Origin of the sequence: Mesorhizobium sp. M1006, assembly GCF_040318825.1 — a bacterium.
Lineage (GTDB): Bacteria > Pseudomonadota > Alphaproteobacteria > Rhizobiales > Rhizobiaceae > Mesorhizobium.
This window is the reverse complement of record NZ_JAMYMZ010000003.1, coordinates 229217-285250: the sequence shown is the minus strand read 5'-3', so window position 1 is coordinate 285250 and position 56034 is coordinate 229217. Positions and strand designations below refer to the sequence as shown.

Below are 56034 nucleotides of genomic sequence, written 5' to 3'. Positions count from 1 at the left end.
CCTTGCGGCCGAAGGCGAAACCACGGTCAACCGCGTCTACCATCTCGACCGCGGCTTCGAGCGGCTGGAGGAAAAGCTGTCTGGCTGCGGCGCGGAAATCGAGCGCATTTCGGGGTAATGATAGCAGGCTCAGGTCGGCGCTGCCCCTCACCTGCCTGCCGGCATCTTCTCGCCGTATAGGGACGGGGAGAAGGGACGCCTCGCGAAGGATTTCGCCAATCTCCGGCGTTGCGGAGAGGGTGCCGAGGTTGCGGCCAGCCCCTACACCCGTCCCTATACGGGGAGAAGGTCCTGGCAGGAGGATGAGGGGCAGCGCCGACCGGGGCGATTGCCTGGCCAAGACCTCCGGCGCGGTTGCACGAGCCGGAAAGACCGCCTAACAGAAGGTCGAATAATCAACTCGCAGGTGCGAATTCCGCATGAATGGCCTCAAGCTTGTCGCGCTCGACGATCAGGATCTGAGCATCATCTCGGCGCATGTCCAGGATGCCGTCATGAAGGTCAGCGATCTCGAATACCTGCCTTCGGTAAAGCGCTTCGTGCTGACCATGAACCGCTTCGTCTGGGAGGCGAAATCCGGCTTCTTCCGCCAGCACAATGAGCGGCGGCAGGCCGTGCTGCATTTCGACCGGGTGCTCGGCGCCAAGACCAGCGGCATTGCCCGCGACAAGCCCGACGAAGTGCTGTCGCTGCTGGCGATCAGCTTTCTCGCGCTCGACAAACCGGCCGGCATCGTCGAGCTGATCTTTTCGGGCGGCGGCGCGATCATGCTCGATGTCGAATGCATCGAGGCACGGCTTGCCGATGTCGGCGGCGCCTGGGAAGCGACGTCGCGCCCGGTCCACAGGGTTTGAGCCGATGGCCATCACGCTTCGCCAGTCCGACGCCGATTTCGAGCAGCGCTTTGCCGCGTTCCTGCTGACCAAGCGGGAAGTCTCGGCCGATGTCGACGCCGTGGTGCGCGAGATCATCGCCAAGGTGCGTGCCGAGGGCGACGCGGCGCTGGTCGGGTACACGCAGAAATTCGGCGGCGGTGACCTGGCCAGGCTCGGCATCGCCGTCTCCAGGGACGACATTGCCAAGGCTTACGAGGCCGCCGATCCGCAGACGGTCGAGGCGCTGAAATTCGCGCGCGAGCGCATCCGCTCCCACCACCAGCGGCAGATGCCGCAGGACGACCGCTACACCGATGCCGCCGGCGTCGAGCTCGGCTCGCGCTGGACGGCAATCGAGGCCGTCGGGCTCTACGTGCCGGGCGGCACGGCGAGCTATCCTAGTTCGGTGCTAATGAACGCGGTGCCGGCCAAGGTCGCCGGCGTCGAGCGCATCGCCATGGTGGTGCCGGCCTCCGGCGGCGAGGTGCCGCCGCTGGTGCTGGTGGCAGCCGACCTTGCCGATGTCTCCGAAATCTACCGCGTTGGTGGCGCCCAGGCGATCGCGGCCCTTGCCTATGGTACCGAAACGATAAAGCCCGTCGCCAAGATCGTCGGCCCTGGCAATGCCTATGTCGCGGCGGCCAAGCGCCAGGTGTTCGGCACGGTCGGCATCGACATGATCGCCGGGCCGTCGGAAGTGCTGGTTGTCGCCGACGGCAGCAACGATCCGGACTGGATCGCCGCCGACCTCCTCGCCCAGGCCGAACACGATGTGTCGGCGCAGTCGATCCTGATCACCGACGACCGTGCCTTTGGCGCAGCGGTCGAACAGGCGGTGGAGCGGCAGTTGCAGAACCTGCCGCGCGGAGCAACGGCGGCGGCGAGCTGGCGCGATTTCGGCGCCGTCATCCTGGTGCCGACGATCGAGGCAGCACTGCCGCTGGTCGACCGCATCGCGGCCGAACATGTCGAGCTTGCCATCGACGACCCAGAGGGCTTCCTGGCGCGGATGCGCAATGCGGGTGCGGTGTTTCTCGGCCGTCATACGCCGGAAGCCATCGGCGACTATGTCGCCGGCTCCAATCACGTGCTGCCGACGGCGCGCTCGGCGCGCTTTTCGTCCGGGCTTTCGGTGCTCGATTTCGTCAAGCGCACCTCGATCCTGAAGCTCGGGCCGGAGCAGTTGCGGGCACTGGCGCCGGCGGCGATCACGCTCGCCAAGGCGGAAGGCCTCGATGCACATGGACGCTCCGTCGCCATCCGGCTGAACATGTAGAAATGTCCGACTACGACCAAACCCGCGCCAGGCTGATCGATGTCGAGCTCGACGAGACGATCGGCCGCTCGACGCCCGATGTCGAGCATGAGCGGGCGGTGGCGATCTTCGACCTGATCGAGGAGAACCGCTTCCAGCCGGTCAATGACGACGGCGCCGGGCCGTACCGGCTAAAACTGTCGCTGGCCGAATCCCGGCTGGTGTTCGCCGTGGCGCGCGAGGACGGCGCAGCCGTGGTCACCCACATCCTGTCGCTGACGCCGCTTCGGCGCATCGTCAAGGACTACTACATGATCTGCGAAAGCTATTACGATGCCATCCGCACCGCGACGCCAAGCCATATCGAGGCGATAGACATGGGCCGGCGCGGCCTGCACAATGAAGGCTCGCAGAGGCTGATGGACCGGCTTGCCGGCAAGATCGAGATTGACTTCGACACGGCGCGCCGGCTGTTCACGCTGGTTTGCGTGCTGCACTGGCGAGGCTGAAACTGGCCGCCCCGCTGCCCCGCCAGATCCTGCCCCGCTCGATCCTGTTTGTCTGCGGCATGAACGCCGTGCGCTCGCCGATGGCCGAATTGCTGGCGCGCAAGGTGCTCCCGCCTACCACCTTCGTCGCCTCGGCGGGAGTGCGCGGCGGCGAACGCGATCCGTTCGTCGATGCCGTGCTGGCCGAAGAAGGGCTGTCGCTCGGCGAACGGCACCCGAGAACGATGGATGACCTCGAGGACGATTATTTCGACCTGATCGTCACGCTGGCGCCGGAAGCCCACCACATCGCGCTCGAACTCACCCGCTCGCTGGCCGTCGAGGTCGAGTATTGGCCTATGCCCGACCCGACCGGCGTCAGCGGCACGCGCGATCAGATCCTGGCCGCCTACCGCGACGTGCGCGAGCGGCTGAAGGGGCGGATCGGCCGCCGTTTCCTCGGCAACGGGGCTGAAAACGCCGCGGATTAAGCATGTTCACAAGCGGGCGTTTATCATATAGGTTCCGCGCAACTTTCCGGCCGGGGCGCTGGAAGTACCCATCCAAGCAAAGGTATCGAATGCCGAAGGAAGAAGTCCTCGAGTTTCCGGGTGTCGTGACGGAACTGCTGCCCAACGCGATGTTCAGGGTCAAGCTCGAAAACGAACATGAAATCATCGCCCATACGGCCGGCCGCATGCGCAAGAACCGCATCCGCGTTTTGACCGGCGACAAGGTCCTGGTCGAGATGACGCCCTACGACCTGACCAAGGGCCGCATCACCTACCGCTTCAAGTAAGTTCAAGGACCCGGCCGGGATCGCGATGGGCATTTTGCAGAAGCTCGTGCTTGCCTCGGGTTCGCCACGCCGGATCGAGCTGCTGCAGCAGGCCGGCATCGAGCCGGACCGTGTGCTGCCGGCTGATGTCGACGAGACCCCGCTGCGCGCCGAACACCCGCGTTCGCTGGCCAAGCGCCTGGCGACGCAGAAGGCCGAGAAAGCGCTGGCCTCGCTGAAAACCGAGACGGACTACGCGCCGAGCTTCGTGCTGGCGGCCGACACGGTGGTTGCCGTCGGGCGACGCATCCTGCCCAAGGCCGAGACGCTCGACGACGCCGCCAACTGCCTTGGGCTTTTGTCCGGCCGTTCGCACCGCGTCTATTCCGGCATCTGCCTGATCACACCTGGCGGCAAGCAGCGCTTGCGGCTGGTCGAGACCAGGGTGCGCTTCAAGCGGCTGCCGCGCGAGGAGATCGAGGCCTACATCGCATCCGGAGAATGGCGCGGCAAGGCCGGCGGCTATGGCGTCCAGGGGCTTGCCGGCGCCTTCGTCGTCAAGCTTGTCGGCTCCTACACCAACGTCGTCGGCCTGCCACTCTACGAGACGGTAGCGCTTTTGAGCGGCGAAGGGTTTAAGGTGCACGCCAACTGGCTGTCGGGTGCGCGGATATGAGCCCGGACGACAAGGTCACGCCGTTGCGGCCCAAGCGGCCCTGCCCCGAATGCGGCAAGCCATCGGCGCGCGAAACCTACCCGTTCTGCTCGACGCGCTGCAAGGACATCGACCTCAACCGCTGGCTGAAGGGGGTCTACGTCATCCCGGGCCGCGACGACGAGGATGAGAACGACGACCAGAAATAGCACCGTCCACCTGCGGTTTTCCACAGGCTTGGGACGGTTTCGCAGCCGCGATCGTGACCGATGATCGGCCTTGCGGACTGCCTGTCGTTTCCCGCCTGAAATCAATGTCCAGAACTTGTTCCATCCGGACACTGTCGGACGGAACAGCTTCTGGCGTTTGTCTGAGCATGATCTTTTCCGAAAACCGGATTCCACTTTTCGGGATCATGCTCTAAGCGCTGGACAGGCCGGATTCCCGTGCTATAACCCACGCGCTTTCAAGGGGTGCCGACGGCGCTTTCATGAACCCGGTGTGCAGATTGCCGCCCACCGGAGCAGGCCCAGATAGCTCAGTTGGTAGAGCAGCGGACTGAAAATCCGCGTGTCGGTGGTTCGAATCCGCCTCTGGGCACCATTTTTTTCCTGTCCAACCCGGACACATAGGTCACGGTTAATACCAGAGACATGGGTGACAACCTCGCGCAGATCGGATTGTCGATGGCGTGCAAGAATTATCTGGACCATGGCGCCAGCGGCTCCTGCTCGCCGGCCAAATGTCGATGGAGAGCATCTTCGGCATCTTGGATCCCGCTCTGGCCATAACCGCTCTACAGACCGAGGGCGCAGCCGTCCTTGCGCGGTTCAGAACCGCCCAGCAGGGTCCCGTTTGCCCAATCAATGCGAATGGCCTGCGCACCGCCGATCGGGTCCGTGGCGGGAATGATTTCGAAACCGCGTCGGCTAAGTTCAGCTACGGTTTCGCCAGCGAGCCCGTGTTCGGCCTGGACGTTCATGGTGCCGCTGACGGGGGCGACCCGCGGCAGATCAATCGCCTCCTGCAGATCCATCCCGAAATCGAGCACCTTCGTCAGCAGGTGCGCGTGGCCCATTGCCTGGTAGTAGCCGCCCATAACGCCGAAAGGCATTTCTGCCCGGCCGTCTCTCGCAAGCATCCCGGGTATGATGGTATGCAAAGGTCGCTTGTTCGGCGCCACTGCATTGGGGTGCCTGGGGTCAAGCGAAAAGCTTTGCCCGCGATTGTGCAAGACGACACCGGAGCGTGGCGAGACCAGGCCCGAGCCAAAGCTGTCGAAGACCGAGTTGATGAAACTGACCGCATTGCGGTCCTTATCGACAACGGAAATATAGACCGTGTCGCTGTGCAGCGGCATATCGAACGCCGGCAGGTCCGCGCGGGCGCGCTTTAGGTCAATCATGCCGGCCAGACGATCGGCCCAGGCATTCGACAACATCTCGGCCACCGGGACCTCGGAAGTGTCGGGATCGGCGACGAGCAGGTCACGCGCGGCGTAAGCGAGGCGTGTTGCTTCGATTTCCAGGTGAAGCCGGTCCGCGGATTGCGGGTCGCCGTGCGCTTCGAAGCGCGAGAGGATGTTTAGAATGAGCAGCGCGATCACACCCTGGCCATTCGGCGGACATTCGAACACATCGCAGCCTCGGAACGCCGTGCTGATCGGGGTCACGTATTCGCCTGTTGCCGAGGCGAAATCTTCGAGTGTGTGCAATCCGCCGAGCCCACGAAGATAGGCGACCATGTCGTCGGCCACAGGGCCAGTATAGAAGGCCTCTCGTCCCTTCTTGGCGATCAGCCGCAGCGTTGCAGCCAACTCAGGCTGGCGATGCACTTCGCCAACACGTGGCGCGCGGCCGTTTGGCAGGAAAATCCGTTTCGCGGCTACATCGGAGGCCAGAAGTTCTTCTTCCAACGCCCAGTCACGATGGACCCGCGGTGAAATGGCGTAGCCTTCCTCGGCGAAACGTATAGCGGGGGCCAGGATTTGATCGAAGGGCATATGTCCATGATCAGCGTGCAATCTGGTCCAGGCATCGATGGCTCCCGGGATGGTGACGGAGCCGGGAGAATTGCGGGCCACCTCGGCCATGCCACGTTCGAGGAACCAGTCAATTGTCAGGGCGGCGGGTGTCCTGCCCGATCCGTTGTAGGCGATGACCTCGCCGGATCCGTTTCGCGACAGAAGAGCGAAGCAGTCGCCTCCAATGCCGGTCGAGGCTGGCTCGACGACACATTGCACCGCGCAGGCTGCGATGGCGGCATCCATGGCGTTGCCGCCGGCCGCCATGATCTCGACCGCCGTCAGGGTCGCCGACGGATGAGAGGTGGCGGCCATGGCCTCGCGTGAAACGACGACCGAGCGCGTTGGTTTCTCAAAATTTCGCATGCTATGCCCTTCTGATCGTGCTCAAGAGGCGGCGTCGCTCATCGTCGAGGGGCGGTGCCGCAGATGCCGCGACATCCAGTATTCGAGTGCCGCCAAGGCCCGAATGATCGCGAAATTCAAAGTGAGATAAATGGCGCCCGCGCAGATGAAGACTTCAAAGGCGCGGTAGGTCTGGGAGATCAATCCCTGGGCAATTCCAGTCACCTCCATCAAGGTCACGATGGAAGCCAGAGACGTGCCCTTGATCATCAGGATGATTTCATTGCCGTAACTCGGCAGCGCCTGGCGAAAGGCCAGCGGCAGGATAACGTGCCGATACGTCAAATAGGTGGACAGGCCGACAGACCGGGCCGCCTCGACAAGGCCGCGTGGCACCGATTGAATCGCGCCGCGGAGGATTTCGCTGCCATAGGCGGTGGTGTTGAGGGTCAGCGCGATGATTGCGCACCAGTAGGGTTCGCGGAAAACGGTCCATAATCCAATTGCCGACAGTTGGTGCCGGAACTGACCAAGGCCATAATAGGTCAGAAAAATCTGCACCAGCAGAGGCGTGCCCCTGAACACGGCAACGAAGCCACGGATCGGCAAGACGACGAAGGGCGATTCCGATTGCTGGGCAAGCGCCAATGTGACGGCAAGAATGAAGCCGGCAACGATGGAAGTCAGGGCCAGTTCCATCGTGAGCGGCAGGCCGGCGAGTAGCTTCGGCAGGATCTCGAGGAAAAAACTGAAATCTATCATGCCGACCGGACGCGCCACGGCGCCTTCCGTTCCAGACGGTAAAAGGCGTGGCCCGTGACGGAAGCGATAGCCAGATAGAGCAAGGCTGCAGCAATGTAGAAAATGAACGGTTCACGGGTCGAACCTGCAGCGATCTGCGCCTGGCGCATCAGTTCAACGAGGCCGATTACCGATATCAGCGACGAGTCCTTCAGAACCAACTGCCACACATTGCCGAGACCTGGCAGCGCGTATCTCAGGAGCTGGGGAAAAATAACCTGTCGCAGCCGCTGCAGCCGGTTGAGACCAAGCGCGCAAGCGGCATCGTGCTGTCCCTGGTCGATGGCGACGTAAGCCCCTCGATAGACCTCGGCTTGATAGGCGCCCGAGATGATCGCGATAGCCAAGGTTCCGGTGGCAAAGGCCGGAACGCCGACGAATCCGGACCCGCCCAGGCTATGACCAAGCGAGGTCAGGGCGACGCTACCTCCATAGTAAAGCAGATAAATGGTCAGAAGGTCGGGCACGCCCCTGAAAACCGTGCAATAGCCAAGGGCCAAGAACCTCAATATTTTGGAGTTGCGGAGACGCCCGGCCGCTGCCAGCCCGCCAAATACAGCGCCAAGCGCAAAGCCCAGCATAGACAGGAGCACTGTGACCGAGGCCGCCATGAGAAGAGCAGCCCCCCAACCTCCGTGCTGGAAACCAAGCAGCCGGAATGCGTCAACCATTGATACCCCCGGCATTGATACCCCCGGCATTGATGCCCCCGGCAGGACGAACGGCTCAGCTCCGGAACGTGGTCAGGAATGGCCGTTCGCCGGCAAGCGCTTACTTGACTGGAGTAACGTCGCTCTTGAGCCATTTAAGCGACAGGGTTTTGATCGTGCCGTCGGCGGTCGCGGCGTCGATGGCGCCGTTGAGCATGTCTTTCAGTTTGGTGTCCTCTTTGCGGATGCCGGCCCCGGAGCCAAGACCGAAGAGACCCCCGACAAATCCTGGTCCTGCAAGCGTATAGTCGCTGAACTCCGGCTTGCTCAGCGTGGCGGCCAGCGCTGTCTGTTGCGCGAAGAGCGCGTCGATGCGACCCGCGGCAAGATCGAGATCGTGTTGCTCGGTGGTCTTGTATTCGCGAATCTCGGCGACGTCCGAGAAGTATTTTTTCAGGAATTCCAGGTTCGCCGTTGCAGCCTGAACTCCAATGATCTTTCCCTTCAGCAATGGCTTGAGCTTGTCGATTGCCGCCTGCGAAGTGGCTTCATTGTCCAGCTTGAACCGCTCGTTGGAAATGCCGAGCTTGCCCAGTTCGCTATCCTTGGCGACCGCGAAACCTGAGGGGTCAACCGCATATGGCTGGGTAAAATCAATGACCTTCAGACGTTTTTCAGTGATGAACATGCTCGCCATGATCACGTCGAACTTGCCGACGGTCAGCGCGGGGATCATGCCGTCCCAGTCCTGTGCGACGATCTTGCACTCGATCTTCATTCGCCCGCACAGATCATTGGCGAGATCGACTTCGAAGCCGTCCAGCTTGCCGTCGGCTGTTGTGAAATTCCAGGGCGCGTAGGCTCCTTCGGTGGCAATGGTAATTGCCTTTGGTGTTTCTTGTGCAACGGCGGCCTGGACCAGGCCAAACAGGACCGACGCAATGGCTGCGATGCGGCTAATTTTCATGTCATTCTCCTCTTTTTTGCCGGTACGGCAGTTCCCTTTCGTCGTGCCGGATTATCTTTCGGCTTCAACGAGTTAGATGGTATTCCCTAGCGGCGGCCGGGACTTGCGAAGTTGGCCAGAAGCGGCGCTGTCTCGACGATATGATCCCGCATGACGATCTCAGCCTTGCCGGCGTCACCTGACCGCAGCACGTCGATCAGGATCTCGTGCTCGGCACGCGCGCTGGCGGGTTTGTCGACATAGTCGAACCAGATGCGCAGGTAGGGCTCGATCACGACGTGCAGGCTGGCAATCTGCCGGACGAGTTTGGGTCGGTTGCTCAGTTGGCAAATCTGCAAATGGAAGGCCTGATGGCGCACGACCCAGTCGCTGCTGCCGGTCTGGCTGGCGCGCTCCATGCGGTCCAGCTGGCGTTCCAGTTCTTCAAGCACTTCGGCATCGATGTGCGGCATGGCAAGCCTCACCGCCAGCCCTTCGAGCACCGAGCGTATTTCAAAGGTTTCGTAGATCTCATCGAGGGTAAGCCCGGCGACGATGCAGCCACGGTTCGGGCGAATGACCACAAGACCTTCCGCGGCCAGTTGGCGGAATGCTTCGCGAACCGGCATGCGGCTCATGCCGATTTCCGTCGCGATCTCTTCCGGGATCAGCCGGTCCCCGGCCCGATAACGCCCCATCCTCAGGGCCCGCTGAATGTGGCGATAAGCTTCCTCCTCGGCGGTCGTGATGCCCAACGGCTCGATTGCGTCAGCTGCCATGTCCCAGGTCCGATCAGAGCGTATCTGTGTATCCACTTATCCAGTTGTCGAAACCTGTGTCAAGCACCGATGCTTGGGCGCTTTAGAATTTCTCTTGTGAGAATAAGCACTTGGCAGGGGAAATCGGGCTAAGCACACCGTGATCGGCTAAGCCGCTGATCGGCCTACTTTTCAACGTCCGGCAAAAAGGCCCGCCGCTCCATTTGCGAAGCGGCGAGGCCCCATATTCGGGGACGATTGCCGGGATTTCCCGGCATTGCCTGCAGTGCAATTCAGGTGCCAGATTTGTTGATCCAAAACGGGTCACCGCACCGGAGGCGCCAATGCGGACCTTCCGCGATCACGCTACTGCCGCGCTTTGCCGTTCCTGCTATGTTACTTTGCGGCGGACGTAATTTTTCCGCCTGGCCGGCGCCCCATCAGGCAACTTACCCCAACGCGCCCCCCAGTGGCGCCGGCCAATTTCCCCTTATTGGGGCACGGGCGCGCCGATTCCGTTATGCGCTTTCGAGCTATGGCAATCCGCCGGCGAGCCGCCTTGTCCAGCCTGCAACCATCAGTCCGCACGCGATTCCCGCGCAGTCGGCGACCCAGTCGAATAGATCCGGGTCGCGCCCTATCAGTCGCACGGCCTGAAGCCCCTCGATCGCCGCGCCCGTGAGAACGAGGAGTACGATCAGCTTCGCCTTGCGTTCCGGCCAGCCGAGACTTCCGAGAGCCGCCAGGACGACGAAGGCGGCGGCGTGATTGAGCTTGTCGTGATCAAACGTGAAAGCCAGGCCAAGGCCCCGCAGGACTTGCTCCGGCAAAAGGGCGAACAGCAGAACGCCGGCAAACGCGGCCGTAAAGGCAAACCTTGCCACGATCTGATAAGAATCCAGGCGCGACAAGGATAGAATGGCCTTTCATCCGAAATCTGCAGGGAATACCGCCGGCCGCCATAGTCGCGAGCGAGCGCGGTGTCCAATTTCCGCCGTCGGGGCGTCCGATGCATCGTCAGAATGAATGAATGCCGCGGGTCAGCCGCTGGGCAGGCCGAACTGCTGGGAGTGCTCTGCAATGGTGCGGCTTCCGCGATCACGCAATTACCTGCTGCGCCGGCGCGGCTACAATCTGGCTGCGGCGGACCTGATTTCCGCTTGACCGGCGCTGCGTCAGGGCACCTTACCCCATGCCACACGAAGCGGCGCCGGCCAGAATTCCATCGATTGCGTGATGACCGACCCGCGTCAAAAAAGCCCGCCGCCCTGTCGGACGACGGGCTCCGTTGCCTGGGCGCCAGGGCGCCGCGGTAACGACAGATGTTACTAATGCTCCCGCAGGCCTCCAATATGCTGCTGCCGAACGGCGTTGCGCATCGGCTAAACAAACGAAGCCCGCGCCTCTGGCGGAGGGCGCGGGCCGATCGGGTTGCACCCGATCTGCAGCAGAAACCTGGGAGGTTCCCGCTGCTTAAGATAACAATTAGAGATTTCTAATGTTCCGCGCCAGGGGAAGATGCCGCTGCACCAGAAATCTGATGCTCGGCGCGATGATGATCGAGCCGTTAGTTCGTGCGCAAGTCGATCCGGAAAATCCGCTCGTCGAAGTGCCGCGTTTCAACGGCAAAGGTCAAAGCCACTTCAAGGACCAGACCGCCACGGTCGTCCCGGACCTTGACTGCAATCCTGCGATGAGGAAGGCCATCCCTGGCCATCTCGGCCAATGTGCGAAGGGCTTCTTTCCTGACCAGCGGGAGATCGTCATATAACGTTCCCTGATCGTCGGAATAGACAATTCCGTCTTCATCGGAATCGAAGAAGTAGCGGGGCATTGCGCTTGGCCGAAGCGGCGGCATCCGGGCACGTTGTCGATAGCTGGCCGGATCTCGGCCGATCGCGATCAGTGCCTTTCCACCGTTGGCTTCGCCGCCAGCTCACTTGCGCTCGCGCAATGCCTTCACCGCCTGCGAGAGGATTATCCGGTCGCCGCCGGTCCTTTTGATCAGCTTGCTCACCTGGCTGGGCGAAACACCATTTTCCCGCGCGAAATATTCGACCTCATAATATTCATCCGCCGAAACGCGATTTCGGTCGCTGAAGTCTCGCTTGCTCTTGTCATCGGCCATTTCCGCTCTCCTCGCCCCTTCTCTTCGCTTCAGGGGGTCAACTTTGGTGCACGCAGCAATTTGAGGGTTCGCCCGCCACAAAGTGACGCGCGAACCCTTATCGGCGCAGGAAGGGACAGTGCTGCGCAGATGCCGGATTCGATCGGAATGGAAACAGCCAGGACCGGTGCGAGCAACCGTCGACCTTTTCCATGGAATCCTCCCGGAACGTGCAGCCAGCAACGGCCACGCGCCGCCACGGTTCCGGGTCACGCGGCAAACCCACCCTTTGCGCGCAAGGATCAGACTTAGGTCCTGCGGCAACACGTCGGTTGGTCCCTGCCGGGCGGGACCGAAGCCCCGTCGACGGAACGTTTTCAGCTGCCTTCCGTTCGAGTGAGCCTTGGCGTGAAGAGCGGACCGAGTTCGCAAAGGAGACGACCATGAGAATGCATCTTTCCACCGCGGTGGCGGGATTTTTGCTGCTGGCAGGCATCGGCGCCGCTGCGGCGCAAGACGTTGTCATCGAACCGCAGCAGGAAACGATCATCAAGGAGTATGTGAAAAAGCAGCCGCTGGCCTCGGTGAAAATCCCTGGGGTGGAGCTCAATATCGGCTCGACGCTCCCCGATACCGTCGAGCTTCATGAAGTCCCCAACGTCAAATATCGCTATGTCGTCGTCGACAACCGCACCGTCGTTGTCGACCCAGGCACGCGCAAGATCGTCAAGATCATCGAGTGACGTGAAAGCTCGGGCAGTGGCCGCCCGCCGCTCGTAAATTCGGGGGGGGCGACGTATGCGTTAGGCGGTTCCTCGGCGTCGTCGCTCAGCAGGAACCCGCCGCACCGTCGAGGGCCGGGGGGCCTCACAGGCAGTTTCAATGCGAACAATCAGCAGACTTTTTGATTCCCATGACCAGGCGGCGCGAGCCGTCGAAGCACTTCAGGCGGCAGGAATTGCGCGCCACCAGATCAGTATCATCGGACCCTACGACGACGAAATCGGCGCCGTCTTGCGCGTTCCAGGCACCGGTGCCGCCCTTGGCGCGGCGGGTTTGTTGGCCGGCCTCGGCGCCTTCGATATCCCCGGCATCGATCCCCTCGGCGCGGGATGGCTGGCATCGGCCCTCGTCGGTGCAGCCTTGGGCTGCGTTGCCGGCAGACTTTTCGGCGCATTGTCCGATATCGGCAAGCAGCCAGGCAAGCCAGATGCCGCACAAGGTGTGATCCTGGTGCTGGCGCATGTCGATGAAAGGCAGGCAGACAGCGCACAGGCGGTGCTTGGGGCTTCCGTTCAGGCAACGCAGTCTTTGGCCAGGGCGGCATGAAGGTTCAGCTCGGGCAAGGCGCTTGACCAGGCCGCGCAGCGGGGCGGCGATCCAAGCGCGAATTCAAAAATCTCTGGCAAGCCGCCGCCAGAAAGTGTTGAACACCGTGCCGATCACATTCGGCGAGCGGTTGCGCTCGGCGAGGCTTGATGATTTGCTGTCGGTTTGCGGAGAACGAATAATGCATGAGCCTGTCGGTCAAGACGAATATGGGTCGACCAGCCCGTTCGATCCGGACGATCTGTCGAGGTTGAACGCAATCGGCCCGAGCGCTGGCAGCAACGATTTCGAGAAATACGCAGTCGCCGTGATCATCGTGTTCGGCGCCCTGATCATCGGTGGCCTGATGGCTGCCGGCTTGAGCTTCGGGCGCCGCAGCACCTTCTTTTTCGCGCTTGGTGGCGCCACCGCGGCATGGATATCCGGCAATGCGCTTCTGCTCGACCGGCCACGCATCTACGCCCTGTTCGTCGGCATCGCGGCGCTGATGCTGATAGCGTCGACGATCGCGCTGGTCACCTGATTCAGAGCGAAATCTTATTGTTGACCATGATCTTATCCGAAAAACCGATTCCCACTTTTGGGGTCTAATACCCGATAGCCTTGCCGGATGCGGCGCGGCTGTCGATGGCGCCATTGTAGCGGGTGCCGCCGCCCTTCTCGATTTCCGCCAGGCTCTTGCCGCCGACCAGGATGCCGGCCGCCTGGCCCCAGGTCGTGTCGGCAAGATCGAGGTGGTAGCCCATGCCGGTGAGCAGCTCTTCGGTATCGGGCGACAGGCCGAAAGGTTCGATATAGACCGTGTCAGGCAGCCATTGGTGATGGATGCGCGGTGCGTCGATGGCCTCCTGGATGTTCATACCGTGGTCGACGACGTTGACGATCGCCTCCAGCGTGATGGTGATGATGCGTGAACCGCCGGGGCTGCCGATGACCATGAACGGCTTGCCGTCCTTGGCGAGGATGGTCGGGCTCATCGAGGACAGCGGCGTCTTTTTCGGCGCGATCGCATTCGCCCCGCCCTGGACCAGGCCATAGAGATTGGGCACGCCGGGTTTCTGGGTGAAATCGTCCATCTCGTTGTTGAGCAGGATGCCGGTGCCGGCGGCGACAACGCCGGCGCCGAAAGAGCCGTTCAGCGTGTAGGTTACCGCGACGGCATTGCCATCATTGTCGATGATCGAAAAATGCGTCGTCTCGTTGCTCTCGCCAAAACCCTTCGGCATCAATTCCTGCGAGACGCCGGCCCGGAACGGATCGATCTTTTCGCGAATTTCCCTGGCGTAATTCTTGTCGAGCAGTTTTGCGACCGGATTGTCGATGAAACCGGGATCTCCGAGCGCCGAATTGCGGTCGACATAGGCGTGGCGCATCGCCTCGACCATGACGTGAACCGTCTCGGCCGAACCGGCGCCGAGATAGGACAACGGATAGAACTCAAGCACGTTGAGGATCTCGCAGATGATGACGCCGCCGGAGCTCGGCGGCGGCGAGGAAATGATCTCGTAGCCGCGATAATTGCAGGTCACCGGCTTGAGCTCGCGCACCGCATAGTTTTCGAAATCAGCCCTGGCCAGAATGCCGCCCTTCTCGCCACTCGCCTTGACGATGGCGTCGGCGGTCGCGCCTTTGTAGAAGGCATCCGCCCCGCGTTCGGAAATGGCGGCCAGCGAAGCCGCGAGGTCGGGCTGAACAAGACGCTCGCCGACAGCATAGGGCTTGCCGTCCGGCTTGAGGAAAATGGCCGCCGCCGCTGGGTCCCTCGCCAACCGCTCGGCGCCGCCCTGGAGCGAGGCCGCATCGCCCTGCTCCAGCACGAAGCCTTCCTTGGCAAAGCGGATGGCCGGCGCCAGCAAGTCCTGCCGCGACAGCGTGCCGTATTTCTCCCGCGCCATCTCGAAACCAGCGACCGAGCCCGGCACGCCGACCGCCAGATAGCCGTCGAGACTGGCGCCTTTTACCGGCTTGCCGTCCTTGTCGAGATACATGGTTTTGGTCGCGGCCAGCGGCGCGCGCTCGCGAAAATCGAGGAAGGTCGAGCGGCCGTCCTTGAAGCGGATGGTCATGAAGCCGCCACCGCCGATATTGCCGGCGGTCGGATAGACCACGGCCAGCGCATAGCCGACGGCGACCGCGGCATCGACCGCGTTGCCGCCCCTCTTCAGCACCTCGACGCCGACCTCAGACGCAAGATGCTGGGCGGTCACCACCATGCCGTGCTCGCCCTTCGCCGGCTGCGGCGAGGCGGCATAGGCGAGGAAGGGTACGAAGGTCAGGGTGAGGGAAAGGCTTACGGCGATTAGCGTTCGGCGGGTGTTGTGCATGGCCGTGCTCCGAGGCGTGGGGTAGGCCTAGAAAACGCGCTTGGAGCGGTTGAGTCTACTGCGAAGATCGAAAGAATCGGGAGGGTTCGCACGCCTGTGCCGGTTCGCCTCGCAACCGCCGTTGCAATCTTCGGCGACTGCAACGGCATGGATCCTAGGGTCTCCGCTACGTCGCTTCGCTCCTGCTCCGCCCTAGGATCCATGCCGTAACTTCTGAGCGCCGCAGCGTTGGTAGCAAGGCCACGCTTCATCGCGGCTCTCAGAATTTTTCAGTTACACAGCAACTTTGTTCTTGCTTTGTGCCGGCAGCTATGCTACTAATTTGGATATGGTGCTAATTGGCTCCAACGACCCGCCCTTCGTGGCGGGTTTTCATTTTCAGCCAATATCAAACAATCCCGCCGCCGACGCTCGCCACCGCCGGCCGTTCGGCTGCGACCTTCGCCCGGTAGCCGGCGGCGCGGTAGGCGGCGACCGGATCGATGGCGCCGCCGGTCTTCAGCCGCGCCATGGCAAGGATAGGCCGCAGCCACTGAGCATGGTACAGGCGCAAGCATGGCTGATCCGAAGCAATCCCAGATCCACAACTTCAAGGACGTAGCCCGCGGGCCTGAACGCGACGACGAGAAGCCCTTGGGCGAGCGGCTCAAGAAGCTGGTGAAGTACAAGCCGACAGAGAATTTGACGTGACCGACGAGCAGTTGGTTTTGGTAGCGATCCCATCGCTTGTGGCGGTTCTGCTCAATCGCGAACAGCAAAAGGGCTCGCCTTTGACTGAGGACGAAGTCGTGGCGATCAGGGACAGCGCCGCATGCATGGCGATGCCATACGACGTCGCCGCGCAGGTGGCGGAGAAGCGCGGCTATGATGACATCAGGCTTGAGAATGCTTGGGAAGACTGGAATGCGATCCGCCCAAGCCTGGGCTTATAAACGCAACAATCGCGATTGATTCGCACCGACGACCCGCCTTAGGCGGGTTTTCGTTTTTCAGCCAATATCAAACAATCCCGCCGCCGACGCTCGCCACCGCCGGCCGTTCGGCTGCGACCTTCGCCCGGTAGCCGGCGGCGCGGTAGGCGGCGACCGGATCGATGGCGCCGCCGGTCTTCAGCCGCGCCATCGCAAGGATAGGCTCGACGTCGGTGCGATAGGCTGTCTTCAGCGTCTGCGTCGCCATCAGCGCGTCATTAGCGTCCTGGAAGCCTTCGAGCGCCTTGCGGTCGACCAGCAGCGCCTGCGCATAGGCGCGCTGCACCTCGACCGCCGACAACATCAGGCTTTCTATCGGATCGGTGACGTTATGGCTCTGGTCGAGCATGTGGGCCGGATCGAAACCTTCGGCACCGGCAAGCTCGGCATCGACCAGTTCATTGAAGACGAGGAACAGCCGGTAGGGATCGATCGAGCCGGCGTCGAGATCGTCGTCGCCATATTTCGAATCGTTGAAATGGAAGCCGCCAAGTTTCTTGAACTGGATCAGTCGCGACACGATCATCTCGATGTTGACGTTGGGGGCGTGATGGCCAAGGTCGACCAGACAGAACGCCTTGTCGCCAAGCTCGTTGGCGATGATGTAGTTGGTGCCCCAATCCTGCACGACGGTCGAATAGAAGGCCGGCTCGTACATCTTGTGCTCGGTGAACAGTTTCCAGCCGTCCGGCAGTCCGGCATAGATCTCCTTCATCGCGTCGAGATAGCGCTCGAATGCCTTGGCGAAATTGACCTGGCCGGGAAAGTTCGAGCCGTCACCGATCCATACCGTCAGCGCTTTGGACCCCAGCGTCCTGCCGATCTCGATGCATTCGAGATTATGCTCGACCGCCTGCCGGCGTGTTGCTGCATCGGCATGCGACAGCGAGCCGAATTTATAGGAAAGTTTTTGGTCCCTGGCGTCGGAGAAGGTGTTGGAGTTGATGGCGTCGAAGCCGAGGCCGAAGCGGGATGCCGCCTGCTTCAGCCGGTTCGGATCGGCCTTGTCCCAGGGAATATGCAGCGAGACGGTCGGCGTCGCCTGCGTCAATTGCCGGATGACGGCGCAGTCCTCGATCTTGTCGAAAATGTCACGCGGCTCTCCGGCGCCGGGAAAGCGGGCAAAGCGGGTGCCGCCGGTGCCGACGCCCCAGGACGGGATGGCGACGGCGAATTTCTCGACCTTGTCGCGGATGGCGTCGATGGCGATGCCGCGGCGGTCGAGGCGCTCGCCGAGGGACTCGTAGTCGCGCTTGAGATTGGCGCTGCGCGCGGCATTGTGCCTGTCGACGAGGTCGGCGGAGATGATGGTTTCGGACATGGTGGTTTCCTCCCAATTTGTGTTGGTCGGCGCTGCCCCTCATCCGCCTGCCGGCACCTTCTCCCCGTATAGTGACGGGGAGAAGGGTAAAGCTCCGGCGTCGGCGCCAACCCTCAACGACTGCTTATCGCGTAAAACTCTGTGCGTTGCCGGCGTCGACGTTGATGATGTTACCGGTCGATTTGGCCGACATATCGGAGGCGAAGAAATAGATCGCCTCGGCGATGTCTTCGGGGAACACCGACCGCTTCAGCATCGAACGCGAGCGGTAGTGCTCCTCGAGATCGTCGGTCGACATCTTGTAGGCGGCGGCGCGCTGTTCCTTCCATTCGCCGCTCCAGATCTTCGAGCCGCGCAGCACGGCGTCGGGGTTGACGACATTGACCCTGATCTGCGCTTCCGCGCCTTCCAGCGCCAGGCAGCGTGCCAGATGGATTTCGGCGGCCTTGGCAGTGCAATAGGCGGCGGCGTTTGGCGATGCGGCAAGCCCATTCTTGGAGGCGACGAAGACGACGTTGCCGCCGATCTTCTGCGCCCGAAACAGCCGGAACGCCTCCCGCGAAACCAGGAAATAGCCGGTCGACAGGATGTCCATGTTCTTGTTCCACAGCGTCAGCGTGGTGTCCTCGATCGGCGCCGAGGAGGCCAGGCCGGCATTGGAGACCAGAATATCGATGCCGCCGAATTCGACCGCCGTTTCGGCAAAGCCGGAGATCACCTGATCCTCGGACGTGACGTTGATGACTACGGGCCGCACGAAATCCTTGCCATAGGCCTTGGCAAGCTCGTCATTGGCGCCGGCAAGGGCTGCTTCGTCGATATCGGCCAGCACGACGCACGCGCCCTCGCGCAGCAGCCGGTTGGCGGTGGCCCGGCCAATGCCGCCGGCGCCGCCGGTGACCAGCGCAATCTGGCCGGCAAGAGCCTTTGGTTTCGGCAGGCGCTGCAGCTTTGCCTCTTCGAGCAGCCAGTATTCGATGTCGAAGGCTTCCTGGTCGGGCAGGCCGACATAGGTCGAGACCGTCGAGGCACCGCGCATGACGTTGATGGCGTTGACGTAGAACTCGCCCGATATGCGCGCCGTCGCCTTGTCGCCGGCGAAGGTGAACATGCCAACGCCGGGCATCAGATAGACGACGGCGTTCGGATCGCGCACCGGTGGCGAATCCGCGTGCTTGCAGCGGTCATAATAGGCCTGATAGCCGACGCGATACTCCGCCACATCATCGGCAAGACGGGCAATGACGGCATCGACGTCGGGATTTTGGGGGTCGAACTCGATGACCAGCGGCCGGATCTTGGTGCGCAGGAAGTGGTCCGGGCAGGACGTGCCGAGTGCCGCCAGCGGCCGCAAATCCCTGGAATTGACGAATTCGAGCACGGCAGGGGAATCGTCGAAATGGCCCAGCTTGTGGCTGTTCTCCGAGATCAGGCCACGGATCCTCGGCATCAGTTTTGCGGCCGCGGCGCGACGCGCAGGCGCATCGAGGGATTTGACGACTTCGCCGCCGAAAATCGGCTTGCCCTGGCTCTTGCGCTCGAACCAGTCGATCGCCTGGTTGATCACCGAGATCGTCGTCTCGTAGCATTCCTTCGGTGTGTCGCCCCAGCTGAACAGGCCATGACTGGCCAGTACGACACCCTTGGCTTCGGGGTTTTCGCGGCAGAATTTCTCCAGCCACAGGCCGAGCTCGAAGCCCGGACGTTTCCATGGCAGCCAGCCGATCGTGTCGCCGAAGATCTCCTTGGTCAGCGCCTGCGAATCCTTGGCGGCGGCAATGGCGATGATGGCATCGGGATGCATATGGTCGACAAAAGGCTTCGGCACGAAGGCATGCAGCGGCGTGTCGATGGAAGCCGCACGCGGGTTGAGGTTGAAGGTGCAATGGGGCAGATAGCCGACCATCTCGTCTTCATGTTCGAGGCCGCGATAGAGACCTTTCAGCGCCCGCAATTTGTCCATGTAGAGCGTGGCGAAGCCGTCGAGCTTGATCGAGGCGCTGTCGCCGCCCGAGCCCTTGACCCACAGCACTTCCACGCTCTCGCCGGTGAGCGGATCGTTTTGCCAGATCTTGGAGGAGGTGTTGCCGCCGCCATAATTGGTGACGCGCTTGTCGGAGCCAAGAACATTCGAGCGATAGACCAGACGTTCGGGCTCGCTCATTGCTTGCGCTTTTGCGTCATCCCAAAGATTGGCGAGGCGCGTGCCGGAGCGCTTGTCGAGCATAGGTATCCTCCCTTTGGGACACGCAAACGGCGCGGGTCCCTTTTGTACGAATTTCTACGCAAGCAGCGGCCTTGTCAATCACAAACGATCAATATCAGTCATATTGCATTGCACAATGAAATTATCTGATCGGAAATGATTGACACTGCGCGCTTTGGGTGACTAGATGCTCCGGCAGGGAGGAACCATGCACGAGAAAGAGCGCCACAGGATCATTCTGTCCGCCGTCCAGGAAAAGCCTGTGGTGACGGTGCAGGAGATGGTCGACCTGACGGAGTCGTCGGAGGCGACGATCCGGCGCGACATCGCGGCATTGCATGTGCAAAAACGGCTGCGCCGGGTGCGTGGCGGCGCCGAGGCGCTTTTGCCGCCGCAGTTCATCGGCCTTGCCGGCCGGCCCTTTTCCGTCAACGAGACCATCAACGCTTCGCAGAAGCGGGCAATCGCGCGGGAAGCCGTCGAACTGTGCAAGGACGGCGAGCCGATCATCATCAATGGCGGCACCACCACCTTCCAGATGGTGCATTTCCTGACCGGCCGCCGCATGCCGATCTTCACCAATTCCTTCCCGATCGCGGAGCACTTGCTCAGGCACTCCAAGAACACGGTGATGCTGTCGGGCGGCACCATCTACCGCGAGCAGAACATCATCCTGTCGCCGTTCGACAATGACGTGACGCGCAATTTCTACGCGCGCCGCATGTTCATGGGCGCGCAAGGGCTGGGGCCGCTCGGTCTTATGGAAGGCGACCCGCTGCTGATCCAGGCCGAGCAGAAACTGATCGACCAGGCAGACGAATTGGTGGTGCTGGTCGATTCCTCGAAGTTCCGCAAACGCTCGAGCCTGATCCTGTGCGGCCTGTCGCGCATCGCCACGGTGATCACCGACGACGCCATCGAGGATCGCGAAGCCAACATGCTGGAGACTGCCGGCGTGACGCTGATCATCGCCCGCACAACGGCAACCAACAAGGAAGAATCTTCGCTGCAGGCCTGAGAACCACTCACGCCCGCAGCGGCGATGGAATGCAACGCTCAAGGGAGGATATTCGATGAGCTTTCTGAAGAAACTGATGGTTACGGCGGCGTTCTCCGCCGCCATGTTCGTGAATGCCGCCTACGCCGAAAACGTCAAGATCGCGCTGGTGGTGAAGTCGCTCGGCAACGGCTTCTTCGACGCCGCCAACAAGGGCGCCGAAGAGGCGGCCAAGGAGCTCGGCGATGTCGACATCATCTACACCGGCCCGACCAAGGCGACCGCCGAAGCGCAGATCGAAGTGGTCAATTCGCTGATCGCCCAGAAGGTCAATGCCATCGCCATTTCGGCGAACGACGCCGACGCGCTGGTGCCAGTGCTGAAGAAGGCGATGCAGCGCGGCATTACCGTCATCTCGTGGGATTCAGGCGTCGCGCCGGAAGGACGCCAGCTTCACCTCAACCCCTCCGATACCAACCTGATCGGCGAGACCATCATCAAGCTGGCCGCCGACTACCTGCCGGAAGGCGGCGATGTCGCCATCCTGTCGGCTTCTTCGACCGCGACCAACCAGAATGCCTGGATCGACGCGGCCAAGAAGGTGCTGCCGGAGAAGTTCCCCAAGATCAAGCTCGTCGCCACCGTCTATGGCGACGACGACTCGGCCAAGAGCACGGACGAAGCCAAGGGCCTGCTGAAGTCCTATCCGAACCTCAAGGCGATCATCGCACCGACCACGGTCGGCGTCGTTGCCGCCGCGCAGGTGGTGACCGATGAAGGCCTGATCGGCAAGGTCAACGTCACCGGCCTGGCGCTGCCGTCGGAGTTCAAAAAGTTCATCGACAATGGCGCCAGCCAGGCGGTTGCGCTGTGGAACCCGATCGATCTCGGCTACTCCGCCGTCTACCTCGCCCACGACCTGGCGGTGAAGAAGGAAGAGGCCAAGCCCGGTGCTACGCTGTCGATCGGCCGCGTCGGCAAGGTCACGCTCGACGACACCAACTCGGCTGCGATGGCTCCGCCCTTCCAGTTCGACAAGTCGAACATCGAAAAGTTCTCCAAGATCTATTGATCCTGGGACCTTCGAAACGGTGCGGCGGGGCTCAGGTTCCGCCGCGCTTTCAAACGAACCTTGCTACAGGGCTTGATACGATTATGGACACGACAGCCCAGCACGAAGTGGCACATGAAGCGCCTTTGTCATCCGGACCGCGCCTGACGCTGTCCGGCATCTCGAAAAGCTTTCCCGGCGTGCGGGCGCTGCACAATGTCGGCCTGTCGCTCTATCCCGGCCAGGTAACCGCGCTGATCGGCGAAAACGGCGCCGGCAAGTCGACGCTGGTCAAGATCATGACCGGCATCTACCAGCCGGATGCTGGCACGATCAGCATCGACGGCCAGCCGGTCATACTGCCCAGCGCCCACGCCGCGTTCGGGCATGGCATCACCGCCATCCACCAGGAAACCGTGCTGTTCGACGACCTGACGGTGGCCGAAAACATCTTCCTCGGCCATGCGCCGCGCACGCCTTTCAAAACCATCGACTGGCGCACCATGCGCAAGAATGCCCGCGAGGTGCTCGACACGATGGGCGCCGGCCATATCGACGCCGACGCCAGGCTGAAGGACCTCGGCATTGCCAACAAGCACCTAGTCGCGGTTGCCCGCGCCATGTCCATCGACGCGCGGATCGTCATCATGGACGAGCCGACGGCAGCGCTTTCGATGAAGGAGATCGAAGAGCTTTTCCTGCTGATCGAATTCCTCAAGAGCGACGGCAAGGCGATCCTGTTCATCAGCCACAAATTCGATGAGATCTACCGCATCGCCGACCGCTATACCGTGTTCCGCGACGGCGAGATGGTCGGCGAAGGCCTGATCAAGGACGCCGGCCAGAGCCAGATCGTGCGCATGATGGTCGGCCGCTCGGTCGATCACATCTTTCCGCAGCGCAAGGCCGAGATCGGCGCGCCGGTGCTGGCCGTCTCCGGCCTGTCGCACCCGACCGAGTTCGACGACATAGGCTTCGAGCTGCACAGGGGCGAAATCCTCGGCTTCTACGGCCTTGTCGGCGCCGGGCGCAGCGAGGTGATGCAGGCGATATCAGGCATCACCCGCACCAGCGGCGGCACGATCACGCTGGAGGGTAAGGCAATCGCGCCGAAATCGGCGGCGGATTCGATCGACGCCGGCATCGTCTATGTGCCGGAGGAGCGCGGCAAGCAAGGCGTGGTGATCGGCCTGCCGATCTTCCAGAATGTCTCGCTGCCCTCGCTCAAACGGACATCCAAGTCCGGCATATTGCGGCTGGCCGAAGAGTTCGCGCTGGCCCGCTCCTACACCGAGCGGCTCGATCTGCGCGCCTCCTCGCTCAGCCAGGACGTCGGCACGCTGTCGGGCGGCAACCAGCAGAAGATCGTCATCGCCAAATGGCTGGCGACCGCGCCCAAGGTGATCATCCTGGACGAGCCGACCAAGGGCATCGACATCGGCTCGAAGGCGGCCGTGCACGGCTTCATGGCCGAGCTCGTCGCGCAAGGCCTGTCGGTGATCATGGTGTCGTCCGAATTGCCGGAAATCCTCGGCATGTCGGACCGCGTCGTCGTTATGCGCGAGGGCCGCATTGCCGCGGTCTACGACAATAAAGGGCTCGACGCCGAAACCTTGGTCAGGACGGCAGCGGGGATCGCGGCATGAAGGCTCTTCTCAAACACCGCGAGGTCTGGCTGCTGGCGGCAATCGTCGTGCTGATCGGGCTGATCTCCACGCGGTTTCCAGGTTTTGCCGATCCGGCCAACCTGCGCCAGGTGTTCAACGACACGTCGATCCTGATGATCCTGGCGCTCGGCCAGATGGTCGTCATCCTGACCCGCTCGATCGACCTGTCGATGGCTTCAAATCTCTGCTTCACCGGCATGGTGGTGGCAATGCTGAACGCCGCGCATCCGGCGATCCCGATCCCGCTGCTGATCGTCATCGCACTGCTGGTCGGCCTGGTGCTCGGCGCCATCAACGGCCTGCTGGTATGGCGGCTGAACATTCCCTCGATCGTGGTAACGCTCGGCACCCTCACCATCTACCGCGGCGCCACGTTCGTTATTTCAGGCGGCGCCTGGGTCAACGCCGACCAGATGAGCGCTGAGTTCATCGGCCTGCAGCGTGCGGCTTTCCTCGGCATTCCGGTACTGTCGTGGATCGCCCTGCTGGTCATTGCATTGTTTTTCCTCGTGATGACGCGCACCGCGCTCGGCCGCTCGATCTATGCCATCGGCGTCAACCCGACCGCATCGGTCTATGCCGGCATCGATGTCGGCCGGACGAAATTCATCGTCTTCTGCATCTCGGGGATGATCGGCGGCCTCTGCGGCTATCTGTGGATTTCGCGCTACGTCATCGCCTCGGTCGAGGTCGCCAACGGCTATGAGCTCAACATCATCGCCGCCTGCGTCATCGGCGGCATCTCGATCGCCGGCGGCATCGGCTCGGTCGGCGGCGCCGTGCTCGGTGCGCTGTTCCTCGGCATCATCTCCAACGCGCTGCCGGTCATCAATATCTCGCCCTTCTGGCAGATGGCGATTTCAGGCAGCGCCATCATCCTGGCCGTGGTGCTCAACGCGCGCGGCGAACGCCGGCAAGGCCGCATCATCCTCAAGAAAGCGGAAGCGGCATGACCGACACCCCTGCCCCACGCCACATTCCCGATCGGCTCGACAAGCCGCTGACGTCGGCGATCTTCTCATGGGAGGCGCTGCTGGTCGTCGTGGCGGTTGCCATCTTTGCCGTCAACAGCTTTGCCTCGCCCTACTTCCTCGACGCGTGGTCGTTGTCGGACCTGACCTTCAACTTCACGGAAAAGGCGCTGATCGCGCTGGCCATGGCGCTGCTGATCATCTCCGGCGAAATCGACCTGTCGGTGGCCGCCATCATCGCGCTGGCGTCAACAATGATGGGCATGGCGGTGCAGGCCGGCGCCGGCATGCCTGAACTGGTGGCAATCGGCCTCGTCGTCGGGCTCGGCTGCGGCGCCTTCAACGGACTGCTCGTCACCAGGCTCGGCTTGCCGTCGATCGTCGTCACCATCGGCACGATGAGCCTATTTCGCGGCATTGCCTTCATCATCCTCGGCGACCAGGCCTACAAGGGCTATCCCGCGAGCTTCGCCTTCTTCGGCCAGGGCTATGTCTGGTGGGTGGTGTCGTTCGAACTGACGCTTTTCCTGGTCGCGGCAGTCGTCTACTGGTTCCTTCTGCACCGGACGAGCTTCGGCCGCCGGGTCTTTGCCATCGGTAACAACCCGGTCGCGGCGCAGTTTTCCGGCGTACGCGTCGGCCGTATCAAATTCATCCTGTTTTGCCTGACCGGCCTGATGGCGGGCATCGCCTCAGTGCTGATCACATCGCGGCTCGGCTCGACCCGGCCGTCGATCGCGCAGGGCTACGAGCTGGAAGTCATCACCATGGTGGTGCTTGGTGGCGTCAGCATCCTGGGCGGGGCCGGCAGCATAGTGGGCGTGGTGCTCGCGGCCTTCACCATGGGGCTGGTGACCTTCGGCCTCGGCCTGCTCAATGTGCCAGGGATTGTTATGTCGATCTTCATCGGCCTGCTGCTGATCATCGTCATCGCGCTGCCGATCCTGTGGCGGCGAGTACGGCGGGAGCGCTTTGCCTGATGCCGGAGAAATACGCGTTCAAGATGAAGCTCAATCCGGGCATGAAGGCCGAATACAAGAAGCGCCACGACGACATCTGGCCGTCGCTGGTCGAGCTGCTCAAGCAGGCCGGTATCTCCGATTACTCGATCCATCTCGACGAAGGGACCAACACCTTGTTCGGCGTGCTGTGGCGCCGTGACGACCACGGCATGGACGAATTGCCGAAGCATCCGGTGATGCAGCGTTGGTGGGCCGAGATGGCGGACATCATGGAGACCAAGCCGAACAACGAGCCGGTGGCGGTGCCGCTGGAAACAATGTTCCATATGGAATGACCCGCCACGTCGCCGTCATCGATATCGGCAAGACCAACGCCAAGGTGGCGCTGGTCGATCTTGCCGCAGCAAGCGAAGTCACGCTGCGCAGGATGGTGAACGAGCCGGTTCGGCAAGGCCCATACCCGCACCATGACGTCGAGCGGTTATGGGCGTTTATCCTTGGCAGCCTAGCCGAGATCGATCGCGAGCAGTGCATCGATGCGATATCGATCACCACCCATGGCGCAACGTCCGTGCTGGTCGACGCATCAGGCGAGCTGGCGCTGCCGGTGCTCGACTACGAATTCGACGGTCCGGATGCCCTTGCCGGGGACTATGACACGATCCGTCCGGCGTTCTCCGAGACCGGCACGCCGCGCCTGCTGGCCGGCCTCAATCTCGGCGCGCAGCTGTTCTGGCAGCAGAAGCGCTTTCCGGCGGATTTCGCCAGAACCTCCGCGATCCTGATGTATCCGCAATACTGGGCCTTGCGCCTGACCGGCGTCGCCGCCAGCGAGGTGACTTCGCTCGGCTGCCACACCGATCTGTGGAACCCGTGGAAAGCGGATTTTTCGTCGCTGGTCGACCGGCTGCAATGGCGCCGGCTAATGGCGCCGGTGCGGCAGGCCAAGGACCGCTTGGGCCCGATCCTGCCCGCGCTTGCGACACGGACCGGGCTCGACCCGCAAACGCCGGTGTTTTGCGGCCTGCACGATTCCAACGCCTCGCTGCTGCCACATCTCCTGTCCGACCGACCGCCTTTCTCCGTGGTCTCGACCGGCACCTGGGTGGTGTCGATGGCGGTTGGCGGCAACAAGATCGCGCTCGACCCGGCCCGCGATACGCTGGTCAATGTCAACGCGCTCGGCGATCCCGTGCCGTCGGCGCGCTTCATGGGTGGCCGCGAGTTTTCCGTGCTGACCGAGGGCCAATCGGAGAACTGGACGGAAGACGATGTTGCCACGGTGCTGGCGCGCAAGACGTCCCTATTGCCCTCGACCCAAAAGGGTTCGGGCCCGTTTCCGCATCATACCGCATCATGGCTTAACGCGGACGGTATGAGCGTCGGCCAGCGCTTTGTCACCATCTCGTTCTACCTGGCGCTGATGACCGCGACCTGCCTCGACCTGATCGGCGCGGACGGTCCAACCATCGTCGAAGGACCCTTCGCCCGCAACCGGCTGTTCACCCGCATGCTGGCTGCGGCGACGGCGCGTGGCGTCATCGCCTCCGAGGCCGCCACCGGCACCAGTATCGGCGCCGCCTTGCTGGCGTCGGACCAGGGGACACCGCAAGGCAGAGGCGAAAGGACCGAACCGTCGGCCGATCCACTCTGGACAAGTTACGTGCGCTCCTGGCGTTCAGCGGTCGACGAACGAGCCTGACCGCCGAGCTCATGGCGCCCTGATGTCCGGAGATGCCTAGCCCGCATAGAGCAATCCTTGCGGATCGATCTCCGGCTTGCGGCCGGCGACCACATCGGCAAGGAACTTTCCCGAGCCGCAGGCCATGGTCCAGCCGAGATGGCCGTGGCCGGTGTCAAGGTAGAGATTGTCGTATCGCGCCCGGCCGATGACCGGCACGGAGTTCGGCATCATCGGGCGAAGTCCAGCCCAGAGCTCGGCCTTGCTCTCGTCGAAAGCGCCGGGGAACAGGTCCTTGGCGGTGTTCAGGATCGAGTTGAAATCGCGTGGCTTGAACGTGCGGTCGAACCCGGTGAACTCCGCCGTCGAGGACATCCGCAGCCGATTTCCCAGCCTGGAATAGCCGATCAGCCGGTCCTCGTCGGCGCCACCCATGATCGGCCCCTTGCTTTCATCTTCCAGCGGAACAGTCACGGTATAGCCCTTCACGGGATAGACGGGCAGATCGATGCCGTAGCGGCGGCCGAGCAGACCGCTCTCCGGCCCCATGGAAATGACCACCGCGTCACCCGCCACCGGGCCGGCCGAGGTCATCACGGCGCGCACCCGGTCGCCGTCGATGTCGAGGCCTTCGACCGTGGTGCCGTAGAGGAATTGGACGCCGAGTTTCTCGGCGGCATAGGCAGCGAGGTTCTGCGTGAATTGGCTGGAGTCGCCGGTCTGGTCGATCGGCGAATAGACGCCGCCGGCTATCTTGTCCTTGGCGCCGGCAAGGCCGGGCTCGAGCTCGACCAGCCGGTCGCGGCCGACGATCTCGATCGGCAGGCCGTGTTCGCCGAGATAGCGGTAATTGTCGGTGCCGGTATCGAAACTCTGCTGCGAGCGGAAGAAATACAGAATGCCTTTCTTGCGCTCGTCATAGTGGATGCCGGTCTCGGCCGAGACGGCGTTGATGCAGTCGCGCGAATAGAGCGCCAGACGCAGCTTGACGTCGGTGTTGGCGCGCATGCGCTTATGCGTGCACTGGCGCAGGAAGCGCAGGCTCCAGGCGAAAAAAAACGGATCGAAGCGCAGCCGCACCTTGATGCCGAGATCGTGGTTGTAGAGGCCGCGCAGGAGCGTCTTCAGCGCGGCTGGCGAGGCCCAGGCGGTGGCGTCCCCGGGCGACACCAGGCCGGCATTCGACCGGCTGGTGCCGCGTGCCGCCGCCGGATGGCGCTCGATCACCGTCACCTCATGGCCGTCGCTGGCCAGATAATAGGCCGCCGCCGTACCGACGACGCCGGCCCCAAGCACCAGGATTTTCATTCCGCCCCCAGCCCGCTGAGCCAACCTTTGCGGAGAGCCCACTTCACCCCAGAGCCGAATTCTTGCTGGTCAGGATGCGCTCCCAGGCAAGCGCATCGGCAACGATCTGGTCGAGGTTGTCGCGCTGCGGGGTCCAGCCGAGCTCGCCGCGCGCCAGCTCCGAATTGGCGACGACCGCGGCGGCGTCGCCGGCGCGGCGATCGCCCATCCGTACGTCGAAATCATGGCCGAAGACGCGACGGACGCTGTCGATGACCTCGAGCACCGAATAGCCGTGGCTGTAACCACAATTGGCGACCAGGCTCGATCCGCCGGCACGCAGCCGCTGAAGCGCCAGCCGATGCGCCGCCGCCAGGTCGCTGACGTGGATATAGTCGCGCATGCAGGTACCGTCCGGCGTCGGATAGTCGGTGCCGAACACCTGCATGAAGGGGCGCTTGCCGAGCGCCGTCTCGCAAGCGACCTTGATCAGATGCGTGGCACCGGGCGTCGACTGGCCGGTGCGGCCCTTCGGATCGGCGCCGGCGACGTTGAAATAGCGCAGCGCCGTATAGCGCAACCCATGGGCAATTGCCGCGTCGCGCAGCATCCATTCACTCATCAGCTTGGACAGGCCATAGGGCGATTCCGGCGCAAGCCGGGCATCCTCGCGCACCGGCTCCAGGCCGGCGCCGCCATAGACGGCGGCGGTCGAGGAAAAGATGAAATTGGGCACGCCTTCGCGCACCGCGGTCTCGATCAAGGTGCGCGTCTTGCAGGTGTTGTTCTCGTAATAGGCAAGCGGGTCAGCGACCGATTCGGGGACCACGATCGAGCCGGCGAAATGGATGATCGCGTCGATCTTATTGTCGCGAATGATCGAAGCGACCAGTTCCCTGTCGGCGACGTCGCCGACGACGAGCTTTGCTTCCGGGGCCACCGCCCATTCAAAGCCGGTAGAAAGCCGGTCGAGGACGACGACGCTGTCGCCCGTGTCCAGCAATTCCCAGACCATATGGCTACCTATATAGCCGGCACCGCCTGTCACCAAAACCGTCATCCGCATCCTCGCTATTCATGATTTATCGGAACTGTCTCAATCGTCGCCGTACTGGAAAATCCGCCGCCAGGCCATTAAAACCTGCGGTAACCAGTCTCATCGGCGCGTGGCATTGTCCTGAAACAAGATTGATCCACATCAAGGGAATAGGCCACGTTCCGTGGTCGTTAGGAACAGGCTCGGGGCGTGGCATTTTGACCAAAAAGGCCAGGTGGACGACGAATGGGCCAATGACTATGATCCCGCGCAAAACTGGGAAGGCGACATGAATTATCAGCGGTTTTTCGAGGAAGCGATCGACCAGCTCCATGCGGAGCGTCGCTATCGCGTCTTCGCCGACCTTGAGCGTATCGTCGGGAAATTCCCACGCGCCATCTGGCGCGCCAATGGCCGCGCCGAGGAAATCACCGTCTGGTGCTCCAACGACTATCTCGGCATGGGCCAGCATCCCGACGTCATTGCCGCGTTCCAGAAGGCGGCAGGCAAGATGGGGTCGGGGGCCGGCGGCACCCGCAACATCTCCGGCACCAGCAACCCGCTGGTCGAGCTCGAACTGGAGCTTGCCGACCTGCACGACAAGGAAGCGGCACTGGTTTTCACCTCCGGCTTCGTTTCCAACGAGGCGTCGATCTCGACCATTGCAAAGCTGCTTCCCAATTGCCTGATCATCTCGGACGAGCTCAACCACGCTTCGATGATCGAGGGCGTGCGGCGCTCAGGCGCCGAGAAGAAGATCTTCCGCCATAACGACGTCGCGCATCTCGAAAGCCTGCTGCAGACGGCCGGCCGCGAGCGCGCCAAGCTGATTGTCTTCGAGAGCGTCTATTCGATGGACGGCGACATCGCGCCGATCAAGCAGATCGTCGATCTCGCCGAGCGCTACAACGCCATGACCTACATCGACGAGGTCCACGCCGTCGGCATGTACGGGCCGCGCGGCGGCGGCATCACCGAGCGCGAAGGGCTGGCCGACCGCATCGACATCATCGAGGGCACGCTGGCCAAGGCGTTCGGCACGCTTGGTGGCTACATCGCCGGCACCAGCGCCGTGATCGACGCGGTGCGCTCCTATGCGCCGGGCTTCATCTTCACCACGGCGTTGCCGCCGGCGATCGCTGCCGCGGCAACCACCTCGATCCGCCATCTCAAGCGCTCGCAGGCCGAGCGCGATGCGCAGCTGCGTCAGGCGACGCGGACCAAGCAAGTGCTGGCCGCGGCCGGCCTGCCGGTGATGGAGTCGCCTACCCACATCGTGCCCCTTCTGGTCGGCGATCCCGAGCTCTGCAAGATGGCCAGCGACCGCCTGCTCGGTGTGCACGGCATCTACATCCAGCCGATCAACTACCCGACAGTGCCGCGCGGCACCGAGCGGCTGCGCATCACGCCGACACCGTTCCATTCGGACGCGTTGATTGCGTCCCTGCAGGACGCGCTGGTCGAGACATGGGATGCGTTGGGGATTCCTTACGGTTCGGCGGGCCGACCGTCGGTCGCCAAGAGCGACCGCGTCATTCCGTTGCTGGTGCCGAAGTCGGGCGGCTGAAGCCCGTTTGAAACTCTACTCCGGCGGCCATCTGACGCGGCTTTCTGCGCTTCCGGTGCTCACGGACCCAAATGTCCGCTGCGCTCCGGTTCTCGAAACCCACGCCAGCTGACTCGCCGGAGCGAGTTTGAACTCGGGGCTTCGAGGCAGCTCACATATTCTTCATCCATTTCGCCAGCCGGTGCGCGGCTTCCTCGAGCTGGTCGAGACGGCGGTGGAAGCATAGCCTGAGAAAGGATTCGCCGCCGGGGCCGAAGGCGGTGCCGGGAGCCAGGCCGACATTGGCGCGGTCGACCATGTCGAAGGCGGCAGCGCGGGAATCGGTGATGCCGTCGACCGCGAAGAACAGATAGAATGCGCCCTGCGGCACGGTGAACCGCGCCCTGCCGGTTTCGGCGAGAATGCCGCACACCAGGTCGCGCGCCGCCCTCGCCCGCTCCACCTGCTCGACGATGAAGGCGTCGCCCTCATCGAGGGCAACGACGGCGCCGCGCTGCATGAACTGCGCAACGCCGGACGTCGAATACTGGACCAGGTTCTCGAACACCTGCTGCAAGGCGGGATGGATCTTGATCCAGCCGATGCGCCAGCCGGTCATCGCCCAGTTCTTGGAAAAGGAATTGACGAACAGGATGCGATCCTCATCGGCCATGATGTCGATGAAGGACGGCGCGCGACTATCGCCGTAATGAAACAGCGAATAGATCTCGTCGGCGATGATCCACAGGCCCCTTTCGCGGGCAAGGTCGAGGATCGCCTGCAGCGTCTCCTTGTCGGCGGTCCAGCCGGTCGGGTTGGACGGCGTGTTGACGAACAGCGCCTTGGTCCGCGGCGTGATCGCGGCTGCGATCTTGTCGACATCGCAGGACCAGCCATTGCCCGACTGGTCGAGCGTGACCGCGACCGGCACGGCGCCGGCGACGCCGGCGGCGGCGGCGAAGTTCGGCCATGCCGGCGACAGGTAGACGAGTTCGTCGCCCTTGCCGGCCACCGCGTCGATGGCCATCTGGATGGCATGCATGCCGGAGCCGGTGACGATGAATTCCTCGTTGGCGAAAGTCTTGCCGAAATGCCTGGTGTAGTAGCGGGCGAGTGCCTGCCTGAGTTCGGGAATGCCCCGCTGCCAGGTGTAGAAGGTTTCACCGCCGGCGAGTGCCTTGGCGGCGGCATCAGTGATGAAGGCAGGCGTCGGCAGGTCGCCCTCGCCGGCCCAGAGCGGGATCATGCCGTCGCGGCCGCGGCCACGGTTCATGACGGCGACAATGCCGCTTTCAGGCGCCGCCCGCGCTTCGGCGCGCAGAGTATCGATCAGGGTCATGGATGGGTCCGTTTTCGTTTGCTCGACTGCTAGCGTGTTTCAGGGCGGACGAAAACAGAAAACCCCGGCCGCAGGCGACCGGGGTTTTGGTCCAGAAAGTTACCGCAGGCGCTACTTTCTGGCGAGGAGATCGCGAATTTCGGTGAGCAGCGCGACATCGGCCGGCGGCGGGGCAACCGGGGCGGCCGGTTTCTCGCGCTCCAGCCGCTGGCGCAGATTGTTCACCGCCTTGACCATCAGGAAGATGATGAAGGCGAGAATGAGAAAATTCAGCGCCACGGTGATGAAACTGCCATACGCAAAGACCGCGCCCTGCTTCTTTGCGTCGGCCAGCGATGTGGCGTTGACGGCTGAAGACAAGGGCAGAAAGTAGTTGTTGAAGTCCAGTCCGCCGAAAATCGCCCCGATAATCGGCATGATGATGTCGTTGACCAGCGAATCGACGATCTTGCTGAAGGCAGCGCCGATGATGACGGCGACGGCCAGGTCCATCACATTGCCCCTGGAAATGAATTCCTGAAATTCTTTCAGCATTCGACCCTCCTTGTCCTGACCGGCCGTGCTGCCGTCCACGCCTCGGCATCGACCGGCGGGCAGAATAGCAAAAACCTGCGGTTGCGACAGGCGCAAAGACGTGTTTCCCCGGCCTGGATTGCGCGAAGCCGCGGCCATAATGCGCCGAAAGCCGCGATGGACTCGGTGGCGAAGCTGTGATTGCGTCTGCAAGGCCGGATGAAAAATCGGCGCAGGGAGGAAGTTCGAGCCGTGCAGGGCTGGTTCATCGTCATCATCGCGATCGCCTATGTGACGTTGCTGTTTGCTATCGCCAGCCTGGGCGACCGGCGCTCGACTTCATCCGGGCCTGGCCGCGCCCGGCCCTTTATCTATGCGCTCAGCCTCGCCATCTACTGCACCTCCTGGACCTTCTTCGGCTCGGTCGGGCTGTCCTCCGAGCGCGGCCTGGAGTTCCTCGGCATCTATATCGGACCGGTGCTGGTGTTCGTGTTCGGCTTTCCGCTGCTGCAGCGCATCGTCAGGCTGGCCAAGACCGAGAAGATCACCTCGGTCGCCGACTTTCTCGGTGCCCGCTACGGCAAGAGCTTCGCTGTCGCGGCGATCGCCACACTGATCGCGACCATCGGCGCGGTGCCCTATATGGCGCTGCAATTGAAGGCGATCTCGGGCTCGGTCAGCCTGATGGTCGAGCACTATACCGGCTCGCCGCCGTCGTTCGATCCGTTCGTCAGCGACATCTCGCTGGTCGTTGCCATGCTGCTGGCGCTGTTTGCGGTGCTGTTCGGCACGCGCCACGCCGATGCCACCGAGCACCAGGACGGGCTGGTGCTGGCGGTGGCAGTCGAAACCGTGGTCAAGCTCGCCGCCTTCCTGGCAATCGGCCTGATGGTCATGTTCCTGATCTTCGGCGGGCCAGGCGACATGTTCGACCGGCTCGCCGAAAACACGCAGGTGCGCCAGGCGATGGGCTACAACACCTCGCTCGCCACCTGGCTGGTGCTGACATGCCTGAGCGGCTTTGCCATCCTCATGCTGCCGCGCCAGTTCTACGTCACCATCGTCGAAAATCGCAGCGAGGCCGAGCTGCGCACCGCGACATGGGTGTTTCCGCTCTATCTGGTGGCAATCAACCTGTTCGTGCTGCCGATCGCGCTGGCCGGCCTGGAACTGGTCGGCCCCAGGACCAGCAGCGACCTTTACGTGCTGTCGCTGCCGCTGTTCAGCGGCCACGACGTGCTGGCCATGGCCGCCTTCATCGGCGGGCTGTCGGCGGCGACCGCAATGGTGATCGTCGAAAGCGTCGCGCTGTCGATCATGATCTCCAACGACCTGGTCATTCCGTTGTTCGTGCGCCGGCTGCTGCGGACCACGACATCCGAGAACGAGGACTGGTCGACGCTCATCCTCAATGTACGGCGGGCGGCGATCTTCATCATGCTGTTCATCGCCTTTCTCTACTACCGCGAGAGCACCAATAGCGCGCGGCTGTCCTCGATCGGCCTGATGTCGTTCGCCGCGATCGCGCAGTTCGCGCCGGCAATGATCGGCGGCCTGATCTGGCGCGGCGCCAACGGAAGGGGTGCCGCACTTGGCATGGTCGCCGGCATCGTCGTCTGGAGCTATACGCTGCTGCTTCCCTCGCTCGTCGCGCCCGATACCGGCATCCTCGTCCACGGCCTGTTCGGCTTCGATGCATTGCGGCCGCAGGCTCTTTTCGGCACCGTCGCCGAGCCGCTGAACCATGGCGTGCTGTGGAGCCTGTCGATCAACACGATTTTTTTTGTGTTCGGCTCGCTGTCGCGCGCCTCCGTGCCGCTGGAACGCATCCAGGCATCGATCTTCGTGCCGCGCGAGGCGGGGCCGCTGCCGAGCCTGCGCCGCTTCCGCACCACCATAACCGTCAACGACCTCAAGGACACGATCGCGCGCTATCTCGGTGTCGAACGCACCGAGCGGTCATTTCAGTCGTTCGAAAAGAGCGGCGGCACTTCACTGCACGGCAACGAACAGGCCAGCATGGATGTCATCCGCTTCTCCGAGCAGCTTCTGGCCAGTGCCGTCGGCTCCTCTTCGGCGCGGCTGATCCTGTCGCTGCTGCTGCGCCGCAACGACCGCGAATCCAAGGACGCCTTCCGCCTGCTCGACGACGCCACGGAGGCGCTGCAGCACAATCGCGATCTGCTGCAGATCGCACTCGACCAGATGGAACAGGGCATCACTGTCTTCGACCGCGATTTCCGGTTGATTTGCTGGAACCGCCAGTACCGGGCGCTGTTCGACCTGCCCGACGAGATGGGCCAGGTCGGCGTCTCACTCGATCGTATCCTGCGCCACCTTGCCGAGCGCGGCGATATACCGGCAGACCAGCGCGTCACCATGCTCAACCGCCTGACCAGCTTCGTCAGCCCATGGCAGATGGAGCTGAAGACAAGCGGGCGCATCCTGGAATTGCGCTCCAATCCGATGCCGGACGGCGGCATCGTCGCCACCTACGCCGACATCTCTGGACGCGTCGAGCAGGATCTGGCGCTGAAGCGCGCCAACGAATCCCTGGAACAGCGAGTGAAGAGCCGCACCGCCGAGCTCACCCGCGTCAATGAGGAGCTGGCGCAGGCGCAGATGCTGGCCGAGGAGGCCAATCTCGGCAAGACCCGCTTCCTCGCTGCCGCCGGCCACGACATCCTGCAGCCGCTGAACGCCGCCCGCCTCTATTGCTCGTCACTGATCGAGAAGACTGGCAAGGGACCTGCCGGCAAGGCGGCGATGAACATCGAATCGTCGCTGGAATCGGTCGAGACCATCCTCGGCGCGGTGCTCGACATTTCGCGCCTCGATGCCGGCGCGATGAAGCCGGACGATACGAGCTTCGGCCTCGACGGGCTGCTGCGCCAGATCGGCAACGACTTCCGGCCGCTTGCCGCCGAAAAGAAGCTCGAACTCTCGATCATGCCGTCGTCGCTCAGCGTCATGACGGACCGCAATCTGCTGCGCCGGCTGATCCAGAACCTGGTCTCAAACGCCATTAAATACACGCGCCATGGCCGCATCCTGGTCGGCGTGCGGCGGCGCGGCGAATTGGCCGAGATCCAGGTTATCGACACCGGCATCGGCATTGCCGGCGACAAGCTCAACACCGTGTTCCGCGAATTCACCCGGCTCGACGAGGGCGCACGCGAGGCGGAAGGCCTCGGCCTTGGGCTCTCCATTGTCGACCGCATCGCCCGCGTCCTGCGCCTCGAAATCCGGATCTTCTCCAACCCAGGCAAGGGCACACGCTTTTCCGTGTTGCTGCCGGTGGTGGCCGTGCAGGCACCGCGGCGCGAGGCCGAGGCGAAGCCGCCTGCCCGTGCCGCGGCCTCGCTTGCCGGGCTCCATGTGCTCTGCATCGACAACGACGCCCGCATCCTCGACGGCATGCGGCTGCTGCTCGAGGGTTGGGGCTGCAGCGTCGACACGCTTTCCGGCGCGGAGGATCTCGAGAGGTCCGGCATGCATCGGCCGGACATCGTGCTTGCCGACTATCATCTCGACAACAGGACCGGCCTCGAATTGATCGCCCAGTTGCGTGCGATCCATGGCGAGGACTTGCCGGCCGTGCTGGTCACCGCCGACCGCTCCAGCGAGGTTCGCGCCGCTGCCGGCAGGCTCGACGTGCCGGTGATCAGCAAACCACTGAAACCGGCAATGCTGCGCTCGATGATGGCCAGGGTCAGGCCGCTGGCGTCGGCGGCCGAATAGGAATCAGCCGGCCGTCTGCAGCGGGTCGCTGCCGATTTTGGACAAAAGGATCACCGCCTGCGTGCGGCTGTCGACGCCGAGCTTCTGCAGGATGGCCGAGACATGCGCTTTGATCGTCGCTTCGGAGACCCCGAGCTCATAGGCGATCTGCTTGTTGAGCAGTCCCTCAGCCAGCATGCCGAGCACGCGCGTCTGCTGTGGAGTCAGCGCTTGCAGGCGCTTGATCAGGTCGGAAATCTCGGGATCGCGCTCGACACCGAGATCGACCCCGGCGGGTGCCGCGATATCACCTGCGAGCACCGACTGCACCGCATTGCGGATCTCCTCCATGCTGGCCGATTTGGAGATGAAGCCGGAGGCGCCGAGATCGAGCGCGCGCCGGATCGTCACCGGATCGTCATGCGCCGAGACCACCATCATCGGCACCGCCGGATGGATGCCGCGCAGCGAAATCAGGCCGGAAAGACCGCTTGCCCCCGGCATCGAGAGATCGAGCAGCACCAGATCGACATCCTCATTGGCCAGGACCAGCGCCTTGGCGCTTTCGAAATCGCCGGCCTCGTGAATGGCGGCAACGTCTCCGATGCCCGCGAGTGCCTCCCTCAATGCACCGCGAAAAAGCGGATGATCGTCGGCAATGACGAATGTGTAGCCCAACGGTGATATCCCTCCCCGACTCCCATTGGCGATGTTCCGCCTTGCAGGATCTGAACGATTGTAACGCTACGCCTGCCGTCCGGCGTGGGCGGCTTGCTATTCCCGCCCCAGGTCTTTTTGCGAATTGCCTAGGTCTTTTGCGAATTGGGCTTGGCGCCGTCTTCGTCCTTGTCCATGTCCTTGACGATATCCATGAAGCTGCGCAGGAAGCGCTCCATGTAGCCCATCGTCTTGTTGAAATCCTCCTCGCTGGGCAAAGTCGATTCGAAACGGGCGGCAAGCGAATTTTCGAGCTTGGCGACGCGTTCGTCGAGCGCCTTCACCGAACTTTGCAGCCGGTCGACCTCGCCCTGGAAGGCGGCGCGCTCGTCGGCCGCCATCTTGCAGACGAGCTGGCCGGAACGCTCCTCGCAGAGCGACATGGCGCCGGTTTGCGTATCCATGCGGACATAGCCATTGGCCGATTTCTCCAACCGGTAGCGATCGGCTTCATCGGAAAAGGCCGACGCCGCGACAAGCGACACCAGTGCTGCGGGGATCAAGACGTGTTTCAGACGCATGTTTTCCTCCATGAGCCAGTCAGCGCAAAATCTATCACAGTTTGCGCCTGAAATGGGGACGAACCTGAAATGGGGAAGAACACGGGCCTGCCCTTCCCCGCGTGGTCGGTTCGGACTATAGCGCAACTATGTCCGAGATCATCTACAAGATAGTTCCCGAGGTGCTGTGGCGCGAGGCTGAAAGAGAAGGCCGCTTCACCGGCGCGCCTATCGACGTCGCCGACGGCTTCATCCATTTTTCCACCGCCGGGCAGGTTCGGGAAACGGCGGCCAAACATTTCGCCGGCCAAAGCCGGTTGCTGCTGGTCGCCGTCGATAGCGCGCGCCTCGGCGATGCGCTGAAATATGAGGTCTCGCGCGGCGGCGCCCTGTTCCCGCATCTCTATGGCGGGCTCGGCCTCGATGCGGTCGTTTCGGTGCAGGCATTGCCGCTCGGCGCTGACGGCCGGCATGAATTCCCGGCGCTGGAGGCCGAATGAGCGCGTTCGACCGGATCGGCCAGAAACTGCTGTTCACGCTCGATCCGGAAACCGCGCATGGGCTGTCGATTGCCGCGCTGAGATGCGGGCTGCCGGTCGCCGGTCGTCCGCCGCAGGACAACAGGTTAAAGGTCAGCCGTTGCGGGCTCGATTTCCCGAACCCGCTCGGCATGGCCGCGGGTTACGACAAGAATGCCGAAGTGCCGGACGCGCTGCTCGGCCTCGGCTTCGGCTTCGCCGAGGTCGGCACGATCACGCCGCTGCCGCAGACGGGCAATCCAAAGCCACGCATCTTCCGGCTGCCTTCGGAGGGGGCGGTGATCAATCGGCTGGGCTTCAACAATGAGGGCCACGCCGCCGCGGAGAAGCGCCTTGCCGCCCGCAAGGGCCGCCCCGGCATCGTCGGGATCAACATCGGCGCCAACAAGGACAGCGCCGACCGCGTCAGTGATTATGAGCGCGGCATGATCCGGTTCGCGCGATATGCCAGCTATCTGACGATCAATATCTCCTCGCCGAACACGCCGGGCCTGCGCAACATGCAGGCGCGCGACCAGCTTGGCGAGCTCCTGTCGCGGGTCATGGCTGCGCGTGCGGCGGCACCGGCAAAACCGCCCGTCTTCCTCAAGATCGCCCCGGACCTGGTCGAGCCCGAGCTTGAGGACATCGCCGCCGAGATCAGCGACAAGCAAATGGACGGCGTCATCGTCTCCAACACCACGATCGCGCGATCCGGCCTGCGCAGCGCCGGCCTTGCTGGCGAGGCCGGCGGGCTTTCGGGGAAACCCTTGTTCGAGCGCTCGACCATCGTGCTGGCAAGGATGCGAAAACTGCTTGGCCCGGATCCCACTATCATCGGCGTCGGCGGCGTTGATTCCGCCGAGACGGCGTTGGAAAAGATCCGCGCCGGCGCCGATCTCGTGCAGCTCTACACCGGCATGATCTATGCCGGGCCCGCGCTGCCGGGGCGCATTCTTTCCGGCATGGCCCGTTTCATGGACAGTCAAGGGCTGAAGTCGCTGCGCGAGCTTCGCGACAGCCGCCTCGATCACTGGGCGGCGAAACCGCTTTAGCGATCAGTTAAAGGCTGTGCGCGCCCGCAGCCGCAATATGGCGAGCAGGCTGAAGCCGCGTACCAGCAGGAAGACATGCAACGCCGCCCACAAGCCGTGATTGCCGAAGGCCGGCGCCAGAATCAGCAGCGCGGCGCTGAACGACAGGAACGACACCAGCATCATGTTGCGCATGTCGCGCGACCATGTTGCGCCGATGAAAATCCCGTCCATCTCGAAAGCCAGCGCGCCGCTGAGCGAGGTGAACGCCGCCCAGGGCAGGTAGATGTCGGCAATGGCGCGGACGTCTGTCGCGGTCGTGATCAGGGCGACGAGATCGGCGCCCTCCAGCAGGAAGAAGAGCGTCGCCGCGCCCGCCAGCCCGAGCCCCCAAAGCAGCGTCAGCCGCACCGCCTGATCAAACGCCGTGGCGGCACGGGCGCCGATGGCGCGCCCGGCGAGCTGTTCGGCAGCGGTGGCGAAACCATCGAGGAAATAGCCGGCAACCAGGAAGAGGTTCATCAGCACGGCGTTGGCGGCCAGCGTCAGAGTGCCGAATTGTGCGCCCTGGCGCGTGAACAGCGCGAAGGCGGCGAGCAGCGAGAAGGAGCGGATCATGATATCGCGGTTGAGCGACATCATGCGCAGGAATGCCGGCAGATCGAGCACGCGGTGGCGCGGCAGCCTGGGTGCCGCCCAGAAGCGCCGGCCGACGATGGCGAGACCCAGCAGCATGGCGACGAATTCACCGGTGAGCGTTGCCCAGGCAACGCCGGCAACGCCCCAGCCGAGCTCCAGGCCAAGCAGGAAGCAGAGGGCGATGTTGATGCCGTTCAGTATCAATTGCAGGATCAGCCCGAGCCCGCCCTCGCCGCGCCCAAGCACGTAACCGAGGATGGCGTAATTGATCAGCGAGAACGGTGCCGCGAGCATCCTGATGCGGATATAGACGTCCATCGCCGCGCTGACGCGCGGCTCGGCGCCGATGAACCATTGCCCGGCGGTGGAGACCAGCGGCGCAAGCGCGGCAAGGACGACGCCGGCGACGACCGCGATCAGCACGGCGCGCCAGAACACCGCCTGCTCCTCCAGCGCATCGCCGCGCCCGAAGGCCTGGGCGACGAGGCCGGTGGTGCCGGAGCGCAGGAAGTTGAAGGTGGTGAAAACGACGTCGAAGATCAGGGCGCCGGCCGCCAGGCCGCCGAGAAGGGCGGCGTCGCCGAACTGCCCAACCAGCGCCGTGTCGACAATTCCGAGCAACGGCGTCGTCAGATAGGCAAGCGTCATCGGCACGGCGATGGCGAGCACCGAGCGGTTGGTGACGACGAAGGCCCTGGCTTCGGTGGTGTGGGCTTCGATGGGTAAAGCCTGCTCCAAACGCGTGTTGCTTCCTGTTGCGGCTTGATCGGCCAGCCGATGTGCCCCAGTTTGCGGACCTCGCGCAACCATCCACCCCGTTATGTTCAACCGAAATCCGCCTCTGGCGCACCGGCCGCCCCATGCCCCTGCAGATCGTTCATCATCCCGACTACGACGCCGGCTTCGCCGTCAACCACCGCTTCCCGATGAGCAAATATCCGCGGCTGATGGATGCGTTGCGGGCACGCGGCCTGGCGCAGCCCGAAGCGCTCAACATGCCGGAGGCGACGCGGCCATCATGGCTGAAGCTTGCCCACGCGGTCGACTATGTCGACCAGGTGCTTGCCTGCAAAGTGCCGGTGGCGATCGAGCGCGAGATCGGCTTTCCCGTCGGACCGCGGGTTTCGCTGAGGGCGCAGCTCGCAACGGCCGGCACGGTGCTGGCAGCGCGGCTGGCGTTGCTGAACGGCATCGCCTGCAACACCGCCGGCGGCAGCCATCATGCACGGCGCGCGCAAGGCGCCGGCTTCTGCACCTTCAACGACGTAGCCGTTGCCGCGCTGGTGCTGCTCGCCGAAGCTGCTGTCCAAAACATCCTGGTCGTCGACCTCGACGTGCATCAGGGCGACGGCACGGCGGATATCCTGAACGACGAGCCGCGCGTGTTTACCTTCTCCATGCATGGCGACCGCAACTACCCCGCGCGCAAGATCGCCTCCGATCTCGATGTCGCCCTGCCCGACGGCGCCGGCGATGCAGCCTATCTGGAGCGGCTGGACGCCATCCTGCCGGAGCTGTCGGCGCGAAGGCGCTGGGACCTCGTCTTCTACAATGCCGGCGTCGATGTCCATGTCGAGGACCGGCTCGGCAGGTTGTCGCTCACGGATGACGGGCTGCGCGCCCGCGACGATATGGTGATCCGCCATTTCCGCACGCTTGGCATACCGGTATGCGGCGTTATCGGCGGCGGCTATTCGACGGATGTCGCAGCACTTGCTGCACGGCACGCCATCCTGTTCGAGGTGGCGGCGGGCTACGCCTGAAAATTCACTTCCGGTAGTTAGCGATCCTGAGCAGGATGAAGGCCGGCACGACGATCGCGGCACCGAGCAGGATGTAGCCGAGAAAGCGGTCGATGGCGTGGAAGCCCAAATTCCACAGGTCGATGAAGAATTTGCGAATGCCATAAAGCACATCCATCGGCGACCAGCCGAAGGCATTCATGACCAGCCCGACGAGGAACGACACCACAAGCAGCTTCAGGATCACCCGGAGCGGCGTATCGCCGAGAAAGCGGTTCAGTGCGGACAAGCCTGTCTCCACAGTCGGGTGCCGCGATTCGGGCACATGCCTAGAAATACGCAGTTGATAGCCCTGCATCAAGCCGAGCCCTCAAACCGGATTGCGCATCGGCGCCGGGCCATGATATCGGAGGAACCAGCGCGGGTATGATGTAATGGTAGCTTGTCAGCTTCCCAAGCTGAACGCGCGGGTTCGATTCCCGCTACCCGCTCCAGCTTTTGCCCCCGGTGCATTGCACTTGTTCTGGCCAAGCTGAAAACCAACGGATTTATAGGCAGTTTTACAGCCCGGCTGGCCGTCTTTCATCTGTTTGGCCGATGTGCCAGTTCGTGGAATATCTCACATTGAGGGTCGGCGGGGCCTCGAATGACCCCAACCGGAAAGTCTACCCTTGGCCCGCTGGCTTCTGCTGGCGGGCTTTTTTTGAGCATCAGGCAGTAGTGGCCGACGTGCATCGGCGCCGCTGCTGGCGGGCCTGTCTGGTCGTCTGGCCGGCCACGGGATGCGCCCGCTACCCGCTCCAACCCTCAGCCCACCTCTCGCAAAATAAAATCGTGCAGCATCTTGGCTGCCGGTGACAGCGCGCGGTTCTTCACCGTGATCAGGCTGTAGGGCCTGACCTCGATGTCGAATTCAGTCTGGACGACATCGATAGCGCCGGCCAGGCCTTCGGGGTTCTGGATGAACTTCGCGACCTGGATCGACACCGGTGCGATGGCGTCGGATTGCGCGACCATGACCAGAGTCAATAGCAGCGAGCTGGTGTTGAGGATGCGGTCCGGCAGCGCGATGTTGCGGTTCAAAAAGTTGCTTTCCATCGCCTGGCGCAGCGGCGAGCCGCCCGACTGGAAAACCCAGTCATAGGCGGCGGTGTCTTCCAGCCGCACCGCCTTGCCCTTGGTCAGCGGGTGGCCGCGGCGCACGATCAGGCAGGCTTTCTCGACGCCGATGACGCGCGCTTCGAACAGCCGCGGATTGAGGTCGTCGGGGATGCGGGCGATGATGAAATCGTGGCGCGAGGCGATCAGCTCGCGTGCCAGGACGTTCGAGGTCTCGACCTGCATGGTGATTTCGATGCGCGGATAAAGGCGCCGGATCTCGCGGATCGCCGGCACCGCCAGCTCGATCGCCGGTGCTGTCACCGCGCCCAGGAATACCGAGCCGCCCTTGCCCGCCTTGAGCTCGAAAATCTCGCGGTCGACCTCGCGCATCTCGAGCAGGATCGATCGCGCGCGCCGTGCCAACGCCTTGCCATAGGGTGTCAGCGTGATGCCGCGCGGCAGCCTTTCGCAGAGCTTGACGTCGAGCACGGCCTCCATCTCGGCGATCATGCGCGAGGCCGCCGGCTGCGAGATGTTCATGACCTGGGCCGCGGCGCTCACCCGGCCGTGCTCGTCGAGGGCTGCGATCATGCGCATGTGACGCAGGCTCAAGCCGCTGCGCAGCAAGGTTCCGCCATCACCCGGGATCTCATCGTAACTGGCTGATATTCCGCCAGGATTTCGCAGCGCTGCCATGATTCTTCCCTACTCTTACGCCCGGCGCCCTGGCAGGATCCGGCAGCGTCGTCACTAGCCTAAGCCATATCAGTCTCGATATAGCAACCATCAAAGATCGCATTTGACAGTTATGGCAAAGCGACACACCCTTCGCGCGTCCTGAGGCTTGACGGTCGGTGACGAGGGAAAACTCGTATCGATTGAAACCAGAGTCTCGGGGCCGATTGGGAGGATACCGGAGATCGATTGACGGCAGCGGCGCGTTTGGCGCTCCTGCACGATTGCGCGGCCCACGAAACCCAAGGGTACGCGTCCATCAACCAGGGAGAGTTAATGTGAAGATTATCAAGACACTGGCCGCCGTCGCGGCCCTAGGCATCGCGGCCATGACGCTGCCGGCGCAGGCGGGCGAAGGCCTGATCGGCGTGCTGATGCCCACCAAGACCTCGCAGCGCTGGATCAACGACGGCGACGCCGTCAAGTCCCAGCTCGAGGCTCTGGGCTACACTGTCGACCTGCAGTACGCGCAGGACGACATTCCGAACCAGCTCAGCCAGCTGGAAAACGAAATCACCAAGGGCCCGAAGGCGCTGATCATCGCTTCGATCGACGGCACCACGATGGGCGATGCGTTGCAGAAGGCGAATGACGCCGGCGTTGTCGTCGTCGCTTACGACCGCCTGATCAAGAAGACGCCAAATGTCGACTACTACACCACCTTCGACAATTTCGGCGTCGGCGTCATCCAGGCCAAATCGCTGCTCAAGGGTCTCGGTTATCCCGAGAAGAAGGGCCCGTTCAACATCGAGCTGTTCGGCGGTTCGCCGGACGACAACAATGCGTTCTTCTTCTATAACGGCGCCATGTCGGTTCTTCAGCCGCTGATCGACGACAAGACCCTCGTCGTGAAGTCCGGCCAGATGGGCATGGACAAGGTCGGCACGCTGCGCTGGCTGGCGGCAACCGCCCAGGCCCGCATGGACAATCTGCTCTCCGCCAACTACTCGGACGGCAGCCGCGTCGATGGCGTGCTCTCGCCCTATGACGGCCTGTCGCGCGGCATCATCGCTTCGCTGCGCGCCGTAGGCTACGGCACCGCCGATCAGCCATGGCCGATCGTCACCGGACAGGACGCCGAGACCGCTTCGGTCAAGGCGATCATCGCCGGCGAACAGTATTCGACCGTGTTCAAGGACACCCGCGAACTCGCCAAGGCGACGGTCGAACTCGTCGACAAGGTGCTCTCGGGCGGCAAGCCGGAAGGCCTCGACACCACGACCTACAACAACGACGTCAAGGTCGTTCCCTCGATCCTGTTGACACCGCACGACGTCGACAAGTCGAACTATCAGTCCCTGGTGGTCGATTCCGGCTACATCAAGGCCGAAGAGCTGAAGTAATCGCGGTTACAAAGCCTGGGGTCCTGCGCAGGCAGGGCCCCTTTTCGTTGGCGAGCCAGCCCGGTATTGTTTGCGGACCTCGCAGGAGTGGTATTCTCAATGGCATCGACGATTTTGGAGATGTGCGACATCACCAAGACGTTTCCCGGCGTCAAGGCGCTGTCGAACGTCAAGCTCATGGTCGAGGAAGGCGAGATCCATGCCGTGGTCGGCGAGAACGGCGCTGGCAAGTCGACGCTGATGAAGGTGCTGTCGGGTGTGTATCCGTCCGGCACCTATGACGGCCAGATCATCTATCGCGGCGATGAGTGCCATTTCAAAGGCATCCATGACAGCGAGCGCAAGGGCATCGTCATCATCCACCAGGAGCTTGCGCTGGTGCCGATGCTGTCGATCGCCGAAAACATCTTTCTCGGCAACGAGCACGCCAGATACGGCGTCATCGACTGGAATGCCAATGAGGCGCGCACCAGCGCCCTGCTCAAGAAGGTCGGCCTCAAGGAAGACCCCAACACGCTGATCACCAATATCGGCGTCGGCAAGCAGCAGTTGGTCGAGATCGCCAAGGCGCTCAGCAAGGAAGTGAAGTTGCTCATTCTCGATGAGCCGACCGCGAGCCTGTCCGAAAAGGACAGCCAGGCGCTGCTCGATCTGCTGCTCGAATTCAAGCGGCAAGGCATCACTTCGATCCTGATCTCGCACAAGCTCAACGAGGTGAACCGGGTCGCCGACAAGGTCACCATCATCCGTGACGGGCGGACTATCGAGACGCTGGCCAAGAAGGACATCTCGGAGGACCGCATCATTACCTCGATGGTCGGCCGTTCGCTCGACGACCGCTATCCGCCGCGCGAGCCGAAGATCGGCGAGACCGTTCTCGAAGTGAAAAACTGGTCGGTCTACCACCCCATCCATGCCGAGCGGCAGGTCATCAAGGGTATCAACCTCAACGCCCGCAAGGGCGAAGTGGTCGGCATTGCCGGGCTCATGGGTGCCGGCCGGACCGAGTTTGCCATGAGCCTGTTCGGCCGGTCCTATGGCCGTCGCATCACCGGCGAGGTGTTCCTCAACGGCAAGCCGATCGACGTCTCTTCGGTGAGCAAGGCGGTGGAACACGGCATCGCCTACGTTACCGAGGACCGCAAGACCTACGGGCTCAACCTGATCGACCACATCAAGCACAACATCACGCTGGCCAACCTGCCCGGCGTGTCGCGCCACGGCGTGATCGACGATTTGCGCGAGCTTTCGGTCGCCAACGATTATCGCGGCAGGACCAATATCCGCGCCTCGAGCGTCTACCAGATGACCGGCAACCTTTCTGGCGGCAATCAGCAGAAGGTGGTGCTGTCGAAATGGCTGTTCGCCAATCCGGAAGTGCTGATCCTCGACGAGCCGACACGCGGTATCGACGTCGGCGCCAAGTATGAAATCTATACGATCATCGCGCGTCTCGCCTCCGAGGGTAAGGCAATCATCGTCATCTCGTCGGAAATGCCCGAACTGCTCGGCATCACCGACCGCATCTACGTCATGAACGAAGGACGCATCGTCGGCGAAATGGCGGCAAGCGACGCCAGCCAGGAAAAGATAATGCGCGCCATCGTCCGCGGAGAAGGAAAAGCATCATGAGCACCGAAAGCGCTCCCGGGCCGCAGACCGGCGTTGCCCAGGATCTACAACAGGGACCTCGCATTGCCGTCTCGGCGCTGGTCACCAACCTGCGCGAATACGGGTTGGTGCTGGCGTTGATCGCAATCATGGTGTTCTTCCAGTTCACCACGTCCGGAACGCTGTTCAAGCCGGTGAACCTCAGCAATCTCGTGCAGCAGAACAGCTTCATCATCGTGATGGCGCTGGGCATGCTTCTGGTGATCGTTTCGGGCCACATCGATCTCAGCGTCGGCTCCGTCGCCGGCTTCATCGGCGCGCTGGCGGCGATGATGATGGTCATCTGGCCGCTTGGCCCATTGAGCAATCCGCTGGTGGTGTCGATCATCTGCCTGATCGTCGGTGGTGCGATCGGCGCGGCACAAGGCTACTGGATTGCCTATCACCGAATACCGAGCTTTATCGTCACGCTGGCGGGCATGCTGATCTTCCGCGGCATCTGCCAGGCGCTGCTGGGTGGCGGGTCTTCCGTAGGGCCGCTTCCCGTCGGCTTCAAGGCGCTCAGTTCCGGCTTCATTCCGGACCTGATCGGCCCATTGACGCTGATACCGCCAACCGTGAACGCCGCCGGCAAAACCATTGTCGGCAGCGGCCTGACGCTGCACCTGACGACGATCGTGATCGGCCTCGTCGCCGTGCTCGCCTATGCCTATTTCGGGCTCAGGGCACGGCGCACCCGCGAGAAGCATGGCTACGAAGCCGAGCCCTTCTCGCTGTTCGTCGTCAAGACCCTGGTGATCAGCGCGCTGGCGCTGTTTCTCGTCTACCAATTCGCCACCTATAGGGGCCTCCCCATCGTTCTCATGGTGATGGGCGTGCTGATCGCGTTGTTCGTCTTCGTTACCAAACGCATGACGATCGGCCGTCGCATCTATGCGATGGGCGGCAATGCCAAGGCAGCCCAGCTATCGGGCATCAAGACCGAACGGCTGACGTTGATGGTGTTCATCAATATGGGCGTGCTGTCGGCACTCGGCGGCCTGATTATCGCAGCGCGCCTGGGGCAGGCTGTGCCGGCGGCCGGCCTCGGCAGCGAGCTCGACGTCATCGCCGCGGTGTTCATCGGTGGCGCTTCGGCGATGGGCGGCGTCGGCCAGGTGATCGGCGCGGTGGTCGGCGGCTTCATCATGGGCGTCATGAACAACGGCATGTCGATCATGGGCGTCAATGTCGACTGGCAGCAGGTGGTCAAAGGCCTGGTGCTGCTCGGCGCCGTCGTCTTCGACGTCTACAACAAGAACAAGGCTTGAGAGGCAACCAGGAGGCATACGGGTCACATCGCGGCGCTGCCGGGCGCAAAGAAGTCCCCCGAGGGACCTGATCCGCGAGCGCAATCCGGACGAAGAATTTCAACCGAGGCGCGGACAGGGGTCCGGGCCGCGCAGGGTGGGGTTTGCCGAGAAAGGGCAGGCCAGCCCACAATTCAGAGAGGGTTACCATGCTGATCTCACAAATCCTCGACGACGCCGAGACGATCCGCGTCGTTGCCCGCAACGGCGGCAAGACCCGCGTCATCAACGGCGCCCGCAGCGTCTATTCGCTGGCGATGGAAGCCGCGCGTACCGGCAGCGGGCTTGTCGCCCTGATCGAGCGCAAGGGCTTCGGCGAAACCGTCGATCTCGACGCAGCCTACAAGAAGGGCCGGCTGCTGTCGCCGATCAACCATCCCGATCCGGCGCATCTCCATCTCACCGGCACCGGGCTGACGCATCTCGGCTCCGCCGCGACCCGCGATTCCATGCACAAGAAGCTCAGCACGGACGGCGAGGAACAGCTGACCGATTCCATGAAGATGTTCCGCATGGGGCTTGAGGGCGGCAAGCCGGCGAAGGGCCAGATCGGCGTGCAGCCGGAATGGTTCTACAAGGGCAACGGCACCATGGCGGTGGCGCCCGGTGCGGCGCTTATGTCGCCCGCCTTCGCCCAGGATGCCGGCGAGGAGCCGGAAATCGCCGGTATCTATGTGATCGGCGACGACGGCGCCCCGTTCCGCGTCGGCTTCACGCTGTCTAACGAGTTTTCCGACCATGTCACCGAGCGTGTGAACTATCTCTTCCTTGCCCATTCCAAGCTGCGCAATGCTTCGTTCGGGCCGGAGATCCTGATCGGCGATCTGCCGTCCGATATCCGCGGCACTTCGCGCATCCTGCGCGACGGCAAGCTGCTTTGGGAAAAGCCGTTCCTGTCGGGCGAGGCGAACATGTCGCACACCATTGGCAATCTCGAGCATCACCACTTCAAATACTCAGCCTTCCGCCAGCCGGGCGACGTGCATGTGCACATGTTCGGCACGGCGACGCTGTCCTTTGCCGACGGCGTCAGGACCGAGGCCGGTGACGTATTCGAAATCGAGGCGCAGGATTTCGGCCTGCCACTGCGCAACCCGCTTGAAATCGAGCAGCCGGTGAAGGTCGCCGTGAAGGCACTTTGAGCCGGGCGTAGCCCGGAAGTGAGAGGAAGGTCAGCGCGCGGCGCGGAAATGCTTGGACAGTTTCAGGCCCTGTGCCTGATAGTTCGAGCCGAGATCAGTGCCGTAGAGCGCCCGCGGCCGTTTCAGCATGTGCTCATAGACCAACCGTCCGACGATCTGGCCGTGGTCGAGGATGAACGGCACTTCGTGGCTGCGTACCTCGAGCACCGCCCGGCTGCCGGTGCCGCCCGACGCCGAATGGCCGAAACCCGGGTCGAAGAAACCGGCATAATGGACGCGGAACTCGCCGACCAGCGGATCGAAGGGCGTCATTTCGGCGGCGTAGAGCGGCGGCACATGCACCGCCTCGCGCGACACCAGAATATAGAATTCGTCCGGATCGAGCACCAGCTCGCCGGCACCGCTCTTGTAGAGCGGCTCCCAGAAATCGACGACATCCTGCGCGGCGCGCTTGTCGACGTCGACGAGGCCGGTGTGGTGCTTGCCGCGATAGCCGACCAGCCCGTCCTTGTCGCCGTCGAGGTCGATCGATAGCGCGATGCCCCCGCCTGAGATGTTGGGTGGTTCGGTGGCGACCAACATTTCGGCGCGGTGCAACTCGTGCAACTCGTTTTCCGACAAGAGCGCATTGCCGGTGCGGAACCTGATCTGCGACAGCCGCGAGCCGATCCGCACGACGATCGGGAAAGTGCGCGGGCTGACCTCCAGGTAGAGCGGGCCTTCATAGCCGGCGGCGATCTTGTCGAACTCGTGGCCGCGGTCGGTCATTACCCGAGTGAAGATATCGAGCCGTCCGGTCGAGCTTTTCGGGTTGGCGGAGGCGGAAATATGGGCGGGCAGCGCCAGGCTTTCGAGCAGCGGCACGATGTAGACGCAGCCGGTTTCCAGCACAGCACCTTCGGCGAGGTTGATCTCGTGCAGCTTCAGCCGGTCGAGCTTGTCGGCAACCCTGTGGTCCGGGCCGGGCAAGAAGGAAGCACGCACCCGCCAGGCCTTGTCGCCGAGCCTGAGGTCAAGGCTGGCCGGCTGGATCTGATCGGCATCGAGCGTGCGCGGCGATTTCAGCGCGCCCGTCTGGAACAGCGCGGAAATATCCTGATCGGGAAGAATGCCTGTCTGCCGCAAGGGTCTGGCTCCGTTCGAACGCCGGGCGAGGTCTTGTTCTGTCGCAGGTCCGACCGTGGACGCGTTTGGCACCTGCTTGGTACAACCCTCTTAATCATGCCGGCAATTGACGCAAGCGTGGCGCGGGTCTAAAGCTCGTTATCCCGTGGTGATTTGGCCGGTCGGCTTGCAGCCACGTTAAACAAGTCGCTAAAGGACCGTCGGGCCGCAAGGCCATATGGACCGGTTGCGACTTTCGCGACCGGTTTTTTGTTGTTTGGACCAATTTTGGTGTTTGGATGGAATGATGACCAAGAAGCGCGACTGGAAGCCTCAGACCGCACTCGTGCATGCCGGAACGCTGCGTTCCGGCTTCGGCGAGACCTCCGAGGCGATGTATCTCACCCAAGGCTATGTCTACGAGACGGCGCAAGCGGCGGAGGCCCGCTTCAAGGGCGAGGAGCCGGGCTTCATCTATTCGCGCTATGCCAATCCGACGGTCGACATGTTTGAGAAACGCATGTGCGCGCTGGAAGGAGCCGAAGACGCGCGCGCCACGGCATCCGGCATGGCGGCGGTGACGGCAGCACTGCTGTGCAGCGCCAAGGCGGGCGACCATATCGTGGCGGCGCGCGCGCTGTTCGGCTCCTGCCGCTGGGTGGTCGAGACGCTGGCGCCGAAATACGGCATTGAGGCAACGCTGGTCGACGGCACCGACATCGCCAATTGGGAAAAGGCGGTCAAGCCAAACACCAAACTGTTTTTCCTGGAAAGCCCTACCAATCCAACGCTGGAGGTAGTCGACATTGCCGCCGTCGCGGCACTTGCCAATTCGATCGGCGCCAGGCTGATCGTCGACAATGTCTTCGCTACGCCCTTGCAGCAGAAACCCCTGCAGCTCGGCGCCCACATCGTCGTCTATTCGGCCACGAAGCATATTGACGGCCAGGGGCGCTGTCTTGGCGGCATCGTTCTGTCGGACAAGAAATGGATCGACGAGAACCTGCATGACTATTTCCGCCACACCGGCCCAAGCCTCTCGCCCTTCAATGCCTGGACGCTGCTGAAAGGCCTGGAGACGCTGCCGCTACGCGTACGCCAGCAGACGGAAAGTGCCGGCCGCATCGCGGATTTCCTGGCCGAGCGCCCGCAAATCGCCCGTGTCATCTATCCCGGCCGTGCCGACCACCCACAAGCGGCCGTGGTCAAGAAGCAGATGTCGGGTGGCTCGACGCTGATCTGCCTCGATGTGAAGGGCGGCAAGCAGGCGGCCTTTGCCTTCCAGAACGCACTCGACGTCGTGCTCATTTCCAACAATCTCGGCGACGCCAAGAGCCTGATCACCCATCCGGCGACGACGACGCACAAGAACTTGACCGATGAGGCCCGCGCCGAGCTCGGCATCGGACCGGGAACGCTCAGGCTGTCAGTTGGCCTTGAGGACGCCGACGACCTGCTCGAAGACATCGAGCAGGCACTGAGAGTTGCCGGATAAGGGCTGGCCGAACAGAGGCGAGCGGGAACGCGCCCGATCAGGCACCGGACGGGGTCTCTTCCAGCTCCGCGACGGTCTTTGTCTGGATAGTCATCACATTGCCGCGCCAGTCGACGGCGCCGCTCAGCCATCCGCGCGCCCAAATGGCGGGAAGCATCAGGTCTCGCGCCATCATCGCCGGGATCGTGCGCGGCGACAGGTGCCATCCCTTAGCCGAGGCCAAAGCGCATTCCGGCAGGTAGGCCGCGACCAGCACGGCGATGGCGGTTGCCGGCAGGCTGACGCCGGCGTCAGCCGCCGCGATCAGCGCAAGCACCAGCGGCGGCGCCGCGCCGATCAGGATCTCGGGGGCGAAGAACAGCGCGAAGGTGACGCGGCGCAGCCGCGCCCAGCGCGCCTGCCGCGACCAGATCTCGCCAAGCGTGCGCCGGCCGAGCGGCTGTTCGAAGGGCGAGGCGACAAGATTGACCCGCAGTCCGAGCCCGTTGACCAGCTTGGTCGCGGCGGCGTCCTCGGCGATCTCGGCGGCAAGCGCGCGGATGCCGCCATTGGCGTCGAGCATCGGCTTGTTCCACAACATGCTCTTACCCTGCGCGAAGCCGAGGCCGAGCGCCTCTCCGGCGTACTGCCAGCGTGCCTGCAGCGTGTTGAGAAAGGCGCATTCGACCTCCCCCCAGAAGCCGTCCGGCCGTGAGCCGATCGGCGTCGAGCAGACGAGGCCAGTACCATGCCGCCATGCCGCCATCAGCTGCTGGACGTAGTCGCTCGGCATAAGCACATTGGAATCGGCAAGAATGACCCAGCGATAATGCGCCGCTTCCCAACCCTTCACGCAATTGTTGAGTTTTGGATTGCCGCTGATGCGGTCGTCACCGACTAGAAGGCGGGCGCGAATAGCTGGAAAGCGCGCCATTGCGGCGGTGATCGGCTTGACCACCGGGTCGTCGGCATGGGCAACGCAGAAGATGAGTTCGTAGCGCGGCCAGTCGAGTGAGAAGGCGCGCTCCAGCGTCTCTTCGGCAAACGGCTCGACGCCGCGTGCCGGGATGACGATCGATACCGGCGGCGCGTTGGCGGGCGGTGCGATCCTGGCTGGTCGCTTCAGCTTCAGCGAAGCTAACAGGATGCTGGCGAGATTTGAAAGAAGGAGGGCTATGGAAAGGAGAGCGGCTGCGAATGTCGGTTCCATCGAGATCTGGTCACTCCAGAAGTGCCGGCCGCATGACGGCCGTTTTCAACAATTCGACAGAACGCTGAGTCGCCCGGCACAAGCCTGCACACCATCATTGTCATGTGTCACTTAAATGACATTGTTTTTCGGCACCTGCGCTCGAGTCGGGCAAGGAGATGACGCGCATCGTTGATCAAACTGCGCTGAGCGTCGAAAGTTCCATCTACATTGCTTTGGAGCAGTTTATGTACAGCGCCGTCACCCGCAACATCGAAGTGCAGGTCAGGCCGTTCTATCTGGAGGATCACTCCGACCCGCCGCAAAACCGCTATGTCTGGGGATATCAGGTGACCATCGACAATCAGTCGGATGAGTTCGTGCAGCTTCTGTCGCGCTACTGGCACATTACCGACGGCACCGGCAAGGTCGAGGAAGTGCGCGGCCCCGGGGTCGTCGGCGAGCAACCCGGACTCAACCCCGGCGACAGCTATCAGTATACGTCTGGATGCCCGCTCTCGACGCCGTCCGGCATCATGGTCGGGCACTACACCATGCGCAACAGGCGGGGCGAGACGTTCGACGTCGCCATCCCCGCCTTCTCGCTCGACTTGCCGGGAATGCGGCGCACCGTCAATTGACGGCGGTCATCCGGCCGCTGCAAACTCCGCCGGGTCGAAGTCATATTGCTTCGAGCAGAATTCGCAGGCGACGTGAATGCTGCCATCCTCGGTGCTGTCCCTGATCTCCTCGGCGGAAAAGCCTTCGAGGATGCCGTGGATCTTCTCCCTCGAGCATGAGCACTGGTCGGCGACCGGCACCCCGCCGAACACGCGGACGCCATGCTCGTGGAAAAGCCGGTAAAGCAGCCGTTCGGCGCCGATCGTCGGATCGATCAGCTCGGTCGGTTCAACAGTACCAAGCAGCGCCAGCAGCTCCTGCCAGGAATTGTCGGTCGGGTCGTGGATTTCCTCACGCGGATCGCCGTCGCCACCTGGAAGGTCGGGTACGCGCATGCGCTCCGCCGACTGCGGCAGGAATTGTGCCAGCAGGCCACCGGCCCGCCATTGTTCGCGGGCACCGCCGACGCCGGGCGTCAGAAGCTTGGCAACCGAAAGCCGGAGGTCGGTCGGAATCTGCTCCGACTGGCGGAAATAAGTGCGTGCGGCATCTTCCAGTGTGACGCCGTCGAGCTGGACGATGCCCTGGTAGCGTTGCGTGTGGGCGCCCTGGTCGATGGTCAGCGCCAGGACGCCGCTGCCGAGCAGCGTCTGCGGTGACGTCTCGCCGGCAGAAGTCAAAGCCTGCAGCCGGTCGGCATCGAAGCGGGCGTAAGCGCGCAGCGCGTGCGGCGTGGAGAAATCCGCGACCAGCATGTCGACCGGCCCGTCGGTGCGGGTCTGCAGAATGAACTTGCCCTCGAACTTCAGCGAAGTTCCGAGCAATACCGTCAACACACAGGCTTCAGCCAGGAGCCGGGCGACCGGCTCGGGATAGTCGTGGCGGCTGAGAATAGCATCGAGCATCGGCCCGAGCTGGACGGTGCGACCGCGCACGTCGAGCGGGCCGACCTCGAACGGCACGACATGGTCGTCGCCGGCGTAGCCGAATTCGCCGAGCTTGGGTTTATGTTCAGCCAATTGATGAGTTTCCAACATGACAAAGCTCCGGGGCGCGGCGATGCCGCCCTCCGGGGCGCATGCGACGAGACGCGCTCGATTTGCGTGATGCGCCTGAGATAGGCACCACCAACTCCCGGATCAAGGCGGCCCAGATCAAGGCGGCGCAGATCAGGCCGGCCCGGATCACCGCGGCTCGTATCAAGCGCCCAGGCACCAGGCCAGGACCGCCTTCTGGGCATGGAGCCGGTTCTCGGCCTCATCGAACACCACCGAATGCGGTCCGTCGATGACCTCGTCGGTAACCTCCTCACCGCGATGCGCCGGCAGACAGTGCATGAACAGCGCATCCGGCTTGGCTTTCGCCATCAGTGCCGCATTGACCTGATAGGGCAGGAAGACATTGTGGCCGCGGGCACGGTGCTCCTGGCCCATCGACACCCAGCAGTCGGTGACGATGCAGTCGGCCTCGTGAACGGCCTCCTCGGGCGAACGGGTGAATTTCAGCTTGCCGCCATTGGCTTTCGACCAGTCGACATGCTTCTGGGCCGGTTCGCTGCCCTCGGGCACGGCGACATTCAGCTTGAAATGGAACCGCGCGGATGCCTCCAGCAGCGAATGCAGCACGTTGTTGCCGTCGCCGGTCCAGGCGATCGTTTTACCGGCCACCGGACCGCGGTGCTCTTCGAAGGTCATGATGTCGGCCATCAGCTGGCAGGGATGGGTCTCGTCGGTCAGCCCGTTAATGACGGGGACCGTAGCGTTTTCCATCAGTTCCAGCAGCCGGTCATGCGAGGTGGTGCGGATCATGATGGCATCGACGTAGCGCGACAGCACCTTGGCCGTGTCGGCAATGGTCTCCGAGCGGCCAAGCTGCATCTCGGTGCCGGTCAGCATGATCGTCTCGCCACCCAACTGCCGCATACCGACGTCGAACGACACGCGCGTGCGCGTCGACGGCTTGTCGAAGATCATCGCCAGCACCTTGCCTTCGAGCGGCTTGCTGCGTTCGCCGGCCTTGAGCCTTGCCTTTCGCACCGCTGCGTCGTCGAGCATGAAGCGCAGATCGCCTTCGGAAACGGCGGAAAGATCGGTGAAATGGCGAAGGGACATCAGGAATTCCAGGATTACTTCGCAGCGGCAGCGACGATGGCATCTGCCAGGCTCTTGGCGCCGGCACGAATGCGCTCGAGCGCTTCGTGGATCTCGGCGTCGGTGACGGTGAGAGGCGGCAGCAGGCGGATAACGTTGTCGCCGGCCGGAACCGTCAAGAGATGCTGGTCACGCAGTGCCACCGTGACCTTGGTGTTGGGCATCGCGCATTTAAGCCCGAGCATCAGGCCGGTGCCCCTGATGCTTTCGATAACATCCGGAAATTCGTCGGCGACGCCAGCGAGCCCCTGCTTCAACAGCAGTGCCTTGCGCTGGACGTCTTCGAGAAAGCCGTCTTCCAGTACCACGTCGAGCACGGCGTTGCCGACCGCCATTGCCAGCGGATTGCCGCCGAAGGTGGTGCCGTGCACGCCGGCGGTCATGCCGACCGCTGCCTCGTCGGTGGCGAGGCAGGCACCCATCGGGAAGCCGCCGCCGATGCCTTTGGCCACCGCCATGAGGT

56 protein-coding genes, 2 tRNA genes, 1 pseudogene and 1 riboswitch (2 of these 60 only partly in view) are annotated in these 56034 nt (G+C 63.0%); of the genes and pseudogenes, 33 read left to right on the top strand and 26 right to left on the bottom strand.

All coding sequences use genetic code 11. The annotated features are described in order from the left end of the window. The 9 genes from murA to NKH60_RS04555 form a co-directional block, all read left to right on the top strand. Window positions 1–118, top strand: the end of a protein-coding gene (gene murA, locus NKH60_RS04595) for a UDP-N-acetylglucosamine 1-carboxyvinyltransferase (RefSeq protein WP_023677408.1). Its footprint begins 1175 nt before the window's first position; only the last 118 of its 1293 coding nucleotides appear in the window; its start codon lies beyond the left edge, outside the window; its stop codon occupies window positions 116–118. A 301-nt stretch (window positions 119–419) separates the two neighbouring features. Then, complete coding sequence (locus tag NKH60_RS04590) at window positions 420–854, top strand: DUF2948 family protein (RefSeq protein ID WP_352470153.1); 435 nt, start codon at window positions 420–422, stop codon at window positions 852–854. 4 nt (window positions 855–858) lie between these two features. Beyond that, on the top strand, window positions 859–2151 hold the full coding sequence (gene hisD / locus NKH60_RS04585; protein ID WP_352613944.1) for a histidinol dehydrogenase: 1293 nt from the start codon (window positions 859–861) through the stop codon (window positions 2149–2151). Window positions 2152–2153: 2 nt separating this feature from the next. Then, window positions 2154–2639, top strand: a complete 486-nt coding sequence (locus NKH60_RS04580; RefSeq protein WP_352613943.1) for a UPF0262 family protein — start codon at window positions 2154–2156, stop codon at window positions 2637–2639. Continuing rightward, window positions 2627–3109 (top strand): arsenate-mycothiol transferase ArsC, encoded by a 483-nt coding sequence (locus NKH60_RS04575; RefSeq protein WP_502907732.1) that lies wholly within the window; start codon window positions 2627–2629, stop codon window positions 3107–3109. Before NKH60_RS04580 ends, NKH60_RS04575 begins: the two co-directional genes overlap by 13 nt. 89 nt (window positions 3110–3198) lie before the next feature. Next, entirely contained in the window at window positions 3199–3417 is a 219-nt protein-coding gene (gene infA, locus NKH60_RS04570; protein WP_006200926.1) for a translation initiation factor IF-1, read from the top strand. Between the two features lie 25 nt (window positions 3418–3442). After that, window positions 3443–4072: a Maf-like protein gene (locus NKH60_RS04565; protein WP_352470150.1), complete on the top strand. Its 630-nt coding sequence runs from the start codon at window positions 3443–3445 to the stop codon at window positions 4070–4072. After that, window positions 4069–4260 (top strand): DNA gyrase inhibitor YacG, encoded by a 192-nt coding sequence (yacG, locus tag NKH60_RS04560; RefSeq protein ID WP_023677402.1) that lies wholly within the window; start codon window positions 4069–4071, stop codon window positions 4258–4260. Before NKH60_RS04565 ends, yacG begins: the two co-directional genes overlap by 4 nt. A gap of 318 nt (window positions 4261–4578) precedes the next feature. Then, window positions 4579–4654: transfer RNA gene (locus tag NKH60_RS04555), tRNA-Phe, on the top strand. Window positions 4655–4847: 193 nt separating this feature from the next. Here the strand turns inward: NKH60_RS04555 and ggt (NKH60_RS04550) are convergent. The 8 genes from ggt (NKH60_RS04550) to NKH60_RS04515 all read right to left on the bottom strand — a co-directional run bounded on the left by ggt (NKH60_RS04550) (window position 4848) and on the right by NKH60_RS04515 (window position 11702). Further along, window positions 4848–6440: a gamma-glutamyltransferase gene (ggt, locus tag NKH60_RS04550; RefSeq protein WP_352613942.1), complete on the bottom strand. Its 1593-nt coding sequence runs from the start codon at window positions 6438–6440 to the stop codon at window positions 4848–4850. A 21-nt stretch (window positions 6441–6461) separates the two neighbouring features. Continuing rightward, complete coding sequence (locus tag NKH60_RS04545) at window positions 6462–7181, bottom strand: ABC transporter permease (RefSeq protein WP_352613959.1); 720 nt, start codon at window positions 7179–7181, stop codon at window positions 6462–6464. Further along, entirely contained in the window at window positions 7178–7891 is a 714-nt protein-coding gene (locus tag NKH60_RS04540) for an ABC transporter permease (protein ID WP_352925214.1), read from the bottom strand. Before NKH60_RS04540 ends, NKH60_RS04545 begins: the two co-directional genes overlap by 4 nt. Window positions 7892–7991: 100 nt before the next feature. Then, the gene (locus NKH60_RS04535; RefSeq protein WP_352470146.1) at window positions 7992–8837 is read right to left on the bottom strand and encodes a transporter substrate-binding domain-containing protein; all 846 of its coding nucleotides are present in this window, start codon (window positions 8835–8837) and stop codon (window positions 7992–7994) included. 86 nt (window positions 8838–8923) lie between these two features. Next, window positions 8924–9595 carry a GntR family transcriptional regulator gene (locus NKH60_RS04530; protein ID WP_352470145.1) on the bottom strand — a complete coding sequence of 224 codons (672 nt, stop codon included), beginning with the start codon at window positions 9593–9595 and terminating at the stop codon, window positions 8924–8926. Between the two features lie 512 nt (window positions 9596–10107). Beyond that, window positions 10108–10485, bottom strand: a complete 378-nt coding sequence (locus NKH60_RS04525) for a VanZ family protein (protein WP_352613941.1) — start codon at window positions 10483–10485, stop codon at window positions 10108–10110. A gap of 656 nt (window positions 10486–11141) precedes the next feature. After that, window positions 11142–11408 (bottom strand): DUF6894 family protein, encoded by a 267-nt coding sequence (locus tag NKH60_RS04520; RefSeq protein ID WP_352501726.1) that lies wholly within the window; start codon window positions 11406–11408, stop codon window positions 11142–11144. 102 nt (window positions 11409–11510) lie between these two features. Further along, a complete protein-coding gene (locus NKH60_RS04515) occupies window positions 11511–11702 on the bottom strand; it encodes a DUF3606 domain-containing protein (protein WP_352613939.1) in 192 nt (63 codons plus the stop codon). Window positions 11703–12124: 422 nt separating this feature from the next. Between NKH60_RS04515 and NKH60_RS04510 the strand changes: the two genes are divergently transcribed. The 3 genes from NKH60_RS04510 to NKH60_RS04500 all read left to right on the top strand — a co-directional run bounded on the left by NKH60_RS04510 (window position 12125) and on the right by NKH60_RS04500 (window position 13533). Further along, complete coding sequence (locus NKH60_RS04510; protein ID WP_352470142.1) at window positions 12125–12424, top strand: DUF1236 domain-containing protein; 300 nt, start codon at window positions 12125–12127, stop codon at window positions 12422–12424. A 139-nt stretch (window positions 12425–12563) separates the two neighbouring features. Then, the gene (locus tag NKH60_RS04505; RefSeq protein WP_352613938.1) at window positions 12564–13010 is read left to right on the top strand and encodes a hypothetical protein; all 447 of its coding nucleotides are present in this window, start codon (window positions 12564–12566) and stop codon (window positions 13008–13010) included. Between the two features lie 181 nt (window positions 13011–13191). Then, on the top strand, window positions 13192–13533 hold the full coding sequence (locus tag NKH60_RS04500; RefSeq protein ID WP_292663955.1) for a hypothetical protein: 342 nt from the start codon (window positions 13192–13194) through the stop codon (window positions 13531–13533). Window positions 13534–13597: 64 nt separating this feature from the next. Here NKH60_RS04500 and ggt (NKH60_RS04495) read toward each other — a convergent pair whose 3' ends face one another. Continuing rightward, on the bottom strand, window positions 13598–15334 hold the full coding sequence (gene ggt, locus NKH60_RS04495) for a gamma-glutamyltransferase (protein WP_352871325.1): 1737 nt from the start codon (window positions 15332–15334) through the stop codon (window positions 13598–13600). A gap of 388 nt (window positions 15335–15722) precedes the next feature. Next, window positions 15723–15863 (bottom strand): annotated as a pseudogene (locus NKH60_RS04490) (sugar isomerase); the annotation flags it as partial. A gap of 26 nt (window positions 15864–15889) precedes the next feature. On the opposite strand from NKH60_RS04490, the gene NKH60_RS04485 reads away from it, so the two are divergent. Then, window positions 15890–16024, top strand: a complete 135-nt coding sequence (locus NKH60_RS04485; protein ID WP_352470139.1) for a hypothetical protein — start codon at window positions 15890–15892, stop codon at window positions 16022–16024. Beyond that, on the top strand, window positions 16021–16266 hold the full coding sequence (locus tag NKH60_RS04480) for a hypothetical protein (RefSeq protein ID WP_352470138.1): 246 nt from the start codon (window positions 16021–16023) through the stop codon (window positions 16264–16266). Before NKH60_RS04485 ends, NKH60_RS04480 begins: the two co-directional genes overlap by 4 nt. A gap of 67 nt (window positions 16267–16333) precedes the next feature. Here the strand turns inward: NKH60_RS04480 and rhaI are convergent, their stop codons facing one another. Both rhaI and NKH60_RS04470 read right to left on the bottom strand, forming a co-directional pair. Then, a complete protein-coding gene (gene rhaI / locus NKH60_RS04475) occupies window positions 16334–17626 on the bottom strand; it encodes an L-rhamnose catabolism isomerase (protein ID WP_352613936.1) in 1293 nt (430 codons plus the stop codon). A gap of 124 nt (window positions 17627–17750) precedes the next feature. Further along, window positions 17751–19853 carry a bifunctional rhamnulose-1-phosphate aldolase/short-chain dehydrogenase gene (locus tag NKH60_RS04470; RefSeq protein WP_352613935.1) on the bottom strand — a complete coding sequence of 701 codons (2103 nt, stop codon included), beginning with the start codon at window positions 19851–19853 and terminating at the stop codon, window positions 17751–17753. 187 nt (window positions 19854–20040) lie between these two features. Between NKH60_RS04470 and NKH60_RS04465 the strand changes: the two genes are divergently transcribed. The 7 genes from NKH60_RS04465 (at window position 20041) to NKH60_RS04435 (ending at window position 27182) form a co-directional block, all read left to right on the top strand. After that, window positions 20041–20850 carry a DeoR/GlpR family DNA-binding transcription regulator gene (locus NKH60_RS04465; RefSeq protein ID WP_352613934.1) on the top strand — a complete coding sequence of 270 codons (810 nt, stop codon included), beginning with the start codon at window positions 20041–20043 and terminating at the stop codon, window positions 20848–20850. A gap of 55 nt (window positions 20851–20905) precedes the next feature. After that, entirely contained in the window at window positions 20906–21901 is a 996-nt protein-coding gene (rhaS, locus tag NKH60_RS04460) for a rhamnose ABC transporter substrate-binding protein (protein WP_352448664.1), read from the top strand. Window positions 21902–21984: 83 nt separating this feature from the next. Further along, a complete protein-coding gene (locus tag NKH60_RS04455; RefSeq protein ID WP_352613933.1) occupies window positions 21985–23526 on the top strand; it encodes a sugar ABC transporter ATP-binding protein in 1542 nt (513 codons plus the stop codon). Continuing rightward, complete coding sequence (locus tag NKH60_RS04450) at window positions 23523–24500, top strand: ABC transporter permease (RefSeq protein ID WP_352613932.1); 978 nt, start codon at window positions 23523–23525, stop codon at window positions 24498–24500. Before NKH60_RS04455 ends, NKH60_RS04450 begins: the two co-directional genes overlap by 4 nt. Further along, the gene (locus NKH60_RS04445) at window positions 24497–25498 is read left to right on the top strand and encodes an ABC transporter permease (RefSeq protein WP_352871321.1); all 1002 of its coding nucleotides are present in this window, start codon (window positions 24497–24499) and stop codon (window positions 25496–25498) included. Before NKH60_RS04450 ends, NKH60_RS04445 begins: the two co-directional genes overlap by 4 nt. Next, the gene (gene rhaM / locus NKH60_RS04440) at window positions 25498–25815 is read left to right on the top strand and encodes an L-rhamnose mutarotase (RefSeq protein WP_352613931.1); all 318 of its coding nucleotides are present in this window, start codon (window positions 25498–25500) and stop codon (window positions 25813–25815) included. Before NKH60_RS04445 ends, rhaM begins: the two co-directional genes overlap by 1 nt. Beyond that, complete coding sequence (locus NKH60_RS04435) at window positions 25812–27182, top strand: FGGY-family carbohydrate kinase (protein ID WP_352871318.1); 1371 nt, start codon at window positions 25812–25814, stop codon at window positions 27180–27182. Before rhaM ends, NKH60_RS04435 begins: the two co-directional genes overlap by 4 nt. Before the next feature lie 36 nt (window positions 27183–27218). Here the strand turns inward: NKH60_RS04435 and NKH60_RS04430 are convergent, their stop codons facing one another. Beyond that, window positions 27219–28469 carry a D-amino acid dehydrogenase gene (locus tag NKH60_RS04430; protein ID WP_352613929.1) on the bottom strand — a complete coding sequence of 417 codons (1251 nt, stop codon included), beginning with the start codon at window positions 28467–28469 and terminating at the stop codon, window positions 27219–27221. A 43-nt stretch (window positions 28470–28512) separates the two neighbouring features. Next, entirely contained in the window at window positions 28513–29508 is a 996-nt protein-coding gene (gene galE, locus NKH60_RS04425; protein WP_352613928.1) for a UDP-glucose 4-epimerase GalE, read from the bottom strand. Window positions 29509–29773: 265 nt separating this feature from the next. Here galE and hemA point away from each other — a divergent pair, with 265 nt between their 5' ends. Continuing rightward, window positions 29774–31051 (top strand): 5-aminolevulinate synthase, encoded by a 1278-nt coding sequence (gene hemA / locus NKH60_RS04420; RefSeq protein WP_352613927.1) that lies wholly within the window; start codon window positions 29774–29776, stop codon window positions 31049–31051. Between the two features lie 151 nt (window positions 31052–31202). Here hemA and NKH60_RS04415 read toward each other — a convergent pair whose 3' ends face one another. Continuing rightward, on the bottom strand, window positions 31203–32369 hold the full coding sequence (locus tag NKH60_RS04415; RefSeq protein ID WP_352488243.1) for a pyridoxal phosphate-dependent aminotransferase: 1167 nt from the start codon (window positions 32367–32369) through the stop codon (window positions 31203–31205). A gap of 111 nt (window positions 32370–32480) precedes the next feature. Further along, window positions 32481–32903: a large conductance mechanosensitive channel protein MscL gene (gene mscL, locus NKH60_RS04410; protein ID WP_352577002.1), complete on the bottom strand. Its 423-nt coding sequence runs from the start codon at window positions 32901–32903 to the stop codon at window positions 32481–32483. Between the two features lie 231 nt (window positions 32904–33134). On the opposite strand from mscL, the gene NKH60_RS04405 reads away from it, so the two are divergent. Next, on the top strand, window positions 33135–36623 hold the full coding sequence (locus NKH60_RS04405; RefSeq protein ID WP_352613926.1) for a PAS domain-containing hybrid sensor histidine kinase/response regulator: 3489 nt from the start codon (window positions 33135–33137) through the stop codon (window positions 36621–36623). 3 nt (window positions 36624–36626) lie between these two features. Here NKH60_RS04405 and NKH60_RS04400 read toward each other — a convergent pair whose 3' ends face one another. Beyond that, a complete protein-coding gene (locus tag NKH60_RS04400; protein WP_473556440.1) occupies window positions 36627–37289 on the bottom strand; it encodes a response regulator in 663 nt (220 codons plus the stop codon). Between the two features lie 119 nt (window positions 37290–37408). Beyond that, window positions 37409–37840 carry a hypothetical protein gene (locus NKH60_RS04395; RefSeq protein WP_352613925.1) on the bottom strand — a complete coding sequence of 144 codons (432 nt, stop codon included), beginning with the start codon at window positions 37838–37840 and terminating at the stop codon, window positions 37409–37411. 128 nt (window positions 37841–37968) lie between these two features. Here NKH60_RS04395 and NKH60_RS04390 point away from each other — a divergent pair, with 128 nt between their 5' ends. Then, on the top strand, window positions 37969–38319 hold the full coding sequence (locus NKH60_RS04390) for a DUF952 domain-containing protein (protein WP_352613924.1): 351 nt from the start codon (window positions 37969–37971) through the stop codon (window positions 38317–38319). Next, window positions 38316–39392 (top strand): quinone-dependent dihydroorotate dehydrogenase, encoded by a 1077-nt coding sequence (locus NKH60_RS04385; RefSeq protein ID WP_352613923.1) that lies wholly within the window; start codon window positions 38316–38318, stop codon window positions 39390–39392. The genes NKH60_RS04390 and NKH60_RS04385 overlap by 4 nt, the downstream gene beginning before the upstream one ends. A 3-nt stretch (window positions 39393–39395) precedes the next feature. Here the strand turns inward: NKH60_RS04385 and NKH60_RS04380 are convergent, their stop codons facing one another. Further along, window positions 39396–40820, bottom strand: coding sequence for an MATE family efflux transporter (locus NKH60_RS04380; protein ID WP_352613958.1), 1425 nt, complete (start codon window positions 40818–40820; stop codon window positions 39396–39398). A 50-nt stretch (window positions 40821–40870) separates the two neighbouring features. Here NKH60_RS04380 and NKH60_RS04375 point away from each other — a divergent pair, with 50 nt between their 5' ends. Next, entirely contained in the window at window positions 40871–41773 is a 903-nt protein-coding gene (locus tag NKH60_RS04375) for a histone deacetylase family protein (RefSeq protein ID WP_352613922.1), read from the top strand. A gap of 4 nt (window positions 41774–41777) precedes the next feature. Here the strand turns inward: NKH60_RS04375 and NKH60_RS04370 are convergent, their stop codons facing one another. After that, complete coding sequence (locus NKH60_RS04370) at window positions 41778–42041, bottom strand: DUF6460 domain-containing protein (RefSeq protein WP_023677362.1); 264 nt, start codon at window positions 42039–42041, stop codon at window positions 41778–41780. Between the two features lie 131 nt (window positions 42042–42172). On the opposite strand from NKH60_RS04370, the gene NKH60_RS04365 reads away from it, so the two are divergent. Beyond that, window positions 42173–42246: transfer RNA gene (locus NKH60_RS04365), tRNA-Gly, on the top strand. 313 nt (window positions 42247–42559) lie between these two features. On the opposite strand, the gene NKH60_RS04360 is transcribed toward NKH60_RS04365, so the two are convergent. Next, the gene (locus NKH60_RS04360) at window positions 42560–43549 is read right to left on the bottom strand and encodes a LysR family transcriptional regulator (protein ID WP_352613921.1); all 990 of its coding nucleotides are present in this window, start codon (window positions 43547–43549) and stop codon (window positions 42560–42562) included. Between the two features lie 317 nt (window positions 43550–43866). Here NKH60_RS04360 and chvE point away from each other — a divergent pair, with 317 nt between their 5' ends. From chvE to araD1, 4 genes are all read left to right on the top strand, one after another. Beyond that, window positions 43867–44931: a multiple monosaccharide ABC transporter substrate-binding protein gene (gene chvE / locus NKH60_RS04355; protein ID WP_352470121.1), complete on the top strand. Its 1065-nt coding sequence runs from the start codon at window positions 43867–43869 to the stop codon at window positions 44929–44931. A 99-nt stretch (window positions 44932–45030) separates the two neighbouring features. Next, window positions 45031–46563 carry a multiple monosaccharide ABC transporter ATP-binding protein gene (mmsA, locus tag NKH60_RS04350; protein WP_352470119.1) on the top strand — a complete coding sequence of 511 codons (1533 nt, stop codon included), beginning with the start codon at window positions 45031–45033 and terminating at the stop codon, window positions 46561–46563. Further along, entirely contained in the window at window positions 46560–47852 is a 1293-nt protein-coding gene (gene mmsB / locus NKH60_RS04345; RefSeq protein ID WP_292659525.1) for a multiple monosaccharide ABC transporter permease, read from the top strand. Before mmsA ends, mmsB begins: the two co-directional genes overlap by 4 nt. 188 nt (window positions 47853–48040) lie before the next feature. Further along, on the top strand, window positions 48041–49033 hold the full coding sequence (gene araD1, locus NKH60_RS04340) for an AraD1 family protein (protein ID WP_352613920.1): 993 nt from the start codon (window positions 48041–48043) through the stop codon (window positions 49031–49033). 30 nt (window positions 49034–49063) lie between these two features. On the opposite strand, the gene NKH60_RS04335 is transcribed toward araD1, so the two are convergent. Beyond that, complete coding sequence (locus NKH60_RS04335; RefSeq protein WP_352613919.1) at window positions 49064–50158, bottom strand: 2'-deoxycytidine 5'-triphosphate deaminase; 1095 nt, start codon at window positions 50156–50158, stop codon at window positions 49064–49066. Between the two features lie 135 nt (window positions 50159–50293). Then, window positions 50294–50371, top strand: a riboswitch (SAM riboswitch). A gap of 70 nt (window positions 50372–50441) precedes the next feature. On the opposite strand from NKH60_RS04335, the gene NKH60_RS04330 reads away from it, so the two are divergent. Then, window positions 50442–51632 carry an O-succinylhomoserine sulfhydrylase gene (locus NKH60_RS04330; protein ID WP_352613918.1) on the top strand — a complete coding sequence of 397 codons (1191 nt, stop codon included), beginning with the start codon at window positions 50442–50444 and terminating at the stop codon, window positions 51630–51632. Window positions 51633–51669: 37 nt separating this feature from the next. On the opposite strand, the gene NKH60_RS04325 is transcribed toward NKH60_RS04330, so the two are convergent. Next, window positions 51670–52821, bottom strand: coding sequence for a ceramide glucosyltransferase (locus NKH60_RS04325; RefSeq protein WP_352613917.1), 1152 nt, complete (start codon window positions 52819–52821; stop codon window positions 51670–51672). A 227-nt stretch (window positions 52822–53048) separates the two neighbouring features. Here NKH60_RS04325 and apaG point away from each other — a divergent pair, with 227 nt between their 5' ends. Then, complete coding sequence (gene apaG, locus NKH60_RS04320; RefSeq protein ID WP_352470114.1) at window positions 53049–53441, top strand: Co2+/Mg2+ efflux facilitator ApaG/CorD; 393 nt, start codon at window positions 53049–53051, stop codon at window positions 53439–53441. 6 nt (window positions 53442–53447) lie between these two features. Here the strand turns inward: apaG and NKH60_RS04315 are convergent, their stop codons facing one another. The 3 genes from NKH60_RS04315 to NKH60_RS04305 all read right to left on the bottom strand — a co-directional run. Beyond that, entirely contained in the window at window positions 53448–54458 is a 1011-nt protein-coding gene (locus tag NKH60_RS04315; RefSeq protein ID WP_352470113.1) for an Hsp33 family molecular chaperone, read from the bottom strand. 162 nt (window positions 54459–54620) lie between these two features. Continuing rightward, the gene (argF, locus tag NKH60_RS04310; RefSeq protein WP_352470112.1) at window positions 54621–55532 is read right to left on the bottom strand and encodes an ornithine carbamoyltransferase; all 912 of its coding nucleotides are present in this window, start codon (window positions 55530–55532) and stop codon (window positions 54621–54623) included. Window positions 55533–55546: 14 nt separating this feature from the next. Beyond that, window positions 55547–56034 carry the 3' end of an aspartate aminotransferase family protein gene (locus NKH60_RS04305; protein WP_352470110.1) on the bottom strand. The gene runs 712 nt beyond the window's last position, so only the last 488 of its 1200 coding nucleotides appear in the window; the start codon falls outside the window, past its right edge — the gene reads right to left on this strand; it ends in the stop codon at window positions 55547–55549.

Bases quoted from the DNA above. Each gene is read 5' to 3' on its own strand.
- NKH60_RS04590 (WP_352470153.1), top strand. From the start codon at position 420: ATGAATGGCCTCAAGCTTGTCGCGCTCGACGATCAGGATCTGAGCATC.
- hisD (WP_352613944.1), top strand. From the start codon at position 859: ATGGCCATCACGCTTCGCCAGTCCGACGCCGATTTCGAGCAGCGCTTT.
- NKH60_RS04580 (WP_352613943.1), top strand. From the start codon at position 2,154: ATGTCCGACTACGACCAAACCCGCGCCAGGCTGATCGATGTCGAGCTC.
- infA (WP_006200926.1), top strand. From the start codon at position 3,199: ATGCCGAAGGAAGAAGTCCTCGAGTTTCCGGGTGTCGTGACGGAACTG.
- NKH60_RS04565 (WP_352470150.1), top strand. From the start codon at position 3,443: ATGGGCATTTTGCAGAAGCTCGTGCTTGCCTCGGGTTCGCCACGCCGG.
- yacG (WP_023677402.1), top strand. From the start codon at position 4,069: ATGAGCCCGGACGACAAGGTCACGCCGTTGCGGCCCAAGCGGCCCTGC.
- ggt (WP_352613942.1), bottom strand. From the start codon at position 6,440: ATGCGAAATTTTGAGAAACCAACGCGCTCGGTCGTCGTTTCACGCGAG.
- NKH60_RS04545 (WP_352613959.1), bottom strand. From the start codon at position 7,181: ATGATAGATTTCAGTTTTTTCCTCGAGATCCTGCCGAAGCTACTCGCC.
- NKH60_RS04540 (WP_352925214.1), bottom strand. From the start codon at position 7,891: ATGGTTGACGCATTCCGGCTGCTTGGTTTCCAGCACGGAGGTTGGGGG.
- NKH60_RS04535 (WP_352470146.1), bottom strand. From the start codon at position 8,837: ATGAAAATTAGCCGCATCGCAGCCATTGCGTCGGTCCTGTTTGGCCTG.
- NKH60_RS04530 (WP_352470145.1), bottom strand. From the start codon at position 9,595: ATGGCAGCTGACGCAATCGAGCCGTTGGGCATCACGACCGCCGAGGAG.
- NKH60_RS04520 (WP_352501726.1), bottom strand. From the start codon at position 11,408: ATGCCCCGCTACTTCTTCGATTCCGATGAAGACGGAATTGTCTATTCC.
- NKH60_RS04515 (WP_352613939.1), bottom strand. From the start codon at position 11,702: ATGGCCGATGACAAGAGCAAGCGAGACTTCAGCGACCGAAATCGCGTT.
- NKH60_RS04510 (WP_352470142.1), top strand. From the start codon at position 12,125: ATGAGAATGCATCTTTCCACCGCGGTGGCGGGATTTTTGCTGCTGGCA.
- NKH60_RS04505 (WP_352613938.1), top strand. From the start codon at position 12,564: ATGCGAACAATCAGCAGACTTTTTGATTCCCATGACCAGGCGGCGCGA.
- NKH60_RS04500 (WP_292663955.1), top strand. From the start codon at position 13,192: ATGCATGAGCCTGTCGGTCAAGACGAATATGGGTCGACCAGCCCGTTC.
- ggt (WP_352871325.1), bottom strand. From the start codon at position 15,334: ATGCACAACACCCGCCGAACGCTAATCGCCGTAAGCCTTTCCCTCACC.
- NKH60_RS04485 (WP_352470139.1), top strand. From the start codon at position 15,890: ATGGCTGATCCGAAGCAATCCCAGATCCACAACTTCAAGGACGTAGCC.
- rhaI (WP_352613936.1), bottom strand. From the start codon at position 17,626: ATGTCCGAAACCATCATCTCCGCCGACCTCGTCGACAGGCACAATGCC.
- NKH60_RS04470 (WP_352613935.1), bottom strand. From the start codon at position 19,853: ATGCTCGACAAGCGCTCCGGCACGCGCCTCGCCAATCTTTGGGATGAC.
- NKH60_RS04465 (WP_352613934.1), top strand. From the start codon at position 20,041: ATGCACGAGAAAGAGCGCCACAGGATCATTCTGTCCGCCGTCCAGGAA.
- rhaS (WP_352448664.1), top strand. From the start codon at position 20,906: ATGAGCTTTCTGAAGAAACTGATGGTTACGGCGGCGTTCTCCGCCGCC.
- NKH60_RS04455 (WP_352613933.1), top strand. From the start codon at position 21,985: ATGGACACGACAGCCCAGCACGAAGTGGCACATGAAGCGCCTTTGTCA.
- NKH60_RS04450 (WP_352613932.1), top strand. From the start codon at position 23,523: ATGAAGGCTCTTCTCAAACACCGCGAGGTCTGGCTGCTGGCGGCAATC.
- NKH60_RS04445 (WP_352871321.1), top strand. From the start codon at position 24,497: ATGACCGACACCCCTGCCCCACGCCACATTCCCGATCGGCTCGACAAG.
- rhaM (WP_352613931.1), top strand. From the start codon at position 25,498: ATGCCGGAGAAATACGCGTTCAAGATGAAGCTCAATCCGGGCATGAAG.
- NKH60_RS04435 (WP_352871318.1), top strand. From the start codon at position 25,812: ATGACCCGCCACGTCGCCGTCATCGATATCGGCAAGACCAACGCCAAG.
- NKH60_RS04430 (WP_352613929.1), bottom strand. From the start codon at position 28,469: ATGAAAATCCTGGTGCTTGGGGCCGGCGTCGTCGGTACGGCGGCGGCC.
- galE (WP_352613928.1), bottom strand. From the start codon at position 29,508: ATGACGGTTTTGGTGACAGGCGGTGCCGGCTATATAGGTAGCCATATG.
- hemA (WP_352613927.1), top strand. From the start codon at position 29,774: ATGAATTATCAGCGGTTTTTCGAGGAAGCGATCGACCAGCTCCATGCG.
- NKH60_RS04415 (WP_352488243.1), bottom strand. From the start codon at position 32,369: ATGACCCTGATCGATACTCTGCGCGCCGAAGCGCGGGCGGCGCCTGAA.
- mscL (WP_352577002.1), bottom strand. From the start codon at position 32,903: ATGCTGAAAGAATTTCAGGAATTCATTTCCAGGGGCAATGTGATGGAC.
- NKH60_RS04395 (WP_352613925.1), bottom strand. From the start codon at position 37,840: ATGCGTCTGAAACACGTCTTGATCCCCGCAGCACTGGTGTCGCTTGTC.
- NKH60_RS04390 (WP_352613924.1), top strand. From the start codon at position 37,969: ATGTCCGAGATCATCTACAAGATAGTTCCCGAGGTGCTGTGGCGCGAG.
- NKH60_RS04385 (WP_352613923.1), top strand. From the start codon at position 38,316: ATGAGCGCGTTCGACCGGATCGGCCAGAAACTGCTGTTCACGCTCGAT.
- NKH60_RS04380 (WP_352613958.1), bottom strand. From the start codon at position 40,820: ATGGTTGCGCGAGGTCCGCAAACTGGGGCACATCGGCTGGCCGATCAA.
- NKH60_RS04375 (WP_352613922.1), top strand. From the start codon at position 40,871: ATGCCCCTGCAGATCGTTCATCATCCCGACTACGACGCCGGCTTCGCC.
- NKH60_RS04360 (WP_352613921.1), bottom strand. From the start codon at position 43,549: ATGGCAGCGCTGCGAAATCCTGGCGGAATATCAGCCAGTTACGATGAG.
- mmsA (WP_352470119.1), top strand. From the start codon at position 45,031: ATGGCATCGACGATTTTGGAGATGTGCGACATCACCAAGACGTTTCCC.
- mmsB (WP_292659525.1), top strand. From the start codon at position 46,560: ATGAGCACCGAAAGCGCTCCCGGGCCGCAGACCGGCGTTGCCCAGGAT.
- araD1 (WP_352613920.1), top strand. From the start codon at position 48,041: ATGCTGATCTCACAAATCCTCGACGACGCCGAGACGATCCGCGTCGTT.
- NKH60_RS04330 (WP_352613918.1), top strand. From the start codon at position 50,442: ATGATGACCAAGAAGCGCGACTGGAAGCCTCAGACCGCACTCGTGCAT.
- NKH60_RS04325 (WP_352613917.1), bottom strand. From the start codon at position 52,821: ATGGAACCGACATTCGCAGCCGCTCTCCTTTCCATAGCCCTCCTTCTT.
- apaG (WP_352470114.1), top strand. From the start codon at position 53,049: ATGTACAGCGCCGTCACCCGCAACATCGAAGTGCAGGTCAGGCCGTTC.
- NKH60_RS04315 (WP_352470113.1), bottom strand. From the start codon at position 54,458: ATGTTGGAAACTCATCAATTGGCTGAACATAAACCCAAGCTCGGCGAA.
- argF (WP_352470112.1), bottom strand. From the start codon at position 55,532: ATGTCCCTTCGCCATTTCACCGATCTTTCCGCCGTTTCCGAAGGCGAT.